Genomic DNA, 55,576 nt, shown 5'->3' on the forward strand with positions numbered 1-55,576 from the left:
AATGAGAACGGGCGCCTTGATGCCGAGGAAGTCTAGAAGGTCGTGCATCAAGGCCTCCAGCCGCACAAGGCGGCACCTTTACGATTGTGGGCAAGGATCGCCCTAACCTCGGTGTCGGACAGCGCGGCGACCGCGCTGGCTGAAAGGCGAATTGCCGAGGAGGTAGCGCAGAAGCCACCCCTGGCCATGGCGCAGCCCGCGAGCGCAATCAGCAGCGTGAGCATCAGCCCTTTGACCACGTGCCCAGCTCCTTCCTGGCAGCATCGGCCGGCAGCGCACCCACGTCGTTCTGCACCTGGTCTGCAATATCGCGGGCCGCGAGTTCTTCGACCTGCTGCCGGTGACGCTCTGCCCTGGCGCCGGCAAGGCGTTGATGAAATCCCCACGCTATGGCGGCGACTAGAGTCCCTCCGACGGCCAGGGCGTAGGGCGCGACCTGCGAGAGGAGAGCAGTGAAGACCTCGACCATCTCACATGTCCTTTGCACGGGCGCGCCGCAGCACTTCCGTCAGGATGCCAGAGCCCACGATGTAGAGCGGCAGCCAACGGTCGGGGATGTACTGGTTGAACAGGCTCGGGTCGGTCGTGCTGAGAACTGTCAGCACGGCACCACCGAGCATCTGAACCCGAGCCCAGACGATGGTCTCGGAGTCCTTGAACCATGCACGGATTTTGCCCCACATGATCATTTCCTCCCGAAGATCCATTTGAAGATGGCGAACAGCGCGGCCCAGAGTGGATTGCGCTCCCTGGCCGTGACGGCGGGTGTAGGCGGCGGTGTGGCGGGGGCCGGTGAAGCCGGCACCGGCTGTACGACTGCCGGCTCAGTCATCAGCATGGCCTGAACGCGCACGGTGACAACGCGTTTCTGCCAGCCCTTCCCGAAGGTCGGCCAGGTCGGCAGACGCTCGAGGAATTTCAGCCGGGCATCGCAGATAGTGTCGATCAGGACGCCTGCCGGCTTGGCGCGCACCGCCGCGAGCGTTGCGGGGCCAATCCGGCCGTCCTGCACTACGCTGGCACCGCATGCCGCCTGAAGGTATTTAGCTGCCCTGCCCGGCCCACTGTTCACCGCGAAATCGAAAACCGCATAGTCGACACCGTCGGGCAGTTCGGCACCTGCTACCGCATCCCAGTAAAATCGGCGGTACACTGTCGCCACCTGGTCGTCGGTAATCGCCCGGAGATCCGCCTTGGTTGCATTCGCTTTCACGTAGCGGCGGAAGTTGGCGAGCGTCACGCCCTTCATGGTCGGACCGCCGGGATCGGCAGCTTTATCCGACCAGCCGCCCTCCGCCCTCAGGACAAGAGCAAGCGAACGCGCAAAGTTTCGGTCCATCGGCGGCTCCGTTCAATGACGGACGCCATCCTGGGCGCGCGTACGGCGAAACTGTAAGCCGCTTGACTTGCTTGCTCGGCAATGCTTTCGGTGAGAAGTTCAATGAGCCGGACTGGAAGATACGATGAAGCTATTTGTGGTTGGCTCTGCTTCTGGCGATCCTTTGACTTGGAGCAAAGAGCGCGATGGCATCGCTCTTGTCATCGCAGCCAGTGAGCACGATGCTCGTAGCATGGTAGAGGAGACGTCGGATTGCCCCGTCAGCGAAGTACCCATTGATAAACCGATAGTATTAGCTTCTCTCGCTGGCAATGACGTGCTGGATGCCATGGCCGATTAGGCCCAAGCCCTCACAACCAGTTTCCAGCTGCTAGGGCCGATACCAGCAATTCCGCCGTTCTTGTCCCAGATGCTGATGGAGTTACCGATACGAAGACCGATATTTGTCGGACCGTTCATGTACATGCTGATGCCGCCCGAAGTGCCGCTGGACGAGTTTGTATTGACGTTGATCGGCACTTCGTCGCCAGGGGAATATCCGGTATCAGCCACGACGCACTGGAGAGCCGCCGTGACCAGCTTCGGCTGGACGCCGAGGCCGTGGGGAAACGGCGCAACGGTCGTGTTCGTCACGATGTTGATTTGCGCGCTTTCGAATGCCTTGGAGAACGGTATCTGCGCTCCGTCAACATAATAGCCCTTGGCATTGACGGTATCGACGCCTTTGTCACCCCCCGTTGCGTTCGCAGTGTAGATGCCGGCGCCGAAATAGAGCCGGACCGCATAGACCCCCGCAATGTTCGTGGCGATGTAGAAACGCCCATCTTCGCTGCCGTTCGTCGGATCGACAATGGCCGCTGTGATCTCGGCATAGGAGGTCTTGTTCGCTCCCGAATCCTGGCCGGAAAACAGGATCTGCGAAATGAGATCGGCCGCCGCCGGAGAGGCTGAATTTCGGTAAAGGTCGATATTCGGACCGGTGCCGGCTCCGGCGTCTGTGGTGCTGATCGTAAGAAGCGGCCCGGCCGCGGTGCCGCTGATCGTGGTGGCCCCAACGATGGCAGGCGAATTGAGCGTCGGTGAATCGTCGGTGTATGGCACCGACGCCGCCCGCTGGTAGCCAACACATTTCCAGTTGCCGCCGCCGAGCGACCGCATGCGGGCCACATCGCCGGCCGCCGTGATGATGTTCGCGCCACCCGGCAAGATGAGAGATGTTGCGTTGTGCGTGAGCGTCAGCACACCTGCAAACACCAGATCACGCTCTGAGCCAGCGGGCAGCGTGCCAAGTGCGGTGATCGTGACCGTGCCTGTGATGTTGACGAGCGTACCTGTGCTGTTTGCCAGGTTGACAGTCGCGGCTGATGCCATGTCCGCGCCGGCAGCGCTGAAATTGTCCGCTCCACCTACCGCCGTGCTCGATCCTGAGCCGCCGGCCGTCACAGGTCGGGCTGCGTTCGCGTCCGCTACCAGATCGTCGACCAGCGCGTTGTACTTCGCGCTCTCGATCGTCGTGTTTGGGCTGCCCTTGGTGCCCGGAGGGGCTGAATAGACACCACCAGCGCGCGGCATAGCTGCTCCAATCTATCGATTGGCGGATGATCGGGGCGAGCGCGCGAAATTCTAAGCCGCTTGGTCGGGCGCCGTCTTCTGGCTGCGCATTCAGCATCCGACGTCGCTTGCGCAGTCCCAGATTGGCAGATCTGAAAAGCCGCTTATGTTGCGCAAATGATACATCACCGATCGGCAGTCGCTGATACGTTGGGAGTCGGGTTTCACTTGGGGTTTTTCAATGCGCTCGATTGCCATCTTAATTGCCGGCCTTCTGGCCTTGTTGACCGGGTCCGCGATGGCCGCCGATGCGGTGGCGGTCGCTCCGGCTGAAGGCATCAACTGGTCGGGTGCCTATATCGGCGGCGTGGCCGGCTACGGCTGGAAGTCCGACACCTATCATTACGCCGGAAACTCGGTCGACTTCGATTCCAACGGTTTTGTTGGCGGTGTGACCGCAGGCTATAACTGGCAGCGCGGTCAGATCGTTTTCGGCGTCGAGGGTGACATCTCTTACGCTGACATGAACGGAAGCGTGGTGAGCAGCTTTCTCTCGCCGCCGTGCTTTATTGAGGGCTGTACCGCCAAGGTCGACTGGTTCGGCACCGGCCGCGCTCGGGTCGGCTATGCCTTCGAGAACTTTCTCCCCTACGCCACCGGCGGCTTTGCCGTCGGTCATGTGAAGGGATCGGCCGATCTCGGCGCCTGCGGCTTTGTTGGGACTTGCAGTTATAGCGATACGCGCTGGGGCTGGTCCGCCGGCGCCGGCGTCGAATGGGCCATGAACCAGCAGATATCGTTCAAAGCCGAATATCTGCATGTCGACCTGGGCCGGCCGTCCTTCGCGACCAGCAATCCGCCGGATCCGTCGACTGACCGCATCGACTTCGACACCGTTCGCATCGGCATCAACTATCATTTCTAGTTCCGATAGCCCGCGCCACGTTGCGGAATACCCGACGCAAAAAGCCGCCACTGGCGGCTTTTTTCATGCCCGGAGCTACCCATGCTTGCTCGACCAAGTCCCTGCCTACATACCCGCACGAGCTCGCCTCCGCCTTACCATTGCGTCGACCGCCTCCTTGACGGTCTGCTGGCTACGTATTGTGCCGTCCTTCTGGCCGACATAGGCGCCCTTGTCGCCCTGGGGCTTCTGCACTTCCGCCACTGCCTGTCGCCAAGCGAGGCCGAGATAGCGGAATGCCGATGCGTAATGCTCAGCCCAGTTCTTGACCGGGATGTCGCGGAACGTCTTCTTCTCGTCGTCGTACTCGCGGCGGTAGGCCTTCAGTCCCTCGATGCCATCCGCCACGCGTTCGGTGGTTCTGAAGCGCGCCAGCTTGATCGTCTGTAGGCCGGCGTTGTTGCCCTCGGCCAGGCTGACCATGCCGACCATCTTCGGCTTGCGGCCGTGGTCCCTCAGTGTGTCGAGGCGCGTGCGCTTCGTTCCCCACTGCGGATGAAGGATATCGTGCGGCACGTAGTCGTTGCCGTGGTAACCCTGCTCGTCGAGCCACTTGCACCAGTCCGATAGGTCTTCGCTGTTGGGAACGTAGAAGTCGACGATAAGCGGCACGCCGTCGATGACCTGGAAGCACCAAATTGGATTGTTCGAGGCCTTGCCCAAATCCCATGCCGTGTGCACCGGGTGATTGCGGTCGATTTCGAACGGAGTGCCGATGCGAAACGCTCGTTCCGCCCGAGCGATTTCCGCACCCCAATAAGACCCAATCAGCGCGCCCGAGAACGAGCAGTAGAATTCCTGTTCAATCAGCAGGTCGGCGACTTCCTTGCCGAACAGGCCAGTATATTCCCGTCGCTGGCGCTCGATTGAGTCGGCGCTGATCGCCTGCGTGTCGTCGACCGTGAGAACTTCGGTGAACCAGCCGAGCGGATTGGACACCCGGTCGAAGGCATCCTTCTTCGCCACATCGAGCATACCCTTGGCGTGATTGTTGCCGCGCGGCGTGGTGATGAAGGAGGCCCACCCGCCGTTTTCAGCGAGGATCGGCGACAGATAGGCCCATGCGGCGGGGTTCGCGAGCGCCCATTCCGAAAAGGTGATGCCTACCGGCGGCGAGCCGACCAGGCTGTTGAAATTGTCCGAGCCCACTACCTGGAACGTCGATCCGACCTTGAACCGAACGAACATCTCGTTGTCGTTCATGTTCTCGATCAGCGCTTCAGGGAACGCCTCGAACAGTCGGCGCTTGCCAGTATGAGGGTTGACCGCATTCCAGATCGCTTTGCGCGCCTGTGCGGCCTCGGGCAGCATGTGCCAATAGGTGCCGGGCCGCTCATGCGCTGACACTGCATGCATGTTCAGGTTGATCTCGTCCTTGCCGGCACGGCGATGCCAGAACAGGAGCTGGCGTTTGCAGCCGCGTTCCCATGTGTTCCAAGCGTTCTGCTGATACCAGCGTGGCCGCCAGCCGTTATTTGGAAGCTGGATTGTCGGCATTGGATTCCGATAGCTTCAGCACCTGCACGACCAGCGGACCGCCATCGCCATCGGTCAGGGCGACCTTGCTGCCGTACTTCTTCGGCCGCAGCTTCTCAGCGATCCATTGGCGCGCGCTGATGCGTAGTGCCGATCGGCGCAAAACTTCGCCGTTCTCTTTCCAGCCGGTGACCGTGCCGTCGCTGTTTCGCTGTTCCATCCAGTCGTTGCTGCCGTCGTCGGCGATGTCGGTCATCTCGTCGACCAGGACGTCGGCCTGGGCCTCGCGCGCATGCGCGTACTTGGTCCGAAAATCGTCGCGGCCGGGATCAGCAAGCCACGCAAACACCGTCGACTTCGCGGGCATCTCATCGTCAAGGCAGATCGACCGCAGGCTTTTGCCCTCGGCAATCTGTTCGCAGATGCTATTGGCGAGCTCGTCGCTGTAGATCGTTGGTCTAGCCATTTCCGCCTTCCTTCATCCTGATTAGAACGAGGCGCTTGGAAACTCCTAGCCGCTTGGCAATCTCGCGCGGCCGGTAGCCGTCATCGAGCAGCCGCCTGATCTCTCGGCGACGCTTTTCGGCGATCTGGATCTTCCGGTGACGAAATGGCCGGTCAGCGCGCGGATCCTTCAGCCGCTTAGCCCTGGCGATGCACTCGACAACCGTACTTATCGAGACGTTCAGTTCTTCCGCGATGGTCGAATACGCGTTCCAGCTCGCGGAGCCGCAAACTGGTCACTTGAAAGGGCGCGGACGGCCGTGGCTTTTCAGCCAGGATGCACCGCCCAACTTTCATCTTTCCTGTCCGGTTGGCCCGGAAGCGCGCCTTGGCGGCGTTGGCGATGTGCATCTAGTGGGCCCTCGCCAAAACGAGGTGGCTCTCACGAATGGCCTGTACGGCTTCCGCGGCATTGAGCCCGAACCGCTTGCGCAATTGCGGGACGATTGCCTTGGCCCTGTCGGCGCCGCCGGATGCCAACCATCTGGCAGCGGCGGCAACGTCGCTAACGTCCGATGTTTCTTCTGATCCTTCGCTCATGCCGCCGTTTCCTCAGAAACGATCGACACATCGCTGTGGAGCACATACCGCGCATGGTGCCCCGGGAATTGCCCGCCGTGCGACTCGTGCACGCAGTCATCAGCTTGCGACGCTTTTCCAGGGCGTCGGATCGGCGATAGGCATGCTCCACCGCATTGCCGACTTTGTGGGCGAGCGCGGCTTCGGCCACTTCACGGGGGAATGACGTTTGGTCACCGGCCCAATCCCTGAAGGCTGAGCGGAAGCCGTGCACTGTATACTGCCCAACTTCGAGGCGCCGCATGGTCATAGCCATCGCCATTGAAGAAAGCCCACGTTCGATGCCGGCAATGGTTTCGCCCGGGAAGACATACCCCGTGTCAGACGTGCGCGAGTCATAGAGAGACCGGACTATCGCCATAGCCCTATCCGGCAGCGGAACACGGTGGACCTCCTTGGCCTTCATGCGAGCCGCCGGCACTGTCCAGACCTTCGCGTCCAGATCCAGTTCCGGCCAGACCATGCCCAGGACTTCCCCGGAGCGAGCGGCCGTCAAAATCAGATACTCCAAGGCCAGCGCCGATAAGCCGTCCGTCTCGCGCAGCGATGTCACGAAGGCAGGCACTTGCTCATAGGGCATTGCGGCGTGATGGCCGCGCGTCAGCTTCCCAGGCTTCGCCAGGAGGTGCTGAAGGTGCCCTCGCCACATAGCCGGGTTTTCGCCGGTTCGATGGCCGGCCGCCTTAGCGGCATCGAGCACACGCTCTATCCTCCCCCGAAGCCGCTGCGCAGTTTCCGGCTTCTTTAGCCAGATCGGCTTGAGGATAGCGAGGATATCGGCCGTGCTGACTTCCGACACCCGCTTCGGACGGATGTCCTTGCAGTAGGTATCGCCCAGGGTCATTTCCCATTGGGCCTTGTGCTTAGCGTTCGCCCATCCCTTCCCGACTTCCGCAATCAGGTCCGTCGCACATTCAGCAAACGTTGGTCCCGAAGCCTCGACCGCATCGTCCGCTTCAACATGCGCCGGGTCCAGACCAGCCTTCAGAAGACGCCGGCATTCTGTTGCCTTCTCCCGAGCTGCCGCCAGCGAGACCGGCTTAGGGTAGGAGCCCAACCCGCGCTCCATTCTCTTACCGTCCTTGATGCCGACGAACACCCACGACTTATTGCCGGTTGGCGAGACGTGGAGATATAGCCCGCCCCCGTCGCCATACCGACCAGGGGAAAGCTCCTTCACACGGATCGCGGTATCGGAAAGTTTGTTAAGGGCTCGCGCCATCCGTTCATAATCCCGTTCATAATTCGATGCGGTGATTCTAGCGGATTGCAGCGGACATCGCCAAACGGAAAAGCGAAGATTCCCAAGAGATTCAACGCCTTGCGGGTATGCCAACAAACGTCAGCAAACTGAGTTTAGGCGGACACTCCCTCCGCCACAATTCCCAACCGAATCCGCATATCATCTCCTGCATGGCCACCGTTTCGCTGTAGACGGCTATCTGTCCCATCGTGCTTTATTGGTTCCGGCGAGCCTTGGTGCGTCTCGTGCCCATCCGATTGTGCTGCAAGATCCTGGCGAAGGAACGAGATGCCTGTTTTCGCGTTGTGCGCCATGTCTCTCGAAGACCACATCAGCATGGCGCAGCGTCATGTTCGACATGGCGAGCGGCACATTGCGCGTCAGCACGAGCGGATTGCCCGCTTGAGAACCAACAGGCTGCCGACAGTGGATGCGTTGAGGTTCCTGAGCCTGTTGGAAGAGGTTCACGCTTTGCAGCGGGAGCACCTGTCCCGACTGCTGTCGAAATCGGCCGGATCCAAAGTAGTCTCGGAGCTTTCGGCGAAGACGCAGGTGGCAGAGGGCGGGAGAGACGCGATTTCCATTCCGGACCCCATCGTCCGGCTCGCGCTGGAGCTCGAACAAGAGCTTAACAGCGTCAAATTGAAGTGGCTGACCGCCAAGCCTCCGAGGGGCAAGCTTCACTAGCTGGCTCCGGCAGGTTGGCGGCTCTGCCGCGTCCTTTCGTGCGCTGAGCCCCTTTAGGCTACTACGCCATCAACTTCTTGATATGTACCGGCCACATCAGCACAAGCGTATGTTTATCGGCAGCCGGTGCTGTGTCTCGCCCCCGAGCCCACCGGTCAGGCCCGGCGTTTGCTGGCCTACCCCGCCAGCCTGCCGGGCCGCCCGGCGTCAGGCAATGGCGTCAAGGTTTCTTGTCCAGTGGAGAACACCGATCTCAGGAGCGCACCAGACTCATGACCTCACGGTCGGCGGCTTGCGCCCCTCAGCCGCACGTTGCCGGGCGGGCAGCGGACACACCGCTGGAGGACAGCCGACACAAAGCGGCGGCACGCCGGCAAAATTCTATTAGCTTTAACTAATTGTAGACCCGCGCTGTCCTATTCTGGGACAGCGCGGGTAGCGCCCACTCCCGCGCCGGCGGCTCCGGCAGGCCCAGCACCCCCCGCCCTCTGTCGGGGCCGCCACCTGACTTTGCTTTATACCAGCGATGGTTGAATCAACCGTTACCACACGTGCCTACCAACGAGCTTTCGTGATCGTTAAATTTTGATGGATCGGAGGATTCCCATCTCACCAGAACTGATCTAGTCTTGCAGGTCGAAGAAATCGCGGGTGGCAACCTATGGAAGCGATGTTCGATGACCTTGCGGCTGCTGTCAGGCAGCCCCGAACAGATATTTATACCGCTGTGCGCGCGTTCGCCCTGGACTTCGCCAGCAAGCTCTTTTTAGGGGTCGCCGTGGGGGTTGGCATCGGTATCGGACTAGCTATCGCTCGCTAAGTCACCAGGAAAGTGCCGGCGGCTGCGCAAAGTCCGCGTAGCTCGCCCTGCTATCCGCTTGCTGTAGCATACCGCGATCGGTGTAGGGTCACCCACTATATTAGCAATAGCCTCCAATCTGACACGAACTTACCATTGGACGTTTTCGGGCGCCGTGGGGAGTTCCAATGCGCATGATTCTTGCTCTGGCCGCACTCACGGCCTGTTTCTCCGTATGGGATCATCTTGCAAACCACGGAACCTATAGCGCTACCCTGCAGCGAAACATTTTTGGTAAAGTGCTTTCCGGCTAACGGCCTTCCCACCGGGGCCGGTTTCCATCGTCAGGCAGGTCGACACAGTTTTAATGTTCGCTTGCTCAGTTAAATGCTCTGCGCCCTTTTGCGTTAATCCAAGCAGCAGTCGGCCCGACAATTCCGCCGGAAGGTCGAAAAATACATCATAGACCATCCATTGGTCACACGGATCCGATAAGCAGGTAAACCTCATCACTGACGGTTCTTCGTTTTAGTATACCAACGCAAATCTGTTCGGCGGCTGAGCCTGCGAAACCGGGCAGGATTGTGCTCCAGCACTTTGAAAGCACAATACTGCCGCCCGACGAAGAGAAAAAGAGGCTCTACAGTCCCTGCTCTATACGACCCAAGTCTGACAGGTTCTTGACAGTTCTTCGGCAGCGGAGATCGTTTCATCGCGGACCCTGGAACAATGGCAATAGCCCAGTCGCCGAAGCCCGAGATTGGCTTGTGCCGCATGGCTGGCCTGGCCGAGCCGGCACCCATGTCACAAGCGCGTGCGTTTGGTTGATTTCTCAGACAGAATATGCTGCTTGTCGCGCCCATGAAAAAGCTCTGCCTGATGGTTCTGGCGCCTCTGGCGCTGGCCTGGCCGGCCAAGGCGATGGACAACGCACTTCGTGCCGGCCTGCTGAAACTCGATCCGCAGACTCGTCTCGAACAGCGTTGCGACGCCGAGGTGCTCGACCGGATCAGCCACGACGATCGCAAATTCAAGGCCGACCGTGTGGTGGCCTATGCCTTCGCCACGCCCCAGATGAGCGCCGACGCGATCAGGAGCCCCGGCGCCGCCTTTCGCAGCAAGGGTCAATGGTTCCGGCTGAAGTTCAAGTGCCAGACTGCGCCCGACCACATGCAGGTGCTGCAGTTGCTCTACAAGATCGGTGACGAGATCCCGGAAACCGACTGGGCAAAATACAATCTTTACGATTGACCGACTGCCACGGTCGGTTGCGCGCAAATCGGCCTTTCGAGTGCAAACTCATTTGAACCCAATGGAACCAGACGAGCGGCAACCGCTTGTTTCGTGAGTTCTCTTGACGTGCAGGAACCATGCACGTAGAGCAATTCCAGGAAAGGCGCGCAGCCGTTTTTCCCGCCGGAATTGCGTGAAAACAAAGACTTAGAACGCGATCGCATCAATCGGTGAATCGCTCCGGCGTTAGAACACTCGAAGATCGACATTTCGCAAACAGGAAGGCTCCAGACGATGGATATTTTCAGCGCCGCAAGCCTGACTGCCCTTGTCCAGGTCATCGCGATCGACCTGGTGCTTGCGGGCGACAATGCCATCGTCATTGGACTGGCGGCCGCCGGCCTGCCGACGGAGCAGCGCAAAAAGGCCATTCTGATCGGCGTGGTGGCAGCGACGGTGCTGCGCATCCTGTTCGCGGCGGTTACCGTCAAGCTGCTTGCAATCGTCGGACTGTTGCTCGCCGGTGGCATCCTGCTGTTATGGGTATGCTGGAAGATGTATCGCGAGCTGCGCACCTCCCATGCCGACGAGCACGAGGCGACGGAGGCGCTCGCCAATTCCGATCTCGACAGCGACAAGGCGGTTGCCGGCAAGGCGCCGCGCAAGACGCTTGGCCAGGCGGCGCTGCAGATCGTCGTCGCAGACGTGTCGATGTCGCTGGACAACGTGCTGGCCGTCGCCGGCGCCGCGCGTGATCATTTCTGGGTGCTGATCGTCGGCCTCGTGCTGTCGATCGGCTTGATGGGCCTTGCCGCCAGCTTCATTGCGCGGCTGCTGCACCGTTACCGTTGGATTGCCTATATCGGCCTGCTGATCATCCTCTATGTCGCGCTAGACATGGTCTACAGGGGCACGATGGAAATCTGGCCGCATGTCAACAACGCGGTGAGCTGACTGCCGCCACCTGACGCGGGCTTTGGCCGGCCACTGATCTGGCCTCGCATTCCGTTTTGCCGCAACAAGGACCAGCCCATACCAATGCCGCAATTAGTGTGGTATGGCGCCGCCGATCCCGAAAAACCTGGAAAAGCTTATGTCTGCCCCTCGTGTCAGTTTCGTCAGCCTTGGATGCCCGAAGGCGCTCGTCGATTCCGAGCGCATCATCACGCGGCTCCGCGCTGAAGGCTACGAGATCGCCCGCAAGCATGATGGCGCCGACCTCGTTGTCGTCAACACATGCGGCTTTCTCGACACCGCGCGCGACGAGTCGCTCGACGCCATCGGCTCCGCCCTTTCCGAAAACGGTCGCGTCATCGTCACCGGCTGCCTCGGCGCCGAGCCGGAAGTCATTCGCGAGAAGCATCCCAATGTGCTGGCGATCACCGGCCCGCAGGCCTATGAGAGCGTGATGGCGGCGGTGCATGAGGCGGCTCCCCCCAGCCATGATCCCTACATCGATCTTCTGCCGCCCCAGGGCGTGAAGCTGACGCCGCGGCATTACGCCTATCTGAAGATTTCCGAAGGCTGCAACAATCGCTGCACCTTCTGCATCATCCCGGCGCTGCGCGGCGATCTCGTCTCGCGGCCGGCGGCCGACGTGTTGCGCGAGGCCGAAAAGCTCGCCAAGGCCGGCGTCAAGGAGATCCTCGTCATCTCGCAGGACACCAGCGCCTATGGCATCGACATCAAATACCAGACGAGCATGTTCGGCGACCGCGAGGTGCGAGCGAAGTTCCTCGACCTTGCAGAGGAGCTCGGCAAGCTCGGCATCTGGGTTCGCATGCACTATGTGTACCCCTACCCGCATGTTGCCGACGTCATTCCGCTGATGGCCGAGGGAAAGATCCTTCCCTATCTGGACATCCCCTTCCAGCACGCCTCGCCGCAGGTGCTGAAGAACATGCGCCGTCCCGCTCATGGCGAAAAGACGCTGGAGCGGATCCGCGGTTGGCGCGAGGTCTGCCCGGATCTCGCCATCCGCTCAACCTTCATCGTCGGTTTCCCCGGCGAGACGGAAGACGACTTCCAGATGCTGCTCGACTGGCTGGACGAGGCGAAGATCGATCGTGCCGGCTGCTTCAAATATGAGCCGGTCAAGGGCGCGCGCTCCAACGACCTCGGCCTGGAACAAGTGCCGCAGGAGATCAAGGAAGCCCGCTGGCACCGCTTCATGCAGCGCCAGCAGAAGATCTCGGCGACGCAGCTGGCCAGGAAGGTCGGCAAGCGGCTGCCGGTGCTGATCGACGAGGCGCATGGCACCTCGGCCAAGGGCCGCACCAAATATGACGCCCCCGAGATCGACGGCTCCGTGCATATCCAGTCGCGTCGGCCGCTGCGCGCCGGTGAGATCGTCACGGTCAAGGTCGAGCGCGCCGACGCCTACGATCTCTACGGCTCGGCCGTTTGACAAGCGGGATTGGCTGAAAATGAAAGGGCGCCGGTGGGGCGCCCTTTTTGTTTTGATGCCAGGCTGCTGTTTACTGCGGCAGCTTGTCGTCGATGCCCTTGACGTAGAAATTCATGCCGAGCAGCGTGGCGTCGTCGGCGACCTCGCCGTCCTTCAGCCAGGGCGAGCCGTCCTGCTTCGCCACCGGGCCGGTGAAGGGGTTCCAGCCATCGGCGATCTTCTTGGTGGTCGCCTCCGCCATTGCCTTCACGTCGTCAGGCATGTTGGTGAAGGGCGCGAGCTTGACGGCGCCATCCTTGATGCCAAGCCACACATTGTCCGGCTTCCAGGTGCCGTCGAGGGCAGCCTGCACGCGGCTGATGTAATACGGGCCCCACTCGTCGGTGAGCGAGGTCAGCTGCGCGTTCGGCGCGAATTTGATCATGTCCGACGACTGGCCGAACCCATGCAGCTTCCGCTCCTCGGCGACCTGCAAGGGGGCGGTCGAGTCGGTGTGCTGGACGATGATGTCGGCGCCCTGGTCGAACAGCGCCTTGGCGGCGTCGGCTTCCTTGCCCGGATCGAACCAGGTATTGACCCACACGATCTTCACCTTGAAGTCCGGATTGATCGACTGCGCGCCGAGCATGAAGGAGTTGATGCCCATCACCACTTCCGGGATCGGGAAGGAGACGATGTAGCCGGCAAGACCCTTCTTCGATTCCTTGGCCGCGATCTGGCCGAGCACATAGCGGCCTTCATAGAAGCGCGCGTTGTAAATGCCGAGATTGTCGCCCGTCTTGTAGCCGGTGGCGTGCTCGAACATCACCTTCGGGAACTTCTTGGCGACCTTAACCTCGGCGTCCATGAAGCCGAACGATGTGCCGAAGATGATCTTGCATTTCTCGCGCGCCAGGCGCTCAAAGGCGCGGTCGGCGTCCGGGCCTTCCGAGACGTTCTCGAGATAGGCGGTCTCGACCTTGTCGCCGAGCGCTTTCTCCACCTCGAGGCGACCCTGGTCGTGCTGATAGGAATAGCCGAAGTCGCCGATCGGCCCCGTGTAAACCCAGCATGCCTTCAGCTTGTCGGCCGCCTCGGCGGTTGCCGCCAGCGACAGGGCCGCGGCCGTGGTCATCAGCGCAATAAGCAGTTTCTTCATCGTGTTACCTCTCTGAGTTAAGCCCTGGGGCTTCCCGTCTTTTTGTTGTCGTCAACGATCCGGAACAAATGGCTGCCCCAACGAAGCCGGCGTGTTCATCATCGTCAGCCGCTTGTTCCGCGAGATTAGAACGAGAACCACGATGGTTGCCAGATAGGGCAGCGAAGAAAGAAACTGCGAGGGCACAGGAATGCCGAAAGCCTGTGCATGAAGCTGGCCGATCCACACCGCGCCGAAGATGTAAGCGCCGGCCAGCACCCGCCACGGACGCCAGGACGCAAAGACCACCAGCGCCAGCGCGATCCAGCCGCGTCCCGCGCTCATGTTCTCGACCCATTGCGGCGTGTAGACGAGCGACAGGTGGCCGCCGGCAAGCCCGGCGCAAGCGCCGCCGAAGATCACGGCGAGGTAACGGTAGCGGATGACCTTGATGCCGAGCGCATGCGCCGACGCGTGGCTGTCGCCGATCGAGCGCAGCGTGAGGCCAGTGCGCGTCCTGAACAGAAACCACATCACGGCGGCGGTGAGTCCGATCGAGACGTAGAACAACGGATCCTGGCCGAAGATCAGCTTGCCGACGACCGGTATCGAGTTCAGGCCGGGGATGTCGAGGTTCGGCAGCCTGACGCCAGGCTGGCCGACGAAGCTGGTGCCGATCATGCCGGAGAGGCCAAGCCCGAGCAGCGTAAGCGACAGGCCGGTCGCCACCTGGTTGGTCGCCAGGGAAAGCGTCATGACGGCGAAGAGCAGCGAAAACAGCGCGCCGACGACGATTGCGGCAAGCAGCCCGATCCAGGGAGATCCGGTAAGATAGCCCGCGCCGAAGCCGCCGACGGCGCCCATGATCATCATGCCCTCGACGCCGAGATTGAGCACGCCGGAGCGTTCCACCACCAGCTCGCCGATCGCCGCGATCAAGAGCGGCGTCGCCGCGGTCGCGATGGTCAAAAGGATGTTGACGGTGATGTCCATCAGCGTGCCTCCTCCAGCTTGGGCGCGGCCTCGAGTTGTGGCGCGGCAAAGCCGATCAGACGAATGCGATAATGAATGAGCGTGTCGCAGCCGAGCACGAAGAACAAAAGCATGCCCTGGAACACGCGCGCCACCTTGTCGGAGATGCCGAGCGCGCTCTGCACCGCCTCTCCGCCGAGATAGGTCAGCGCCAGCACCAGGCCTGCCGCGACGATGCCGAGCGGATTGAGCCGCCCGAGGAAGGCGACGATGATGGCGGTGAAGCCATAGCCGGGCGAGATCACCGGCTGTAGCTGGCCGATGGCGCCCGAGACTTCCGAGATACCGGCAAGCCCAGCCAATGCGCCGGACAGCAGGAAAGTAAAGAAGACCATCTTGCTGAGGCCGAAGCCGGCGAAACGCCCTGCCCTCGGGCTCGAGCCCAGCACGCGGACCTCGAAACCTTTCAGCATGCGGCTCATCATCAGCCAGACCGTGACAGCGGCGACCAGCGCGAAGACGAAGCCCCAATTGGCGCGGCCGGCATCCGGCATCAATTCCGGCAGGACGGCCGAGTCGCCGAACTGGATGGTCTGCGGGAAGCCGTGGCCCTGCGGGTCGCGCCACGGTCCGCGCACCAGCCAGTCGAGGAAGAGCTGCGCCACATAGACCAGCATCAGGCTGGTCAGGATCTCGTTGGTGCTGAAGCGGGTTTTCAGCAGCGCAGGGATGGCCGCATAGAGGGCGCCGCCGACCATGCCGAGCAAGAGCATCAGCGGCAGCACCAGCGGACCTTCGAATTCGGGGAACAGCACCGGGATGATCGAGCCGAAGATGCCGCCCAGAATGAACTGACCTTCGGCGCCGATGTTCCAGATGTTGGCCTTGTAGCAAACCGACAGGCCGACGGCGATCAGGATCAGCGGCGCCGCCTTGATGGCCAGTTCATGCAGTTGCCAGACCTCGCTGATCGGCTGAACAAAGTAGACATTGAACGCATTGAGCGGATTGACGCCGAGCAACGCGAACATGATGGCGCCGGCAATCATCGTCAGCGCGAAGGCGATGAAGGGCGAGAGCACCGAAAACAGCGCCGAGCGCTGCGGGCGTTTGACCAGTTCGAGGCGCATCATGCCGTCTCCATGCTGTGTTCGGCGTGGCCGGGCTCGGCGCCGCCCATCAACAGGCCAATCCTCTCGAAGGTGGCTTCGGCGATCGGCAGCGGCGCGGACAATTCGCCGTTGTGCATGACCGCGATCGCGTCCGACAGCTCGAACAATTCGTCGAGGTCCTGGCTGATGACCAGAACCGCCGAGCCGCTGCGGGCAAGCTCGATCAGCGCCTGGCGGATATGGGCGGCGGCACCGGCGTCGACGCCCCAGGTCGGCTGGTTGACGACCATCACGCTCGGCTTGCGGTCGAGCTCGCGGCCGACGATGAACTTCTGCAGATTGCCGCCGGACAGCGCCGCGGCCTCCGGATCGGGAGCGCTCTTGCGCACGTCCATCGCGGCAATGATGCGCTGGGCGGCGCTGTAGACGGAAGCGTTCCTGACCATGCCGCCGGAGCCGACGAAGGACTTGCCGTCGGTGGCATGGCGCGACAGCAAAAGGTTCTCCGAAAGCTTCATCCGCGGCGCCGCGCCGTGACCGAGCCGTTCCTCCGGCACGAAGGCGGCGCCCATCAGCCGCCGGCCGGTGATCGACACGCCGCCCGCATCCTTGCCGCGGATCCGCACGGAACCGGGATCCAACTGCAGCACCTCGCCGGAGACGGATTCGAAAAACTCGCCCTGGCCGTTGCCGGCGACACCGGCGATGCCGATCACCTCGCCGGCGCGCACCGAAAGATTGATGTTCTTGAGCGGAATGGCGAACGGCGTCGCCGGCTTGCGGGTAAGCCCGCGGATCTCCAGCAACGCCGGCGCGGTCTCGATGCCCTCGGCCGGCGCGCGCACCACTGCCTTGACCTCATTGCCGACCATCATGCGGGCGAGCGACGCGGCCGTCTCCTGGCGCGGGTTGCAGTGGCCGACCACCTTGCCGTGGCGCAGCACCGTGGCGCGATCGCAGATGCGTTTGACCTCTTCCAGCCGGTGCGAGATGTAAAGGATCGACTTGCCTTCGGCGCGAAGCCGCTCCAGCGTTTCGAACAGCTTGTCGGCTTCCTGAGGCGTCAGCACCGAAGTCGGCTCGTCGAGGATGATGAGTTGGGGCGTCTGTAAGAGGCAACGGATGATCTCGATGCGCTGGCGCTCGCCGACGGAAAGATCGCCGACCAGCGATTCCGGATCGAGCGGCAGGCCGTAGCTGTAGGAGAGCGCCCGCGCCTTCGCGGCAATCGCGCTGATCGGCGAGCCGTCGTTCAGCGAAAGCGCGATGTTCTCGGCCGCCGTCAGCGCTTCGAACAGCGAGAAATGCTGGAACACCATGCCGATGCCGAGCTTCTTGGCGAGGCCGGGGCTGGTGATCCTGACGGCTTGGCCATTCCAGAAAATTTCACCCGAATTCGGTTCCAGCGAGCCGAACAGCATCTTCACCAGCGTCGACTTGCCGGCGCCGTTCTCGCCGAGCAGGGCGTGGATCTCGCCCTTCGCGATGTTGAGGTCGATATGGTTGCACGCCGTCAGCGTGCCGAAAATCTTCGTAAGGCCACGAACCTCCAGCAGGTTCGCCCTGTCATGATTTGCACTCACAGTGCCTCCCATCCAGTTACCCGGATATGTTCTGTGTTCCCGCTGGTATCGTATGCGCGGCCGGCTTCGGTCGGAAAGCGGCACGCAACTTGAAAGAGCTTCAAGAATTCCAGCGGAAACTCAAGGGGTAAGATAGGCCTGTTCAGGGCAAGAGGGAAACCAGTAAGCTTGTCGGGGAAACCACTGCCTTGAGGCGCGGCAAGGCGCTGAAAAACAAGGCAGCCGGGTTAGGGGATGAGGATGGTTGTGCCCGTCGTCTTGCGGCCCTCGAGATCGGACTGCGCTTGTGCCGCGTCCTTCAGCGCGTAGCGCTGGTTGATCTTAACCTCGACGGCGCCGCTCAGCACTACCTCGAACAGCGCTTGCGCCGAGGCCACAAGGTCCTCGCGTTTGGCGTTGTAGACGAAGATTGTCGGGCGGGTCGCGTAGAGCGAGCCTTTCTGCGCCAGAAGCGACATCGGGAAAGGCGGGATCGGCCCGGACGACTGGCCGAAGCTGACAAACATGCCAAGCGGCCTCAGGCAGTCGAGCGAAGCGGGAAAAGTGTCGTTGCCGACGGAATCATAGACGACGTCGCACTTTTTGCCGCCGGTAATGGCAGCGACGCCGGCGACGAAATCCTGCTCCTTGTAATTGATGACATGGTCGAAGCCATGTGCCTTGGCGAGCTCGACCTTGCCGACGGAGCTCGCCGTGCCGATCACCGTCGCGCCGAGATGCTTTGCCCATTGGCCCAGGATCAGGCCGACACCGCCTGCCGCGGCATGGTAGAGGATCGTGTCGCCCGCCTTCACCTTAAAGGTGCGGCGCAGCAGATATTCGGCCGTCATGCCTTTCAGCATCATGGCCGCCGCCTGCTCGTCGCTGATGCCGTCCGGCACCTTTACCACGCGGTCGGCGGCGATCACGCGTTCTTCCGAATAGGCGCCGACATTGACTGCATAGGCGATGCGATCGCCGGGCTGCAGCCAGTCGACGCCGGCGCCAACGGCCAGCACCACGCCCGCCGCCTCGCCGCCCGGGACCAGCGGAAAGCCGCCGGGCGGCGGGTAGAGGCCCGAGCGATGGTAGATGTCGATGAAGTTGAGCCCGATCGCGGTATGCCTGATCAGAATCTGCCCGGCGCCCGGCTGGCCGGGATCTGCTTCCTCATAGGTCAGGACCTCGGGTCCGCCATGGGCGTGAATGCGGATCGCTTTGGACATTGCTCAACTTTCTCGGAAAAGGACGGAAGCTGGATATCGAGTCAGGATTTCCTGGCGCCAAGATTGGGGAACATCTGCATGATGCCGCCGATGCAGGCGAGATAGAGCCCGGTAACCGTAATGCCGGCCTTGGTGAAGATGCTGACCTGCTCGCTCAGAACCCCGATCTTGTCATAGAACGAGGCAAGTGCGGCCTGTGCCAATGCAAGCGCGCCGAAGGCGCACCATAACAGCGTCATGCCGAGATTGATCGGCCTGAGCCGCACCACCCGTACCGGGTGGATGAAGTTGATCGGCAGGAAGGTGAGAATACCGGCGACCACGACCACGGCGAAGGAAACCCACTGCCCCGGCTCGATGACAAAGAGCGTGAACACCACCATGTTCCAGACGACCGGGAACCCCTTGAAGAAGTTCTCCTTCGTCTTCATGCCGGTGTCGGCGTAGTAGATCGCGCTGGAGACGACGATGATCGCCGCCGACAGGAACGACAGGTTCTCGCCCATCAAGCCGCGCTGGTAGAGCGCGAAGGCCGGAATAAGCACGTAGGTCACGTAGTCGATGATGTTGTCGAGGAGCTCGCCCGACCATGTCGGCAGGATCTCCTTGACTTCGAGCTTCCTGGCGATCGGGCCGTCGATGCCGTCGACGAAGAGCGCCAGCCCGAGCCACCAGAACATTGCCGTCCAACGTCCCTCGCTCGCCGCCACCAGCGACAGGAAGGCGAGGAACGAGCCGGACGCAGTCAGCAGGTGCACGGAAAAAGCCCGCGCCTGCGGCCACGTCACTTTCTTCTTCGGCCGCGGAATCCGCTCCGCGATTTTCTTGGCCGCATTCCGGGCCGCTGTGTTCTTGCTCACGGGCCTCGCCAATCCAGCTTGCATATCTCGGCCGAACGGCCGGCGAAATTCCAATTGCGGCCGAAGGCGCGCATCTTGCTCTTGTCCGACTTCGCCACGATGATTTCCGGTGCGATCCAGTATTCGGAATTGGTAATGACGGTGTCTTTGTCGCGGTCCTTGCCGGGTATCGGCGTCACCGCGCCGTCGATAATCCGCGGTATCTGGAAAACGCGCGTCCTATCACGCGTCTCATAGGTGATCGGCACCTGTTCCACGCCAAGGAAGTTTCCAACAAGAATCGACAGTAGCGAAGTGGTCCCGCCCGCCTTGCCGGTGAAGATTTTTGTCAGGGCCTTCACGGCATAGATGGAGGCGCGCTTGTCGATGAACAGGCCGGCGCTCCAGTTGCCGCGGCTCATATAGCCCGGGATTTCCATGACCAGACCAAGATTAAGGCCGGAAAGATCGACCTCGCCGAAATGGCCGGCGTCGATGCGGAACCCGGCCCACGTCTGGCAATAGCCTTCGGTCGGCGGATGGCTGCCGAGCGACAGAACGCAGGGGCAGAAAACCGTGCAATTGCAGGAGAGTACCAGCTCTCCCTTCATCGCCCAGCTCTGATCGGCCATCGAAATCTCCCTCACGCGGAAACTAATAGCAGGGCGGCGGCCCACACAAGCAGTATCGCACCGGAAACCTGGCCGGCCACCCTGCCCGCGGTCTGTTTTTCGATCAGAGCGAACAGGCTGATCAGCGCCATCCAGAAGATGTTCATCGCGCCCACGGCGAACATGACCAGCATCAGCGCCCAGCAACAGCCGAGACACCAGACGCCCTGCTCCACCCCCATGCGAAAGACACGCCCCGGCTTCGCGCTCCAGTTGGCGAACAGGATCGAGAACGGGTTGCGGCACCTCTTGAGGCACGCCTGCTTCAAGCCGCTGAACTGATAGAGGCCGGCAATCGCCAAGGCGGCGGCCCCGGCAACCCCGACGACAGGATCGAGCACCTGTCCCGCGGCGACAAAGCCATAGATTATGAGCGTCAGCGCGGCGAACGCCACTGAGGCGGCAAGCCAAGTCGCGAGAAATCCCATCACCAGAACCAGCGGATGGGCGACGGGCTCTCCCTTGATCCGAGCGGTATCGGCAATCTCGCAATAGGTGCGGATCATCGGCGCCGCCGAGGGCAGCATCGTCGCCACCGCCATTACGAACCACATCAGGACGAGCGCCGACGCCGCCAACGAGCCTGAAAGCGGCGCCGGCGCAAGGCACAAAGCGAAGAACCGGTCGAGGAAATCCGGCAGCGGCAATGGCGGCAGGTTCTTCAGCAGCGCATCGCCCGGAGCGCCGCCGGCAACGCGGCTTTCGGCGCCGCGAATAGCCATGGCAGCGAGGATCCACCAGGCAAGCACGACGCCCGCACCGATAGTGAGCATCACGGCAAGGCGGGGGCTGCGCGCCAGTCCCGCCGTGGCGCGGCCGGCGCGGTCGAGATGGCGGAAATCGTGCTCCTGGGCGCTCATGCCAATCGAATGGGCCGAATCGCCGCGTTGATCAAGCCCGCCGATCTGCCCTATACCGCATGCAGGCCGACGGGCCGCCATCAACATGGAAGCCTGGCGTGGAGCAGAGTGACAAAGTTCGCATATTGATCGCCGGCAGCGGCCCGGCCGGCCTGATCGCGACACTCGGCTTTGCCGAGGCAGGCTTTGCCGTAACGTTGGCTGGCCCCGAGGCCGCCGGCGGCGATGGCCGCACCACCGCCCTTATGAACCCTGCTCTCAAGGTGCTCGACCGGCTGGGTGTGCTGGACGAACTCAGACCGCAGGCGGCGCCGCTGAAAATGATGCGCATCGTCGACGCAACGCGCCGGCTGATCCGCAGCCCGACCGTCACCTTCCGCGCCAGCGAAATCGGCGAGGAGCAGTTCGGGCTCAACCTGCCGAACAAAATCCTGATCCCGGTGCTTGCCAAGAAGGTCGCCGCAAATCCCGGCATTGAGTGGCGAAAGTCGATGGTCGATGCCTGGCGGCTCGACGCCGACCACGCACATGCGAGCCTCGCCGATGGCAGTGAGGTCTCGGCATCGCTGGCGGTTGCCGCCGACGGGCGCCTGTCGCCGGCGCGCGAGGCCGCCGGCATCAGGGCCTCCGCCCGACCCTATCCTCAGTCGGCGCTCGTTCTCAATTTCAGCCATCGCAGCGAGCATGGCTTCATCTCAACTGAATTCCATACCGAGACCGGGCCGTTCACGCAGGTGCCGCTGCCGGGCAAGCGCTCCAGTCTCGTCTGGGTGGTGAAGCCGGAAACGGCACAGGAACTGGCCGCGCTCGACGATGCCATGCTGTCTGTTCGGGTCGAAGAGCAAATGCAGTCCATGCTCGGCCGGGTCTCGGTCGAGCCCGGCCGCCAAGTCTACCCGCTTTCGGCGGCCTCGCCTGGTCGGTTCGCGCAAAACCGTGTGGCGCTTGTCGGCGAGGCTGCTCATGTCTTCCCGCCGATCGGGGCACAAGGCCTCAATCTCGGCATCAGGGATATCGACGATCTAATTGGAATCGCCAGCGAAAATCGCGACGATCCCGGGTCGAGGCTGAGCCTTGCCGCCTACGACACGCGGCGCCGTCCGGACATCCTGGCGCGCAGCAGTGCGGTGAACTTGCTCAACATGTCACTGCTGTCCGACATGCTCCCGGCGCAGCTTGCGCGCAGCGCCGGCCTCAACGTGCTGGGCAGCTTCGCGCCGCTGCGCGCCTTCTTCATGCGCGAAGGCCTGCGGCCGGGAAGCGGTTTTCGGGCGCTCGCCGGCGGCTTCAGGAAACAGGCCGCGCGCTGAGGCACATTTGCAAACTACCGCTTTCGGCCGAGCATTGCGCCTGCCGATAGGTAGCTTGGTGGCCAGGGCGTCGGTAAAGCATTGCATTGGAGCAACGTCTGCGCCAAATCGTACCAAGCCGAAAGTCGGGGTCGATTTTTGAGCGCGTGACGTGTAGATTCAAGACCTTAGGCGCCCTGTGCGCGCAAGCCGCTGCGGCGCCTCGGGACCGAAGTGGTGAGTGCGATGAAGACGGCCAAATTCGCGATCGGACAAGTTGTTCGCCACCGGCTGTTTCCGTTCCGTGGCGTGATCTTCGACGTCGATCCGCAATTCGCCAACACCGAAGAATGGTATGAAGCGATCCCGGCGGACATGCGTCCAAGCAAGGACCAGCCTTTCTATCACCTTCTCGCCGAGAACTCCGAGACAGAGTACATCGCTTATGTATCCGAGCAGAACCTGCTCGAGGACCGGTCGGGCGAGCCGGTGCGCCACCCGCAGATCGGCGAGATGTTCGACAAGCTGCCCGACGGGCGCTACGAGCCGAAAGGTCACTCGAAACACTGACGGCTGGACAAGCGACAACAAAAAAGCGGGGCGCCTGCCCCGCTTCTTGCATGCTTGAGAAACGCTCCAACAATCAGTTGGCGGTCTTCGCCTTGTCCTGCTCTTCCTTGAGCTTCTTGGCGAAGTCCTGGTTGTTCTTGGCGACGAAGTCCTGCAGCTTCTTTTGGCGGTCCTCGATGTCCGACTGCTGCAGCGGCGGGCCGTCATAGGCGCCGCTAAAGCCCGTCAGCGCAACCTTGATCGGGTTCGGCTGGTTCTGGAAATTGACCGAGGTGAGCGTGATCTGCTGGCCCTTCTTGAAGGACGCGACAAGCTGGTCGGTCAGCGGCACTTCGGCCACGCAGCGATCCGGAAAGCAGATCACATAGTCGAGCTTCTGCGCCTTGCCGGAATCGATCTGCAGGCCGATGCCCGGAGGAACGAGACGGCCGGTCGGCACCGTCACCTGGAACACCTTACGGTTCACTTTGCCCTTGAGCTCGATCAGGCTGACGCCGGTGACGAGCTGGCCATTGCCGGCGGTGACGATGTTCTGCACGTTGCAGATGTCGACGTCTTCCTGCTTGGTGCAGGCCTTGAACCAGCCCTGCGGAATCTGCGGCGGCTGCTGGGCGGAAGCGGTGAAAAGCCCGGCGCCCAGAACGCCGACCACGCCTGCGGCCAGCACCGAAAGGCGATACGCGTTGCTCGTCATATGGTGCACTTTCCTCTCAAATGATCCCGGGGACCGGCTTCTTTCTGCCGTGTGGTCCCGCTACGTGTTGCCCAAATGAGGCAACAGCATGACTTCGGAGCGCGTGTTACACTGCCAGCGGCGCCGAATCCAGCCCGGTTTCCGCGTTTTCTTGCCGCTTCTCCTGCCCTGGACGAACCTCCATCGGCGATGCGCCGACTGAACCAAGCGACCGGCGTGCGCCGATTCAATCGGGGAGCGAAATGCTCTAGGGTGCATGTCGAATCACCAAGCTGCCCGGCAAGGAGACGGTCATGGACCGCGTTCTCGTTCGGCTGATCGCCGCGACCTCGTTTCTGGCCCTCTCGCTGCTTCCGGCTTTGTCGGAACCGAAGCACGGCATCGCCATGCAGGGCGAGCCGGCGCTGCCTGCGGACTATACGCATTTCGACTACGTCAATCCCGATGCGCCGAAGGGCGGCAGCGTCACCTATTGCGTCGTCGGCAGTTTCGACAATCTCAACCCCTTCATCCTGAAAAGCCTGCGCACCACCGCGCGCGGCATGATCGACACGGTCTACGGCAACCTGGTCTTCGAGCCGTTGATGCAGCGCAACTACAACGAGCCCTTCAGCCTCTACGGCCTGCTCGCCGACAGCGCCGACATGGACCCGGGTCGCAAGAGCATCGAGTTCCACCTCAATCCCAAGGCCAAATGGTCGGACGGCCAGCCTGTGACGCCGGAGGACGTGCTGTTCACCTACGATGTCTTCAAGGACAAGGGCCGCCCGCCTTACAGCGATCGCATGAGCATGATTGCCAGGCTGGAGAAGACCGGCGACCACAGCGTGAAGTTCACCTTCAACGAAAAGGCCAATCGCGAATTTCCGCTGATCGTCGCGCTGACGCCGATCATCCCCAAGCACGCCTTCGACAAGGAGACTTTCGACAAGACCACGCTGAAGCCGCTGACCGGCAGCGGCCCCTATACCGTGGACAAGGTGCAGCCTGGACAGCGCATCGTGTTCAAGCGCAATCCCAATTATTGGGGCAAGGACATCCCATCGAAGCGCGGCTTCGACAATTTCGACCAGATCACCATCGAGTATTTCCTCAACGCCAACGCCAAGACGGAAGCGTTCAAGAAAGGCATCTGTGCCCTCGACGACGAGACCGATCCGGTCAAGCGCGACCGCGATATCGACTTCCCGGCCTTTCGCAAGGGTGATGTGAAGCAGGAATATTTCGACACCGGTATTCCGCCGGTGGTGACGGGCTTCCTGTTCAACACCAGGCTGCCGAAGTTTTCCAATCCGGTCGTGCGGCGTGCGCTCGGCATGCTCTACGACTTCGAATGGGCCAACAAAAACCTGTTCGCCGGCAAGTTCAATCGAACCATGAGCTTCTGGCAGAACTCGGAATTGTCCGCGCTCGGCCATCCCGCCGACGAGCGGGAGAAGGCGCTGCTTGCCCCCTACCCCGGCCGCGTCCCTGCCGAGGTGATGGACGGAACCTGGCGGCCGCCGGTCACCGACGGCTCCGGCCAGGACCGCAAGGTGCTGCGAGCGGCTTTCGAGCTCCTGAAAAGCGCTGGCTATCACGTAGAGGACGGCCGGATGCTCGACCCTGAAGGCAATCCCTTCGGCTTCGAGATCATGACGTCATCGCAGGACGAGGAGCGGCTTGCGGCTCTCTATCAGCGCACGCTGGAGAAGATCGGCATCGATGTAACCATCCGCGGCCTCGACGGCGATCAAATCCAGTCGCGCAAGCAGCGCTTCGACTTCGAGGTACTGATCGGCACAAGCGGTTTCAACAATTCGCTCTCGCCCGGCAGCGAGCAGGTGGGACGCTGGGGATCCGTCGCCGCCAAGCAGGAGGGTTCATTCAACCTGGCCGGCGTCGCCGATCCCGCGGTCGACGCGGCGATCAACGCGATGTTGAATGCGCGCACGAAGGAAGACTATGTCGCCGCGGTGCGCGTTCTCGATCGGCTGCTGATATCGGGCAACTACATGGTGCCCATGCAATACAACACGCAGCAGTGGCTGGCTTACTGGAGCTACCTGGAACATCCGCAAAAGACGCCCATATTCGGCTATCAGCTGCCGACATGGTGGCGAAAGCCCAACTGACGCGATCCCCCGCCTGACACGGACCAAGCAAGGAGACGAGCATGAGCGCGGAGAACTCGATCACCATCGATGTGGTGTCGGATGTCGTCTGTCCCTGGTGCTTCATCGGCCAGAAGCGGCTGGACAGGGCGGTCGCCGCTGCCGGCGATATCGACGTGCACGTGCGCTGGCGGCCGTTCCAGCTCGATCCGACCATTCCGCAAGGCGGCATGGTTCGCCGCGAATACATGCTGGGCAAATTCGGCAGCGAAGAACGCATCCAGCAGATCCATGCGCGCATTGAGCCGCTCGGCGAGGCGGAAGGGATCCATTTCGCCTTCGGCGCCATCAAGGTCGCTCCCAACACGCTGGACGCCCACCGCGTTATCCGTTGGGCGGGGCCTGCCGGCGAGGACGTGCAGAACCGGTTGGTGCGACGCCTCTTCCAGCTGAATTTCGAGGAAGGCGCCAATCTCGGCGACCATGCCGTCCTAACCGAAGCCGCCCGCGAAGCCGGCATGGACGGTTCCGTGGTCGAGACGCTGCTGCCCACGGATGCCGATGTCGAGGCGGTGCGCAACGAGATCGCCACCGCCTCGCGCATGGGCATCACCGGCGTGCCCTGTTTCCTGCTCGAAGGCAAATATGCCGTTATGGGCGCGCAGGACGCCGACACGCTGGCCGATGCTATCCGCCAGGTCGCTGCGGCCAAGGCGCGCGGTGAGCTCGAAACGGCGGGCTAAATCAGGTCGCATCACCCCTCCGCCCAGCCGACGCGGAAGCCCGTGATGACTGCTGAGAGAGATTCCCGCGGACTACGGCGGTTGATTCGAGGTAACCCCAGGTCTCCTGAAGGGACTTTTCGAGCCCTTCAACCATGGACCGGCCGCGCATCGGGCTGAATATTCCTTCACAAAACCGTGTTTTTGGCTTCCCCTGGGGAAAGTCCTTTCCAGCCGAAACTCTGTTCCCAACCGGCTGAACCAAAACACGAATTCCCCTCCGATAGATATTAGCCGGCAAAGCTTTTCTGTTGCCTTCATGCCACGGCCGGTAACCCTGTTCCCATTCGGGGGAAGAAAATTAATGGAAAATGATCAATTGGTGTTACCATGTGTAACAAAACAGGAAAGGTTCGGGCGGGATCGTGATTCGGGTCGGTAGACCGCGACGTACAGTACCGGAGCAAACATCCAGCGAGGCGGCAAGGCCCTCGCCCCTGACGCCGGTATCGTCGATGCGCACATTCTGGGGGCTGATGCGAGCCTACTGGTTCTCCGACCGGTGGAAGGAAGCCTGGACCCTTACCCTCGTCATCGCGCTGCTGACAGCGCTCTCCAGCAAGGCTGGCGTGTGGTTTGCCATGGCATCGGGCGAGCTGGTGAATTCGATCGCCTTCTTCCACGACGCCGCCAATATCAATCCGCTCCAGACGCTTCTGACCAATGCCGGCATATTGGTGCTGTTGGTCGTGCTCAAGGACGCCGGCTTCACCGGAGTGCGCAATCTCGTTTCCGCAACCTTGCATCGCAAATGGCGGGGCTGGCTGAACAGCCAATTCAACCGGGCGCTGCTCGACGGCAACCATACCCATTTCCATGCCCAGCATGGCTCGGTTGCCGGCGGTATCGTCGCTCCCGACAACATCGACCAGCGCATCCAGGAATCGATCAAGGACATGACGGGCGGCGCCATCGGCCTCGCCATGGGCGTGCTGGGCGTGGCGACGTCGCTTTATTTCGTCGGCGAGAATTTGATCGGGGCCTCGGTGGAGGTCAAAGGGCTGGAGTTCCTCGGCAGCTACGGCAGTGCCGTGCTGGCCTTTCTGGCGGTCGCGACCTACGTGCCGCTCAACACCTGGATTGCGGTGAAGCTCGGCGGCCTGCTCGAACGTCTCAACATCCGCATGCAACAGGCCGAAGGCAGTTATCGCAGCGAATTGACGACCTTCCTGCGCCGCAGCTTCCACGTCGCCGCCTCACACGGCGAGGATGTGCAGAAGACGATGCACGACAAGCTCTATGTCGACATCGACAAGACCTGGGGGCGGCTGAACGTCGTCAACACCAGCTACATGTCGTTCGAGCTGATCTACAATTTCATCGGCGCCCGCATCGTTTCCTACGGACCCGGTCTCGTGCCGTTCATTCACAACGGCTTCGATCTCAAGGGCTACATAACCGGCTCTGAAATGGTCGCGCAGCTGATCAGCCAGTGTTCGTGGTTCATCCATGTCATGCCCGCGATCGCCACGCTTAGGGCCAACAGCCAGCGTGTGACCGAGCTCGCCAGCGCCATCGAGAACGTCCAGCAGCCGCAGGAGTTCTATCGCCAGACCGGCCGCTCGGACTTCAGCTATGCCACGCAAAATCCCGTCTTCGGCCTGACCATCCAGAAGCTGGAGCTGGCGCATCAGGGCGAGGATGCGACGCCCTTCCTGAGCGCCGCCAACCTGCGCTTCCGCCGCGGCGAGTGGACATTCCTCAAGGGTGAGTCCGGCTGCGGCAAGACCTCGCTGATCAAGGCAATCAATGGTCTGTGGCCCTATGGTCGCGGCACCATCGTGTTCCCGGAAGGGGTGACGAGCTTCTATGCCGCCCAGGAGGTCAAGCTGCAGCAGGTCTCGCTGAAGCAGCTCGTCTGTCTGCCGGGTTCGGAAAACGATCACACCGACGTGCTGGTGGCGGCCGCGCTGCACAAGGCCGGACTCGGCGAATTCATCGGCCACCTGGCCGATGAGAGCCGCGAAGGCAAGCTCTGGGATCAGGTCCTGTCAGGCGGGCAGAAGCAGAAGCTGGTGGTAGCCCGCATCATCCTGCAGCAGCCGGGACTGCTCTTCCTCGACGAAGCGACCGGCGCTCTCGACCCCGAAGGCAAGATCGCCTTCCACGAAGCGATCAAGGTCAATTGCCCCGATGTAACCGTGATCAGCGTGATGCACGAGGCCGTTCCGCCGCGGTCGCTTTCCGGAGAGGAATTCTATCATAGCGTCGTGGCGATCTCCGATGGCGTCGCGACCAAGAAGCCGCTCGCTCCCGCTCTGCCGCGCGAGCTCACGACGATCCTCGCGCAGCCCCGGCCGGCCGAGGACAAATGGTTGCGCTTCCGGCGGCTCAAGCAGAAATAGCAATCAGCCCAGCCCTGGTCCGTCGCCTCGGCAGCGGCCACTGTCGATCACAGTCTCGCGATCCGGCAATGCTTCGCTCATTTTCAGCGCTCTTCGCGATTGACTCGGCAAAACGCGCTCCTATGTTGCGCCCGCTCGCAGATTTAAAACCTACACCGCCACGCGCCCTTCGGACGCGTAAAGGACGCTGTAGAATCTTAGAATTGCGCATGATCCTTTCCGAAAATCGGAGCCGATTTTTCGGGGAGTCATGCGCTACCCCGCGAGCAGAAAGGTCAAACCCGCCATGCCTGGCGACAGTCACAGTCGAACGCAACCGCCGTCCGCCTTGACGTGACCTGACGGCTCACGTCCTGCCGGACGGCAAGGAGTGAGCCATGAATGAATTCGCATCCGTATTGGACGACGAAGCGGTCGCCGTTGCCCGTGTTCTTGCCAACGACCACGTCGCCGACGTCGTCGAAGCCCTCAACCGCGAACCTCGCGAGACGGCCATCGAGCTGCTCTGCGCGGTGCCGTTCGAGCGGTTGGTCGAAATCTTCGACCAGCCGGAGCTCGAAAGCGCGCCGGAACTCGCCGCAGCCCTGCCGCGCGCGAAAGCAGGCAAGCTGCTCACCGCCATGTCGGTCGACCGCGCAGCCGACATCCTGCGCGAGCTCGATGAGCCTGCGCGCTCGGAACTGCTTGGCGCGCTTGCCCCACCGCTGCGCGCGACGCTGCTTTCGATTCTCGGTTATCCCGAAGGCAGCGCCGCCTCGATCATGACGACCGAGTTCGTCAGCGTGCCTTCGGACTGGACCGTCGGCCGCACACTCGACTACATCCGCAAAGTCGAGCGCACGCGCGAGACCGTCTATGCGATTTACATCACCGACAAGGAGACGCAGCTCCTGCTGCGGGCGACGGGCTTGCGCCGGCTGATCACCGGCGAGCCTCAGGACTCGATCCTGTCGGTGGCGCCGGATCGCATGCCGGTCACGGTCACGCCGCTGACCGATCGCGAAACGCTGGCGCAGACGATCTCCAAATACGATCTGCTCGCCCTGCCGGTTGTGGATCACGGCAAGATCCTCGGCATCGTCACCATCGACGACATCATCGACACCATGGTCGAGGAAACGACCGAAGACGTTCATCGTTTCGGCGGCATGGAGGCGCTGGACGAGCCCTATATGAAGATGGGCTTTCTCGCCATGATCCAGAAGCGGGCCGGCTGGCTATGCGCACTGTTCCTCAGCGAGATGCTCACGGCGAACGCCATGCAGAGCTACGAGGGCGAGTTGGAGAAGGCGATCGTGCTCACCCTCTTCATCCCGCTGATCATGAGCTCGGGCGGCAATTCCGGCTCGCAGGCGACCTCGCTCGTCATCCGCGCGCTGGCACTGCGCGAGATCGGCCTTCGCGACTGGTGGCGTGTCGCCTTGCGCGAGCTGCCGACCGGTTTGGTGCTCGGCTCGATCCTCGGCATAGTCGGCATCTGCCGCATCGCGCTCTGGCAGTATTTCGGCTTCTACGACTATGGCCCGCATTGGATGCTGATCGCGGCAACGGTTGGCGCGGCGCTGGTCGGCATCGTGACCTTCGGCTCGCTGTCGGGATCGATGCTGCCTTTCGCGCTGAAGCGCATCGGCTTCGATCCGGCAAGCGCCTCGGCACCGTTCGTCGCCACGCTGGTCGATGTCACCGGGCTGGTGATCTATTTCTCGGTGGCTCTGGTGATCCTGCGCGGCACGCTCCTCTAGCCAAGAAGCTTCGCGCCGCCGGCATGGCCGGCGGCGCCTTCCCGGCTTGGCTTCAAACCCGCTCCCCGTTCTTCACGCGATAGGTCGGCTTGTACATGGTGACCAGCTCCTCCGCCGCTGTCGGGTGGACGGCCATGGTGCGGTCGAAATCGTCCTTGCTCAGCCCCGCCTTCAGCGGAATGCCGAGCAGCTGCGCCATCTCGCCGGCGTCCGGTCCCAGGATATGGGCGCCGAGCACTTTCCGCGACGCGCCGTCGACCACCAGCTTCATCAGCATCTTTTCGTCGCGGCCCGACAGCGTGTGCCGCATGGGACGGAAAGACGCGCGATAGATCTCGATGTCCGGGAAGCGCTTGACCGCCTCGTCCTCGGACAAGCCGACGGTGCCGATCTCGGGCTGCGAAAACACGGCCGTCGGAATGGTATCATGGTCTGGCGCTGTCGGATTGCCTTTGAAGGCTGTCTCGATGAAACACATCGCTTCGTGGATGGCCACCGGCGTCAGTTGCACGCGGTGGGTGACGTCGCCGATCGCCCAGATATTGTCGATGCTGGTGCGGGAAAATTCATCGACGATGATCGCGCCGGTCTTGCCGAGCTCCATGCCGATGCCTTCGAGTCCCATATTCTCCGTGTTCGGGATGCGGCCGATCGCCAGCATGACCTGGTCGACGGTCAGCGTCTGGCCACTGGAGAGCAGCACGTCCAGTCTGCCCTCAGCGGTCTTGCGCACCCATTCCGAGATCGAACGGCAGAGGATCCTGATCCCCTTCTTCTCCATTGTCTCGTGCAGCGAGCGGCGAAGGTCCATATCGAAGCGCGAAAGAATTTCTTGGCCACGGTAGACCAGCGTGGTGTCGACGCCCAGTCCATGAAAGATGTTGGCGAATTCGACGGCGATATAGCCGCCGCCCTCGATCATGATCGCCTTCGGCAATTCCTTGAGATCGAAGGCTTCGTTGGAGAAGATGCAATATTCGTGGCCGGAAAGCGCCGGGTGCGGAGCCGGACGGCCGCCCGTGGCGATCAGGATCTGGTCGGCGCTGACGGTGCGGTCTTCGGCAGTGAGATAGACGGAATGCGGATCGACCAGCACGGCGCGCGAGTGGAAGGCCTCGCCGCCCGCACCTTCGACATTCCTCTTGTAGATCGCCTCCAGCCTGGCGATCTCCTTGTCCTTGTTGGCGACCAGCGTCGGCCAGTCGAAGCTTGCCTCGGGCACCATCCAGCCATAGCCGGCGGCATCGGCGAAATGTTCGGGGAATTGCGAGGCATAGACATAAAGTTTCTTCGGCACGCAGCCGCGGATGACGCAAGTACCGCCATAGCGATACTCCTCGGCAATGGCGACGCGCTTGCCGAGCGAGGCAGCCACACGGGCCGCCCTCACCCCGCCGGAGCCGCCGCCGATGACGAAGAGATCATAGTCGTAACCGGCCATCGAAAGGACTCCTGCGCAATGGAAGTGTGTCACAGGTAGGCGGACAGCAGGCAAAAGAAAAGCCCGGAAATCCGGGCTCTTCTGGTCAAGTCGGCCGTCGGCCGCTTGAAACGGATCAGTTCTGCGAATTGTCGGCAGGAGCCGAGTTGTCGGCAGGAGCCTGGTCGTCTGCAGGCGCCGAATTATCGGCAGGAGCGGAGCCGTCGGCAGGAGCGGTCGCATCCTTCGCAGGCTTGGCCGGAGCCGCGGCCTTTGCGGCGGCGGCGAGCGTTTCGCCGACCTGCTGGGCGAGGTCGCGGGCGACCCCGTTCTGCCAAATGTCGGCCGCCTTCACCAGGTCGCGCGTGACCGCCGGGCCGCTGTCGAGCAGCTTCTTGCCGGCTTCCGAGCTGTAGAAAGTGGCGATATCGTTGAGGTCCTTTTCGGAAAACACCTTGGCGTAGGCGAGCGCCGCCTCCTTCTCCAGGTCGGCGCGGCGCGCCGCCAAGCCCATGGCCTTTTCGGTGACCGTCTTGCCGATCAGTTCCTGCATGTCGGGATTCTTCTGGATCAGCTGGTTCTCAAGCGCGGCCGCCGCCTGCGGCAGGATATTGTCGAACGGGTCGGTGGCGTGGATAGCCGCAACTGCGGCCCGTGCGGCCCTCAGATGCGATTCGCTGATATCCTGCGAAAACGCCGGCGAGGACAGCGCAAGCACCGCTGAGGCCGCCAGAATGGTCGAAAGGCGGCGAACCCGTTTATGCAACATCATGGTCGATAGAACTCCCTGGTTTTCGGGCGGCATGGACGGTTTGGATGCCGTCGCCGCCGGCGATGACGGCGGTTGACGCCAGCCCGATGAATAGACCGTGCTCGACAACGCCTGGAATGGCGAAGAGAGCATTCGAAAGCGCTCTTGTATCCGGAATGCGGCCAAAAGATGCATCGAGGATAAAGTGGCCGCCGTCTGTAACAAATGGCTGCTCCCCCGTCATCCTCAATGTCACCGGGCCGGCAAGGCCGAGGCTTGCCGCCGCCGCGCCGACCGCGATCTCGGTGGCGCGCAGGCCGAACTTGTTGACCTCGATCGGCAGCGGGAAACGGCCAAGCGTCTCGACCATCTTGGACTGGTCGGCAATCACGATCATGCGCTGCGACGCCGCCGCGACGATCTTCTCGCGCAGCAGCGCCCCGCCCCCACCCTTGATCAACGTCAGCGCGGGATCGATCTCGTCGGCGCCGTCGATGGTGAGGTCGAGCTCCGGCGTTTCCTCGAGCGTCGACAGCGGCACGCCAAGCTCGCGGCAGAGTGCCGCGGTGCGCTCGGATGTGGGCACGCCGATGACGCTGAGGCCGGTCGCGACCTTTTCGGCGAGCAGCCGGACGAACTCGTCGGCGGTCGTGCCCGTGCCGATGCCGAGCCGCATGCCGCTGCTGACATGGGCGAGCGCCGCACGCGCGGCCTCGACCTTCATCTGCCTTGCGTCCATGCCGCTCCTGTCCCCGATTTCCATGGTTTGGCGCGCCTCCTAGCATTTTTGCCTGTCCCGTCAAAGGCTCTGCCTGTGGACCGATGGAGGCGGCTTGCTTGACCACCGCCCAGCTTGTATCGGCTGCGGAACCTCAATCATTCAGGACTGGCCATGACCCGACCGATCATCGTGTTCGACCTCGACGGGACGCTCATCGACACTGCGCCGGATCTGCTCGACAGCCTCAACCACAGCCTGGCGGCCGCGGAGCTTGCCGCGGTCGACCAAGCCGGCTTCAAGCGCTACGTCGGCCATGGCGGCCGCGTGATGATCGAACGCGCGCATGCGGCGCAAAACAAGGCGCTGATGGCGGAAGAGCACGACCGGCTGCTGAAGCTTTTCCTGGACCACTACACGATCAACATTCCAGGCAAGTCCCGCCCCTATCCCGGCGTGGTCGCGGCTCTCGACCACTTCCAGGCCGCCGGTTATCTGATGGCGGTTTGCACCAACAAGTATGAAGCGAATTCGGCGACGCTGATCGGCGCGCTCGGTCTCGACAAATACTTTGCCGCGATCTGCGGCCAGGACACTTTTGCCTTCCGCAAACCCGACCCGCGCCATCTGACCGAAACCATCAAACTGGCTGGCGGCGATCCGCACAACGCCCTGATGGTCGGCGATTCGCAGACCGACATCGACACCGCCAAGGCGGCCGGTATTCCGGTGGTGGCGGTCGATTTCGGCTATACGGATCGTCATGTGCGCGAGTTCGAACCGACGCTGGTGATCTCGCATTTCGACACGCTGACGCCGGAATTGGCCCAGCGTCTGATCGCTGCGGCGCGCTGAGCGCCTGCCCAGATCGAGCCGGCAGGAACCCGAAATCGGTCCGCAGGATAACGTCGGCACATTGCCTTGACTTCGCGCACGCGCCTCCCTTATATCGCGGCTCGCTTCGGCCTTCGGGCAACGAGCGGGCGATTAGCTCAGCGGGAGAGCACACCCTTCACACGGGTGGGGTCGCAGGTTCAATCCCTGCATCGCCCACCATCCAACTTACCGAAAGTTGGATGATCCGGCCGCGATGAACCTCTTCGATTTCGTGCAGCGGGGCAGCTCGCGTCCGGGAGGCCGCTTAGATCAGGCCTCGGCGCACATTCAAATGCGTTACTCCCGTCACCAGAATGGCGCCGGTCATGAAGTAGAGCGTGGCTATGATGTTGCCCTGTTGGAAATGCAGCCCGGCAAACAGCAGGGCCATAACCACGGCAAGAAATGCGATTACACGCGAGAAGTTATCGGGCATGGGGCAGCGAACCTATGCAAATAGGATGATGGCCGCCCTCAATCAGCCGCGCGCTCCATAGATCGGTTTTCGATTTTCCGCAATTGCCTTTTGAAGCACTGCCGCAATATGGTGCCTGCTGCGGCGGGTGCCGACAACCGGGCCGCTGCCCTTGTCGCCGACATTTCGTTCGAAGGCGCTGAGTTCGTCGGTCGGGGTCGTCGGACTGGTCCATGCAGGGCGGCGGCAAGCCGCTGCTGGACAGGCGACGCTTCTGTGATCGCCTTCACATACGCCGCGGAGGCGTCGCGCACAGATATCGCACCGGGTGGCACTGATGCATGGGCTCCAACGGCCTCCGGGCCTGAAAGCTCGGCAGGAAGTTTCGATCACCTAGCCATTTTCAGATTTGCTGTTCGCGCGCGTCGGTCACCTCCCGCCACGCGCGCGAACGGCGTTTCGTAGTTCGGTTCGCGTCCGCCAGCGCGCTCCGGTTTCCCGCTGCAAGGGACAGTTGCCGGCCAATTTGATGCCGGCAGCGCACGACTGGCGCCCGATCTACAAAGGCCGTCGTGTGTTGCCGCAATCGCACGAAAGGAGACAGGCCTTGATCGAGCATGCACTTGTCATACAATTTCCGCTAAACGAGAGGCGGAACCGCATCATGTCCACAGCCAGCGCAGACGACAGGAGCACCCTGCCGCGTCTGGCGCGGATCGATCCGCGCCAGTTCGATCTGCTATTCGGCGGCTGCAAGGTCGAACGTTATGCCGCCGGTCAGCACCTGTTCGTCCAGGAGGACGCATCCGACCGCATCTACGGCGTGATGAGCGGCACGGTCGAGATTTCGCTCTATTCACCGGGCGGGCAGAAGCTGGTGGCCAATATCGAGCTGTCGCGCAGCCTGATCGGCGAGATCGGCGCGCTCGACGGACGCCCGCGCACGGCAACCGCCATTTGCCTCACCGCATGCGAGCTGGTTTCTCTCAGTCGCACGCAACTCTTTGATCGCATTGAAAAAAATCCACCGCTAGCGCGCGCCATGATCGAGCTGCTGTGCACGCGGCTGCGCTGGGTCAGCGGCGAGCTTGGCGACCAGGCCTTCTTCGGCATCGAGGCCCGGCTGGCGAAACGGCTGGTGTTCCTCAGCGGCGTCATGGCCGACCCCGCCGGCTGGATCCCAATTTCGCAATCGGAACTCGGCGAATTCCTCGGCGCGACGCGCGAGTCGGTCAACAAGACGCTCAACGACTGGCGCAACCGGCACATGATCGACATCAAACGCGGCGGGCTGCGCATCACAAATGCCGCCGCGCTGAACCACATCGCCGCTTCGCAGGACGACGACTGAACGATTCTGACCCGAATCAGAGCCGCGAAATCAGGTAGCGCAGCGCGGACCGGCTCGGCATGAAGAAGTAGCCGCCGCCTTTCGTGGTGACGAATTGCGGCATGTCCCTGAGCACCGTCACCTTTTCCCAGGACGGAATCGAGAATCGGCCGCCGCCGTCGCGCGCGCCGATCGTCGGATCCTTTTCGCCGACAAGGCCTTGGAACGAGCTCGACGAGACCCAGGTCTGCTGAATGAACTCGTATTGGCGTTCGATGTCGGCGTTGAGGCACATGAAGAGAAGCCCCTTCTCGACCTTCCCGCTGCGGTCCTTCTTCTCATAGGTGCGGCCGACGCGCAGGATGCGGTGGCGCTTGCCGATCCTGATCTGCGTCTCGCGATCCTCGCCAAGCGAGTCGCGCGGATTGGAACGGCGTATGTGCGAGCCGAGCGGACAGCGATGCCCCTGTGGGTCCTCGGCGCCGAGCGCGAAGTCGTTGTCGACGCCACGACCCGGGCGGCCATCGGGGTTGCGCACCAGCGAACTGCCGTCCTGCCAGCGGCCGAGCATCTTGGCCGCGACCCAGCGCGGCGTGATGGCGTTGTCGCCGGTCTCGCGCGCAGCCCGCGCGGCGGCATGCTTGCAATAGTCATCGAACAACTCGACATGCTGCTCGAACTGGCGCACGACCAGGAACGAGCCGTTGCGGCCGAAATCGCGCGGCGGCGGGGGCTGACCGGGGATCTGCCGGTTGCGCCGCACCTGAGACAGGATGCCGGTCCGATCCTGCGCCGCCCGGACGGAGGGCGAGGCTGGATAGAACCCATGCTCGTCGCGATAGCCGAACAGGAACTCGCCCGGCGCGACCAGGTGCATCGGCGCGGCACCCTTGCTGGCGCGCGACGTACCCCTGACGATCGGCTGCGAGACGCCGTCGGCAAAGCCGAAATGCTCGTAGGCGCGGGCGCGCTCCGGCTTGCCGTCGTTGCCGGCATGTTGCGTTGTCCCACCGTCCTTCTTTGGCTCGCGGTTCACGACAAGCGGCAATTCGGCAACGATCTTCATCCCTGCGCCTGTCGTCTTTCGCTTCGCGGCCGCAACCTCCCCCTTCAGTACCGCCGGCTCCGCGGCGTAGCAGATGACGACTGCGTCGACCGGCGCCGTGGCCGAACCCCACTGCCATTTCTCAGGCGCATCGGGGCCGGTGTCGTCGAGGATGCGGCTGCGCTCTGGATTGCCCATGCCGTGGCGAAAGGCAGCTGGGAATGTGTCCAGCGGATCGTCGTCGACGCCGCCCTTCAGCCCAAGACGGCGCAAACCGTCGGGACCGAAGGCCACCGTCATGGCGCGTCCGGCCGGCACGCCGTCGCCGAAACTGGTCTTGTCGATGACGAAGTCCAGCCACGCTCTGCGTTGCATGGCCGGCAGTTCTTCCGGCACCCGGATCGCCAGCATATGCGCGTGGCCAAGCGCGCCGAACGGGCCGAAGAAAATGGATTGGATCTCGCCGGCTTCCAGTTCTTCCACGGGCGAAGGCGCCGGTTCACGGCCGACGGTTGCAGCCGGCCTTGCCTGCGGCCGCTGCAGCGAGCCGAACAGGCTCACCCAGTTGCGGGCCTCGCTGCCGGTGGCGGAAGCAATGCCGCGCCGGATCTTCGAGTTGATACGGATGCGCGCGGTGTTGAGATGCGGATAGGCAGAGTACCAGAACAGCGTCGACACCTGCTGACGCCGCGCCCAGCGCTTGAAGCGGTCCCCGTCGCGCGCGCCGTCGAGGAAGAGCCAACGCGTGCGCGGGTAGCCTTCCGTGTTGCTCCATACGCCGGTCAGGCCCTCTGAGGCCTTGGCGATGAAGTCCTCGAGATAGCTTTCCCAGCTGCCGCCATAGTTGGAGAAGAACATCAGCTTGTCGGTGCCCGGCAGCAGCACCCAGCGGGCGAAGTGAATGGTGTTTATGGTGGCGAGGAACCCCGGCTTGAACACTTTCTGCGCCGATATCGAGATCAGATAGAAGGAAAGCCTCAGCGCCAGTCGCCGCAAGGTGCCGGCCTTCATCGTCGATATCGCGGTGAGATGGTTTTGGGCGCAGTGGTCCTCATTGGCGAGGATTCTGTCCAGCGCGCCGAGATCGACCGGCGTGTTCTGCGGCCGGTCCTTGTCCTCGAGGCGCCGCAGGCTGAGGAAGCACAAGCCGATGAACAGCAGGGCTATCGCGAGCAGCCCCAGCACCGCCAGCAGAAGCGCGGTGCTGGCAATTGCGACGTTGGTGAAGGTGACACCGTGCGGATTGCCGAACACGAGCACATAGGTCATGCGCCAGCAGGCAAGTATGACGATCGCGACGGTGGCGAGCACAGCCGGCGCAAGCAGCGTCGTCGTCAAGGCTCGCCACCAGCGGCCCGGAGGCCGCTCCAGCAGGCTCTCAGCCGGCTCGAAGGCCCAGCCGAACTTTCCTAGCGACTGGGCATGCCGGCGCGCCTCGGTGAGCACAGCAAGGGCGTTGCCAGTACCCGCGCGCGGCTTTTCGACGATCTCGCGCACACTGTCGGCGAGCTCTGCCTCGGCCAGGATGCGGCGCACCGAATGGCCAGGCGTTCCGGAAAAAACCAGCCCTGCCGTGCTGCCGAAGGACGGCGAGATCTCGATGTGATGCTTCTTCAGGAAGTCCTGCAGCGAAGCGTCGTCGGGCAGACCGCATACGGCCCTGAAGATCGGCCGCAGCCGGTGGCCTATGGCCTGCGTGATGGTACCGATGACATCGTCGGTGCTGCCGTCGCCCGAGATTTCGAGGACGAGCGCGCCCGTCTCGAGGTCCAATTTCTCGTCCCTGCCGGTGGCGGCGACAGCCAGGCTGGCGAAGTGGACCGTGCCGACATTGTCGAGCGCATTGCCCACCTCGTCGATCGCCGGGTTGCCAAGTGCGCCGACCTTGTCGCGCACGGCATCCAGCGGCACCGCACGCCTGATCGGGCAAACCACGGTGACCATCGACTGGTCGACTGTGCGGCAAAGCGGCGAGCGCTCGAAATCGACCTTGAGGCTGGCCGGATAGGCGCCGACATTGACCATCTTGCCGGCTCTGCCGCGCGCGCGGCGGAGCTTGGGCTTGCTGAACAGGGCGCGAACGCATTCGCCGATCTGAATGCGGGCCATCTCGGCCCCGATGCACAGATGAATGCCGTGGCCGAACACCATGTAATCGCGATAAGGCCGCGAGGTGTCGAATTCGTTTGGCCTTTGCACGATTTCCGGATCGAACATGGCGGAAAGCGTCGCCGGCATGACGACCGTTCCGGCCTTCACAAGGCGCTCTCGCCGCGTGCCTTGGCCGATGACCGCGTCACGGGCGGTGTAGCGCCACGGACCGACCCAGATCGGCTTGAAGCGCATGGCTTCCAGGATCGCCCGATCGAGTTTGCCGGTACCGCCCGCTGCAATGGCTGCGTCGACAGCCTGCCTTGCATCTGACCGCGACAGGATGACGTCTAGGCAATTGCCGCCGGCAAGCACATTGGTCGGAACGAAGCCGGCAATCATGCCGAGCATGATCGAATGGATGTCGGGCTGCGATAGGCGCCCTTGATCCATGAGCGCGACGAGGCGCGCCAGCGGCCGTTCGTCCTTCCCTCCCCTGTCCCTGATCGCGGCAATCGAGCGGTCGATGACCTTGATCAGACGATCGCCGCCGACGATCGCGAGCTGACGTGTCGTTGGGCTCGCTGTCGGATCGGAAAAGAACAGCGCGCTGAGCGCGATCGACCAGTCGGCGAATTCGGTTTCATCGTCGATCTCGAGGCCGAAATAGTCGCGACAGATGCGTACCGGAACGATCTTCATCAGCCCGCCGATGGCGTCGAAGCCGGGGCTGGCCCGGGTCATGATGTCGCGCGAATGACGCTCAGCGATCGGCCTGACGGCGGCTTCGACTTCCGCCGGCGGAAAGGCGCTCAGCACGGCCGATTTCATTTGCCGGTAGGCGGCCCCGTCCTGCATGCCGAGGATGAAGTTCGATCCCCTGGCCAGTTCCGCCATTTCCGGCCCGTACGGCGTCTCGAACTCGTCGCCGCGCTCCAAAATGTCGCGCACATCGACGCCTTTGGTGACAAGCAGGAAATTGCCGAAGGCCAGGTTCGGCCAGAAGCGGCGCAGCAGCGCCAGCAGCCAGCGCGGGTCGTTGAAAAGGAAGCCGGCGATACGGGACGCAAGCCCCTTGGCGCGGAGCCGGTCGATATCGAAGGGCGGCATTTCGGCGACAGGGCGCTGGCTCTTCTGGGCAGCGCGGACAGCAGCGAAATACTTCAACTTGATCATGCGCGTTCGAGCCCCCCGGCTGTCCACGTCACTGCGATGCCGGCTATTGTCTGGCCTAGGTTTGGTTCGGTCCGGCGTATGTGATTTTTTTCACAATCATCGGTGTTCGGTTCCGGCAATCATGCGATGGACTTGGCCTGGCCGAAATTCGCGATCAGGAAGTTGTTCTTCGCAGGATCGACGAACGGTATCCAGCGAATCCGCTGCTCGGAAAAATCGGGATGCCTGGTTGCCAGAATGGCGCGTTCGCGTTCGGCCTCCTCAAGACGGCCGCTCCGCATCAAGGCGCCGATTTTGAGGAACCTGGCGTAGAAATAGCCCGGCGAAAGGTTGAGCGAGCGATCGGCAACCGCAATTGCGGCCGGCCAGTCCTCGACCAAACAGTATGCGGCAGCCAGCTCGCCCAGATTGTGAAAGCGGTAGAGGTCGAACGGGCTCAGCCGCTCGGTATCCAGGAAGGACGGGATCGCGCCGGCGGCATCGCCAAGCAGCAGCCGCGCGCTGCCCATTGCCGAGCGGGCGAAGGCAAAGCTCGGATTGATGTGGATCGCCTCGGCCAGATGCTCCGCCGCAGATGCCGGCTGGCCGCGCATGATGTCGGCAGCCCCGAGATAGGCGTGCGGCCGCGCGTCGAGGCTGTCCATCAAGAGCGACTTGCGCGCAAATTCTTCGACCTTGGCCAGGTCGTCGCTGTCGCCGAAGCGCAGCCATGCGCGCCAGAAATACCACCATGCCAGCTCGTTCAGCACGGCGCTGGAATTCGGATCTTCCTGGTAAGCCTTCTCGAAGAATTCGAGCGCGATCTCGGTGTCTTTGCGCGTGCGCCTGTTCATGTGCCAGCGGCCCCGCCGCACCAGCTGCCAGGTCTCGAGGCTTTCCCACGGCACCTGGAAGGTGCGCACCTGCTCGGCTCGGTCGACCTCCTTGTCGAGGATCGAAACGATCTCGCTGCCGATCTGGTCGCGCAGCCTGAAGATGTCGATGAGGTCGCGGTCGAAGCGCTGCGACCAGACCAGGCGCCCGTTCGACGTGTCGGTCAGCGAGGCGTTGAGGCGTATCTGCCCGCTGTGGCGCGCCAGCGTGCCGCCGACGATGTAGCGCGCGCCAAGCGCATTGCCGATGAGCCTGGTTCCGAGCTGGTCGTCGCGAAACTGGAAGCTGGAGCCCTTCGCGATCACCGAGAGCCAGCGGGTGTTGGACAGGCCGTAGATGATGTCTTCCGCAATGCCGTCGGCCATGTAGCCGACGTCAGGCTCGCCTCCGTTGCTGCCGTGAAACGGCAGCACCGCGATTGCCGGCGGGCCCTTCGATGCGAGTCTGTCATGGACGGGAGCGGTAGGGATGGCGGCCAGGGGCGCAGCAATCGCCGCGCCGTTGCCGCCGCGTCCGGCGATCAGCACACGTACAGGCAGGGCGATGTTCTTGAGCATGAACTCGCCAAGGTCGGTGAAAACCGCGGCCGTCTTGTCCTTCACGTGGTGCCAGGTCGTCTCTGAGATGGCTAGACCGTCATGTGGAGCGAATTCCTGCAGGCGCGCGGCAATGTTGACGTCGTCGCCATAGAGGCGGCCCTCGCGGACGATGACGTCTCCGGTGTTGATCCCGGCCCGGAACGGCATGCGCATCTCATCCGCGGCCGAGGCATTGAGCGCCATGATCCGGTCCTGGAAATCGAACGCCGCGCGCAAGGCTTCGATTGGATTGCCGAATTCGGCCATGATGCTGTCGCCGGCAACGCCAAACGTGCGGCCGCCAAAGGCGCCGCAACTGTCGGTGATGATATCGCGCCTTTCCTCGAAGGCCGCGACGGCGCGCTCGTCGTCGATGCCCATCAGCCGCGAAAAACCAACGGCGTCGATAGAAATGATTGTCGCAAGCTGACGGGTATAGTTCCGTTCAGCCATGGTTGAGCCCCCGGTCCCTGTTTTCGGTTCAGAACAGGCGACTTCCGCTCCAAAAAAACTTCGCCGTTTGCCGATGGAAGATCCCCGGCAGGCTCGGCGCGCCGTTGCCACCCTGTTGGTCCGGGACTCTAACAGGGTCTGGCCAAAAGCTCTACCACGAACAGCTAATGGAAGGCGGTTTCGGCGCAAGCCATGGTCGTTACCTGAAGTCCGATGTTGCAGAAGCCTCCTTACTTGTTGGATTCACGCCGTTTTACTTATTTAAGCTTTCGCGAATAGAGGTCGCGCCGGCCGTGACGGACCAACTGTGGAGCAAGGCGTTGCGGCCCGTTGGCGGAACCAACGGGCCCGGATTCGAGTTGTCAGCGCGTTCATGCCACCACGAGAGATTGAGGGCAGTCATGCGCGGTGTTCTTTTGGCAAGCGGTATCGCGTTTTTCCTTGTCGGCGGGTCGGCTTTCGCGGCCGAAGCGCAAGCGCTGCCGCCGCAAAATGCCAAGAAGCTCTCGGAAATCCTGACCAAGGTCGAGAAGCGGAGCGACTTCCAATATATCAAGGAGGTCGGCTGGAGCAGCGACGGCTATACCGTTACCTATTACACGACCGACAAGGCCAAGGTCGAAATCACCTACGATCCGGTCACCGGCGAACCGAAGTAACGCCTGATACGGCCGCCCGCAGCTGGGCCGGCGCCTCCCTATCCGAGACTTGCGTCGATGCACGTTTGATGGCTGACTGCGCCCATGATTGCGGGCACGGGGGTGCATGGGAATGGTTGGCTACGTTCTAAAGCGCATCCTGATGGTGCTCGCCGGCTATCTGATCGCGGTGCTCGTCGGATTGGTCGCGTTGGTCGCGATCTATGCAGCGCTGAGCTCGCTGCCCAACGCCCCAAGCTATTTCGAGCTGATGCAGTTCACGCCCGTCGCCGTGCTGGTCGTGCCGCCGCTTGGCATGTTCGTCTATTTCCTGACGATCGTGGCGACCGGCATGCAGACTCTGATCTTTGCGCTTATTGCCGAGGTCTTCTCGTTGCGGAGCTTCTGGCTGCATATGCTGTTCGGCGGCGTGGTTGCGGCCGCCGGTTTCATGCTGCTCTCGCCGGGCGCGCCGCACGATCCGGAACGCTGGGCCGACCTTGGCATCATCGTCGCGGCCGGGCTGGTGGCCGGTTTCGTTTATTGGCTCATTGCCGGACGTGATGCCGGTTTCAGGCGGCCGCTCATCGAGCGCTTAGGTTGACGGTGCGCGCACCGCTTCGGTCGCATCCAGCGCCTGCATCAGCTTCGAATCGCGATCGTAGACGTCGTCGAAATATTCGACCTTGCCGGACATGTCCGGCCAAGCGGTGAAATAGGCGACATAGACCGGGATGACGCGCGTGACATTCTCGGTCGAATGACCATGCTTCAGCTTCTCGGCGATGTCGTCGACCGACGTGCCGAGCACAGCGGCCGCCATGCCGCGCGGATCCTGCAGGCGTATGCAGCCATGGCTCAGCGCGCGCATGTCGCGCCCGAAGAACGACTTCTGCGGCGTGTCGTGCATGTAGATGGCGTGCTTGTTGGGGAAGAGGATCTTCAACTCGCCAAGCGCATTGGCCTCGCTCGGCTGCTGGCGCACGCTGAACGGGATTTTGGCACCGTAGGCGCCCCAGTCCACCGCCGCAGAGGGAACTCGCCTGCCGCTGGAATCCGTCACCTCATAGCCGGCGCGGTCCAGATAGCCCGGATCGCTGCGCAGCCTCGGCAGCATCTCGTTGACGATGATCGACTGCGGCACGCCCCAATAGGGGTGGAAGTCGACCTGCTTGATCTGGTTGTAGAAAAATGCGGTCTGGTTGGTGACCTTGCCGATGACCACGCGGGTCTTCAGCTTCTCCTCGCCGTTGTCGATGTAGCTTGCGGTGAAGGCCGGCTGGTTGATGAAGACGCGCGGGCTGCCAAGATCGGAGGGGAGCCAGCGCAGCTCTTCAAGCGCCGCCATGACCTTCTCGACCTTGTCGGCCTTGGACGTTCCGGCGAGCGAGGCGACGGTGCGCGGGCCGATGACGCCGTCGCCCTTCATGCCGGCCCGCTTCTGCACCGCCTTGATCACTGGCACCAGTTCAGGATCGTAAACCTCGCTCTTGCCGAGCCGGGCGAGGGTCTCGCCAAAGTCACCGCCCATCTCGTCATCGAGGTTGCGCGCGATCAAAGTCAAAAGCTTGGGCAGTTCCGGGCTGCTTTCACCGGGCTTCAGGAGCAGCTTCGGATCGACGACGATCTCGTTCTCCTCGCTTGCCTGGAGCGACTCCAACTCGACGCGCAGCGCCTGATATTCAGGGTTCTGCGGGTGCCGCGATTCGAGATAGGTGCGCACCTCTCGCGTGTGCGCCAGCGCCTTCAGCACGCCTTCGAGATCGAGCGGCTTGCCCGGAAAATCGTAATAGCCGGTCATGCGGTTCGGATCGACTCGGCCGCTCTGGGCGTCATGGGCGTAGCGCAGCACGCGCGCCGATAGCGCCATCTCGAAGCGAACCAGTTCCTTGGTCCGCGCTTCGGGCAAGGCGGCATTCGTGGCCGCCGCAGGAACATCGACGGAATAATCGGCAGGCGTCAGGCCATAGCTCGCCGCTCCGCCAAGCACCCGCACGGCATCCTGCGCCCTGCTGTTGGGTGCATCCCCTGTCACCCAGATGAAATCCGGATTGGCCGAATAGTAGGCGATGAGCGCCTTGGCGATATCGGGCTCGGCAAAGAGTTCATAATCGCTCAGGCCCGCCAGCGCGTCGCGGAACGCGCTTCCGGTTACGGAGGGCACAAAGGCAGCATCTTGCGCGGTCGCGGGCGGCGGAGCGGGCAGCAGCGACTTGAAGTCGACGCGCACAAGCTTGTCGGCCCTGTAGGTATTGTAGGTCGGGCTGCTGATCCTGACGCTACCGCCTGTGCCAGGCTGCACCTTGCGCGGCTTCGGCGGCGGCGGAAATTCTCCTTGGGAATTGTGCCGGATGCCGCCGCCGAACAGCATGTCGAACAGCCCCTGCGCGCTCGCCGGCTGCTGGCCGAAGGCAAGCGCCGTCGCGATCGCGATCGGCATGACGGCCATTTTGTTCCCGAGGATTTTCATGCTTCACCCGCACCGGTTGAAACCGGTTTCCCGTTCCGCGCCGCTAGACGGTCCCGCCCTTCGCATGGCGGATGTAATGCGCGACTGTACCGATTCATACTGATTCCGTTAAGCTTCCATAAATTTTCGCGACCGTGTTGCAGAACAGTTTCACATCCGTGTGAGACACAATGCGGCAGGGCGGCTCCCGGTTTCAGACGCCTCGGTAACAATCAGGCGTTGGCGCTGTGCGGCCTTGGCGACCATGGCCGACCTTCCCTCCTGACAAACATCGGCCCGTGACAAACAGCAGTCTTTGTGATCGAAATTCCGGCGGGCGCGAGCCATGGCCTGGAGGATGCGCAGTGAAGAAGGGATATCGCGAACTTCTCGACGAAGCGAATGCCGAGATCGAGGTGGTTTCGCCTGAGGAAGCTGCCGGGCTGCTGGAGGATGACGGCACCATCTTCGTCGACCTACGTGACCCCCGCGAGGTCGAGCGCGACGGCAAGATTCCCGGCGCCAAGCATGTGACGCGCGGTATGCTCGAATTCTGGATCGACCCCGAAAGCCCTTACCACAAGCCGTTCTTCGCCTCCGGCAAGACCTTCGTCTTCTTCTGCGCCGGCGGCTGGCGGTCGGCGCTGGCGACCAAGACGGCGCAGGACATGGGTCTCGCCCCGGTCAAACACATCCTTGGCGGCTACACAGCCTGGAAGGCTGCCGGCCTGCCGGTCGAGCCAGGGCAGAAGAAGAAGGCCGACTGAGCCATTCGCAACTACGGACGGAAGACGCCAGCAGGCGTCTCCCGCAGTCATTTTCAATGCAGCGCCGGTTGCCGTTCCTCGGCGACGAAGCCCACGGCGCGCGCGACGACATCCTTGTCGGCAAGGATGCGGCGGTGGCCAAGCCCTTCGGCCCAATGCAAGCTCACATGATCGCCGGCTCCCGCATATCGTTTTGCGTGATCGGCATGGACTTCGCGGTCGTCCGGCGCATGGATGATCAGCGTCGGCACCGGAGCCTCGGCGAGCTGGCGGTCGCCCGTGAAATCGCTGAGCGGCCGTCCCGACAAATGCTTCACCCGATCCGCCATGGCGACCCGGGAGCGCGGCCCGACATTGAGCCGGTGGCTGAAATCGTCGAAGATCGCCGGCAGCGAGCTCGGCGCCGCGATTAGAACCAGTTTCTCGGCCGCAAGCGGCGGCATGCCTTTCACCGAAGCGGCAACCGCATTGGCGGCGACGGCGCCGCCGAAGGAATGGCCGACGGCGGCGGCAAACGGGCCGAACCATTCGCCTGCGACTCGCACGGCGTCGACCGCGGTCACCATATTGAGATGTCGCCCGAGCGAATGGCCGTGGCCCGGCAGGTCAAGCGAGACCACCTTGTAGCCGGCGTCGCGAAACCCATCGATCAGAGTTCGCATATATTCGGTGCGCGAGCGCCAGCCATGGATGACAAGCACGGTGCCGCGGGAGCCCCTGCTCGGCCCCGGCCGGAACTCATGCACCGCAACGCAATCCGCCTTCGTCTTCAGCCGGTGATGGCGCGCCTCGGCCATGAAACCCGCAGCGCGCTCGACTGCGCGGCGCTCGCCATCGCTCAAGGCCTTGACGTTTGGCGTCCGGCAGAACAATTCGAACGCGGCGCGGCCACTGAGACGCGGCGCGACATGCTCGGCCGCGCCGAAGACGCCTCGGATGACCTTCAATCCAAATGATGCCATAGTGTCGGTCCAACCATTCGTTCAAGCATGAACATAATAGTTCAAACATGAACATTAAGCAAGGGCTGCCCTGGGACAATCCGCGCTTCCGCAACTGGGTTGCGGTGGCGCGCGCCTGCCATGTGCTGGAGCGCACGCTGGCGGTGAAGCTCGCGCCGCTCGATCTCAAACCGGCGCAGCTCGACGTGCTGATGAACCTCTACCGTCATCCCGGGATGTCGCAGCACGACCTTGCCCGCAAGCTCTTGGTCGGCCGCTCGAACATCACGATGCTGTTGCCGCAACTGGAAGCCCGCGGCCTGTTGCGGCGCGAAGGCGACGAAAAGGACAAACGCGTGCTGCGGTTGAACCTCACCGAAGCCGGCGAGGCCCTGCTGATGCGGGCGCTGAAAGTACATATGGCGCTCATCGAGAAGGCGATGAGCCAGTCGACGCCGGAGCAGTGCGACATGATCGGCGAGCAGATGCGCAAGATCGCCGATGTCCTGAAGGAGGCCTGACCGGCGCTCTCGATGCCGCTACCACATGGTCTTCTTTGCCCGCTCCGGCCATTCCTTGTCATATGCGGCGCCATTGATATTCCTGCGGCTGGTGAGCTCGAGGATCTGGCCGGGCGTCGGCAGCGACTTCGGGTCGGCATGCTTTGCCGGGTTCCAGAGCTCCGAGCGCACGATGGCGCGTGCGCACTGGAAATAGACCGCGTCGACCGCGACAACGGTGATCGACCGTGCCGGCTTGCCATCGACCATGAAGGACGCGCAAAGCTCGGCATCGGCTGTGATATGGGCGCGGCCGTTGACGCGCAGCGTCGTGCCGGAGCCCGGCACAAGGAAGAGCAGCCCGACGCGCGGATCGCGAATAATGTTCTTCAGCGAATCGGCGCGGTTGTTGCCGCGCCTGTCGGGCATCATCAGCGTTTTTTCGTCCAGGAGGCGCACGAAGCCGGCGAGATCGCCGCGCGGCGAGCAGTCCAGCCCCTCCGGCCCGCAGGTCGCCAGCGCCACGAAAGGCGAGGCTTCAATGAAGGCTGCATATTCGGGGATCACATGGTCGAGCTCCTTGACGACCGAGGCCTCGCCAGGCAGGCCGTAGAGGGCTTCGAGCTGTTCGACCGATGTGATGAGCGACATCTTTTCGCCTCCTGACCTTTTGCCGGCGCTACTCTATGTCCATGACGCTTTGACGACACCCAGTCAAACGTCTTGGCGCCAGGCTAGCGGTCGCGGCTGAGCCCCTTCTCGGCCAGCTCGGCGAGGTAGGCGTTCCAGCGCTCGTCCTTTTCATGCCCGAGCGTGTGAAGATAGTTCCACGTGAAGATGCCGGTGTCGTGGAAATCGTCGAAGGTGATGCGCACCGCGTAATTGCCGACCGGCTCGATCTTAAGAATCGCGACATTGCGCTTGCCGGGCACAGTCACGCGCTGATCCGGCGAATGGCCCTGCACCTCGGCAGAAGGCGAGGCCACGCGCAAGAACTCCGCCGGCAGTTCAAACGGCTGATGCCCGGCAAAGGTGACGGTGAGCAGCTTGCGGTCCTTCGAGACCCTGAGTTCCTTCGGCGCCGTCATGTTTCTTCCTATATGCGTTGCGCCCTTCCCTACGCCGGTTCGCGCAGTGCGAAAAGGTGATAGAAGGCAGCCGACAGAGAATGTCGGTCGGGGAATGTTACCAAAGATCGAGAGCTTCTATCTTGAATGCGCGGTTGGATCGTATCACATAGCCGTATATAACGACGCTGCTCAGGCCACGGAAGCGCTTGCAATGGACATGATCGACCCTTTCGGTCGCACGATCAGCTATCTGCGCGTGTCGGTTACCGACCGCTGCGATTTCCGTTGCACCTATTGCATGGCCGAGGACATGACCTTTTTGCCCAAGAAGGATCTGCTCTCGCTCGAGGAGCTCGACCGGCTCTGCAGCGTCTTCATCGAAAAGGGCGTCAGGAAACTCAGGCTCACCGGCGGCGAGCCGCTGGTGCGCAAGAACATCATGCATCTGGTTCGCCAGCTGTCGCGGCATCTTGAGAGCGGCGCTTTGGAAGAGCTGACGCTCACCACCAACGGCTCGCAGCTGTCGCGCTTTGCCGCCGAGCTCGCCGACTGCGGCGTGAAGCGCATCAACGTCTCGCTCGACACGCTCGACGCCGACAAATTCCGCCAGATCACCCGCTGGGGCAATCTCGGCAAGGTCATGGAAGGCATCGACGCCGCGCAAGCGGCGGGCCTGAAGGTCAAGCTCAATGCCGTGGCGCTGCGCGACTTCAACGACGCTGAAATACCGGAGATGCTGCGCTGGGGGCATGGTCGCGGCATGGATCTGACGGTCATCGAGACCATGCCGATGGGCGAGATCGACGCCGACCGCACGGACCAATATCTGCCGCTGTCGCTGCTGCGCGCCTCGCTTGAGCGCCAGTTCACGCTGACCGACATTCCTTATAAGACCGGCGGTCCTGCCCGCTATGTCCAGGTCGCCGAGACCGGCGGTCGGCTCGGTTTCATCACCCCGATGACGCATAATTTCTGCGAAAGCTGCAACCGCGTCCGGCTGACTTGCACCGGCACGCTCTATATGTGCCTCGGCCAGGAGGACGCCGCCGACCTGAGAGCGCCGCTGCGCGCCTCCGAAGGCAATGAGCTGGTCGGCGAGGCCATAGACGAGGCGATCGGGCGCAAGCCGAAGGGCCATGATTTCGTCATCGACCGCCGCACCAGCCGACCCTCGGTATCGCGCCATATGAGCGTCACCGGCGGCTGATTTTTTCTCCGATTTGGTGCAGGATCACCCTCGGTCACGGACCTTGGGGGCATCATGAAGTGTGTTCATCTCGTCCAGGGCGCGCCTTTGGTGATCGCCTTCTCGTTGCTGACGATTGCGACGACAGCGGCAATCGCAAAGCCGTTCACCTACGTCAATGCGCGCTTCGGCACGTCCTGCACCTTTCCCGACGAGATTTTCAGCGACCGCTTGCCCGAGCCAGAAAACGGCGATGGGCAGCAATGGAGCGCGCCCGACGGCGCCAGCCTGACCTGCTCGGGCATTTATAACATCGACAACGACACTCCGAAGGGCTTCGTCGCCGACGAAAAGGCAAACACCGGGCCGGGCTACAAGATCACTTACAGCAAGTCCGGGAAGAATTGGGCGGTGGTTTCTGGCGTCAAGGGCGACAAGGTCTTCTACGAACGGCGCCTGTTCGGAAAGGATGGTGTCATCCGCACCGTCTGGATCGAGTATCCTTCCTCGCTTAAGGCGAAATACGATCCGCTGACCGGGGCGATCGCCGCCAGCCTGCGCGGGCTTGAGCTGCGCTCGGCGCACTGGAAATAAACCATCCGCGCCGACTTCCACCCGATTTACCGCCGACTTGTTCCGGCCTAGCCTCATGAAGCGATTTTCGCATTCAGGGGGAATTCTCATGCGCAAATTCTTGGCTTCGCTTGCAATGCTCGGGATTGCCTTGGTGCCTGCGGCCGCTCAGTCGATCGGTGGCACCTACACTGTCGCCGGCACCAATTTCGACGGATCGAAATATGGCGGCGAGGCAACCATCACACTGACCAGCGACACAATCTGCACGATCCATTGGGAAACCGGCGGCTCGTCCTCCGACGGCATTTGCATGCGCAACGATGATGCCTTTTCCGCCGGCTATGTGATGGGCAAGGAAATCGGCCTCGTCGTCTACAAGGTGGAGAAGGACGGCTCGTTGCACGGGCTGTGGACGATCGCCGGCCAGAACGGCAACGGCACCGAGACGCTGACGCCGAAATGATCGCTCCGGATTGCAGCCGATATTGAGGGCCGCAGGAACCTCCTGTGGCCCATTTCTTTGACGTTGCTGTCTTGCCGCTGGCTGTTAGACGCTTGCGAGAGAACATAACCCGGAAGCGCCCTTGCCTCTTTCGCCAAATCTTCGCGGCGCACTGTTCATGGTCGTGGCCATGATCGGCTTCACCTTGAACGACGCGATCACCAAATTCTCATCCGAATCGATGAATATGGCTCAGGTAATGCTGGTGCGTGGCGCCTTCGCCTCGCTCTTCGTCGGTCTGCTCGCCTGGCGGCGCGGCGCGCTTGCTGATCCGCGCGCCATGCTGCAGCCGATGGTCGCGTTGCGCGTCGCCGGCGAAGCCGGCGCGACCGTGTCGTTCCTGATCGCCCTTGCCCATTTGCCGATCGCCAACGTCTCCGCCGTTCTGCAGGCGCTGCCGCTGGCCGTGACGATGGGCGCCGCACTGTTCTTCGGCGAGGGCGTCGGCTGGCGCCGCTGGCTCGCCATTGCCGTCGGCTTTGCCGGCGTGCTGATCATCGTGCGGCCGGGCTTCGAGGGTTTCAGCGCCTATTCGTTGCTGGCGCTGGCGAGCGTCGGCTGCTGCGCGGTGCGCGATCTCGCCACCAAGCGCATCCCGCAAGCGATCCCGACCATGCTGGTATCGACCGCGACTGCGCTGGCCATGACGATCCTGGGTGCGCTGCTGCTCCCGCCGATGGGCGGCTGGACGCCAATGACCGCCGAGGCGACGGCGCTGCTGGCGCTGGCCGCCGTGCTCGTGCTCATCGGCTATCAGTTCATCATCATGGCGATGCGCTCGGGCGACATCTCCTTCATCGCGCCCTTCCGCTATACGGCGCTGCTGTGGTCGATAGTGCTCGGCCTCGTCATCTTCGGCGATATCCCCGACCTGCCGATGATCGTCGGCGCCGCGATCATCATCGGCTCCGGCCTCTACGCGCTCTACCGCGAGCGCCTCGTCGGCAGGCGCCAGCCTGCCGCCGAAAGCGCTGGACCCGACATGGCGCCGGACGGCATATAGGCCCGATGGATCGAAGCGTTGCAGGCATCATCCTGGCGGGAGGCCAATCGCGCCGCATGGGCGGCGGCGACAAGACGCTGCTTTCGCTGGGCAAGGTCAGGCTGATCGAGCATGTCGCCGCGCGTCTCACACTGCAGGTCGCCACGCTGGTGCTCAACGCCAACGGCGATCCGGCACGGTTTGCCGGCACCAACCTTCCGGTGCTTGCCGATACGATAGAGGACCATGCCGGCCCGCTCGCCGGCATCCTCACCGGCCTCGAATGGGCGGCAGCGGACACGGGCTACCGGTCGCTGGTCAGCGCGGCCGGCGACACGCCGTTCTTCCCTGGTGATCTCGTCGAGCGATTGGCCGTTGCCGCTCGGGCACGGCCGGGCGCGATCGCGGTCGCCAGTTCCGACGGCAGGTGGCACCCGACCTTCGCACTCTGGCCGCTCGGCCTGCGCGATGCCCTGCGCCATTTCCTGGTTGAGGAGGACAATCGACGGGTCTCGGCCTTCATGGATCGGCATGGTTTTGTCGAGGTGGAGTTTCCGATGCTCGAAGCCGGAGGCGAGCGGATCGACCCGTTCTTCAATATCAACACGCCCGACGATCTTGCGGAGGCCGAGCGTCTGTTGCAAAGACTTGAGCCATGAGACGCGTGTTCGGCATCACCGGCTGGAAGAACTCCGGCAAGACGACCCTGACCGAGAAGCTGGTCGCCGAACTGGTTCGGCGCGGCTGGACGGTCTCGACGGTCAAGCATGCCCATCATGACTTCGACATCGACAAGCCCGGCACAGACAGTTTCCGCCACCGCCAGGCCGGCGCGATGGAGGTCGCGGTCGTCTCCGGCCGGCGCTGGGCATTGATGCACGAACTGCGCAACGAGGACGAGCCGACGCTGGACGACATCCTGGCGCGGCTGGCGCCCTCGGACATCGTGCTGGTCGAAGGCTACAAGCGCGAAGCACACCAAAAGATCGAAGCGAGACGGCTGGAGGCCAAGGACCGGACGCCGCTTTCGATCAACGACCCGAACATCGTGGCTGTCGCCGCCGACTTTCCGGTCGAAGGCGAAAAGCTGCCCGTCTTCAACCTCGACGATACGAAATCGATAGCCGATTTTATCGAGCGCGCGACCGGTCTCGTCAGTCCAGCCAAGTAACGCAGCGGCACACGGCGATTGCCGTTTGCTGTTGTTTTGCAGTTGCTTTTTTCTTGCAAAGAGTGGGAGTATCCCGCGCAGCGGGCGGTCAAAAAGGCTCCGCCCACAAGAGCCGCACGGGACAGCGGCCATGACAATATGAGAGGATTATCATGCGTATTGCACTGCGTATCGCGCTTGCCGCTTCGGCCGCGCTGCTGACACTTGGCGTTGCCCAGGCTCAGGAAAAGACCCTGAGGATCGGCACCGAAGGCGCGTACCCGCCCTTCAACAACCTGACCTCGGACGGCCAGCTGGTCGGCTTCGACATCGACATCGCCAAGGCCCTCTGCGACGAAATGAAGGTGAAGTGCACCTTCGTCGCGCAGGATTGGGACGGCATCATCCCGGCGCTCCAGGCCGGCAAGTTCGACGCCATCGTCGCTTCCATGTCGATCACGCCAGAGCGCCAGGAAAAGGTCGACTTCACCCACAAATATTACAACACTCCGTCGGCGATCGCCGTGCCGAAGGACTCGCCGCTCAAGGGCGTGACCAAGGAAGACCTCGCCGGCAAGACGATCGGCGTCGCCACCACGACGACCCACTTCAACTATGCCTCGAAGACCTACACCGACAGCACGATCAAGGGCTATCCGAGCAGCCCCGAGGAACAGGCCGACCTTGCCAATGGCCGTCTCGACGCCATCGAGGACGACATAGTCGTGCTGCAGCAGTGGCTGGATTCGCCCGACGGCGCCTGCTGCAAGATCCTCGGCCAACCCTCGCCGCAGCCGGTCGAGATCTTCGGACCGGGCGCCGGCATTGCCGTGCGCAAGGGCGAAACCGACCTGGTCAACAAGCTGAATTCCGCGATCGACGCTATCCGCAAGAACGGAAAGTACAAGGAAATCAACGACAAGTACTTCAAGTTCGACGTCTACGGCGCCGAGTCCTGATCATTTGCGCCCAGGGCGGTGAGGATCACCTCGCCGCCCTGCCTCCATTCCGGGATCGCCACGGAGACACGCCCCGCCAATGCCAGCCCAAAGCATTTGGACACTTCTCAGTTGGGGACCGGATGGCTGGAGTGACGACATTGCGTCTGGTGTGCTGGTCACGGTCGCGCTGGCGCTTGCGACATTGCCGATAGGCCTGGCGATCGGGTTCTTCGTCGCCTTCGCCAAGCAACACGAAGAGCCCGCGCTCCGGCTCGCAGCCAACATCTACACCACTGTTTTTCGCGGCCTGCCCGAGCTGGTGACGCTGTTCCTGTTCTTCTTCGGCATGCCGCTGCTGCTGCAATATGTCGTCCGCCTGTTCGAGCCCGAGGCGACAATCGACGTGAACAGCTTCATTGCCGGCCTGATCGTGCTGGCGCTGATCTTCTCCTCCTACGCCAGCGAAGTCTTTCTCTCCGCCTTTCGCGCCATTCCCAAGGGCCAGTATGAGGGCGGCTACGCCATTGGCCTTTCGAAATGGCAGACGATGCGCCTGGTGATCCTGCCGCAACTGCTGCGCATCGCCTTCCCCGGTCTGGAGAATTGCTGGCTCAGCCTGCTCAAGGACACCTCGCTGGTGTCTGTCGTCAACCTAGCGGAAACCTTGCGCAATGCCGGTGTCGCGGCGCGCGTCACCAAGCATTCCTTCCTCTTTTACAGTGTCGCGGCGCTGGTCTTCCTTGTGCTGGCCATCCTGTCCTCGGTCGCCACCGGCTATATCCAGCGCTCGCTCGGGCGGAGGGAGGCTCGATGAGCGTCAGCCAGGCTATTGCGGTTGACAGGCCACCGCCCCGGGCTCGCGGCTGGCCGCGCGTGCGCATCATAGGCTGCGCGCTGGTCTGCCTCTGGGGCCTTTTCGGCATCGGCATCGTGGCCTATCTGGTCCACGCCTGGAACGCCGATTTCTTCGCCAGATACGCGCCGGCCTATCTGCAGGGGCTCGCAACCACCCTGTCGCTGGTCTCCGTTTCGATGGTGGCGGGCGCTATTCTCTCGTTGCCGGTTGCCTACGGCCGGATGTCCAAGAACCGCATCCTTTCCGGATTGGCTTATTGCTACGTCTACTTCTTCCGCGGCACCCCGCTGCTCGTGCAGACCTACCTCGTCTATTACGGCATCGGCTCGTTCCGCCCCGAGCTGCAAACCGTCGGACTATGGTGGTTCTTCCGCGAGGCGTTCTACTGCGGCGTCTTTGCCTTTTCGCTCAACACCGCCGCCTACCAGGCCGAGATCCTGCGCGGCGCCATCGAAAGCGTTCCGCGGGGCCAGTGGGAAGGCGCGGCCTCGCTCGGCCTGCACAAGCTGCAGACGCTGCGCAAGGTGATCATGCCGCAGGCCATCATCGTGGCGCTGCGGCCTTACGGCAACGAGCTCATCCTGATGATCAAGGCTTCCGCGATTGTCGCCATCATCACCGTCTACGACCTGATGG

55 protein-coding genes and 1 tRNA gene (1 of these 56 cut by a window edge) are annotated in these 55,576 nt (G+C 62.6%); 29 read left to right on the plus strand and 27 right to left on the minus strand.

Features of this window, described 5'->3' with window-relative positions; genetic code table 11:
* Positions 1 to 47: 47 nt before the first annotated feature.
* Genes EOD29_RS25160 through EOD29_RS25175 form a run of 4 tightly spaced genes read right to left on the minus strand, consistent with a single transcriptional unit; the run spans position 48 to position 1,339 of the window.
* The gene (locus EOD29_RS25160) at positions 48 to 239 is read right to left on the minus strand and encodes a hypothetical protein (RefSeq protein ID WP_127248228.1); all 192 of its coding nucleotides are present in this window, start codon (positions 237 to 239) and stop codon (positions 48 to 50) included.
* Positions 224 to 469, minus strand: a complete 246-nt coding sequence (locus tag EOD29_RS25165; protein ID WP_127248229.1) for an ABC transporter permease — start codon at positions 467 to 469, stop codon at positions 224 to 226. Before EOD29_RS25165 ends, EOD29_RS25160 begins: the two co-directional genes overlap by 16 nt.
* 1 nt (position 470) lies before the next feature.
* Entirely contained in the window at positions 471 to 683 is a 213-nt protein-coding gene (locus tag EOD29_RS25170) for a hypothetical protein (protein ID WP_127248230.1), read from the minus strand.
* A 2-nt stretch (positions 684 to 685) separates the two neighbouring features.
* On the minus strand, positions 686 to 1,339 hold the full coding sequence (locus EOD29_RS25175) for a glycosyl hydrolase 108 family protein (protein ID WP_127248231.1): 654 nt from the start codon (positions 1,337 to 1,339) through the stop codon (positions 686 to 688).
* A gap of 124 nt (positions 1,340 to 1,463) precedes the next feature.
* Here EOD29_RS25175 and EOD29_RS25180 point away from each other — a divergent pair, with 124 nt between their 5' ends.
* Positions 1,464 to 1,679 carry a hypothetical protein gene (locus EOD29_RS25180; RefSeq protein ID WP_127248232.1) on the plus strand — a complete coding sequence of 72 codons (216 nt, stop codon included), beginning with the start codon at positions 1,464 to 1,466 and terminating at the stop codon, positions 1,677 to 1,679.
* Here EOD29_RS25180 and EOD29_RS36060 read toward each other — a convergent pair.
* On the minus strand, positions 1,676 to 2,911 hold the full coding sequence (locus EOD29_RS36060; RefSeq protein WP_164763832.1) for a hypothetical protein: 1,236 nt from the start codon (positions 2,909 to 2,911) through the stop codon (positions 1,676 to 1,678). The two genes, EOD29_RS25180 and EOD29_RS36060, sit on opposite strands and share 4 nt — an antisense overlap.
* Positions 2,912 to 3,131: 220 nt before the next feature.
* Here EOD29_RS36060 and EOD29_RS25190 point away from each other — a divergent pair, with 220 nt between their 5' ends.
* On the plus strand, positions 3,132 to 3,815 hold the full coding sequence (locus EOD29_RS25190; protein WP_127248233.1) for an outer membrane protein: 684 nt from the start codon (positions 3,132 to 3,134) through the stop codon (positions 3,813 to 3,815).
* A gap of 105 nt (positions 3,816 to 3,920) precedes the next feature.
* Here the strand turns inward: EOD29_RS25190 and EOD29_RS25195 are convergent, their stop codons facing one another.
* The 3 genes from EOD29_RS25195 to EOD29_RS25210 form a co-directional block, all read right to left on the minus strand.
* The gene (locus EOD29_RS25195) at positions 3,921 to 5,351 is read right to left on the minus strand and encodes a hypothetical protein (RefSeq protein WP_127248234.1); all 1,431 of its coding nucleotides are present in this window, start codon (positions 5,349 to 5,351) and stop codon (positions 3,921 to 3,923) included.
* Positions 5,326 to 5,796, minus strand: a complete 471-nt coding sequence (locus EOD29_RS25200; RefSeq protein WP_127248235.1) for a terminase small subunit protein — start codon at positions 5,794 to 5,796, stop codon at positions 5,326 to 5,328. Before EOD29_RS25200 ends, EOD29_RS25195 begins: the two co-directional genes overlap by 26 nt.
* A 543-nt stretch (positions 5,797 to 6,339) precedes the next feature.
* Complete coding sequence (locus tag EOD29_RS25210; protein WP_127248237.1) at positions 6,340 to 7,635, minus strand: site-specific integrase; 1,296 nt, start codon at positions 7,633 to 7,635, stop codon at positions 6,340 to 6,342.
* A gap of 309 nt (positions 7,636 to 7,944) precedes the next feature.
* On the opposite strand from EOD29_RS25210, the gene EOD29_RS25215 reads away from it, so the two are divergent.
* The 5 genes from EOD29_RS25215 to rimO all read left to right on the plus strand — a co-directional run bounded on the left by EOD29_RS25215 (position 7,945) and on the right by rimO (position 12,782).
* The gene (locus EOD29_RS25215; protein ID WP_127216839.1) at positions 7,945 to 8,343 is read left to right on the plus strand and encodes a hypothetical protein; all 399 of its coding nucleotides are present in this window, start codon (positions 7,945 to 7,947) and stop codon (positions 8,341 to 8,343) included.
* Positions 8,344 to 9,004: 661 nt separating this feature from the next.
* Positions 9,005 to 9,163: a hypothetical protein gene (locus EOD29_RS36065; protein WP_164748299.1), complete on the plus strand. Its 159-nt coding sequence runs from the start codon at positions 9,005 to 9,007 to the stop codon at positions 9,161 to 9,163.
* An 822-nt stretch (positions 9,164 to 9,985) separates the two neighbouring features.
* Positions 9,986 to 10,393: a DUF930 domain-containing protein gene (locus EOD29_RS25220; RefSeq protein WP_066989790.1), complete on the plus strand. Its 408-nt coding sequence runs from the start codon at positions 9,986 to 9,988 to the stop codon at positions 10,391 to 10,393.
* 276 nt (positions 10,394 to 10,669) lie between these two features.
* Complete coding sequence (locus tag EOD29_RS25225) at positions 10,670 to 11,329, plus strand: TerC family protein (protein WP_067320072.1); 660 nt, start codon at positions 10,670 to 10,672, stop codon at positions 11,327 to 11,329.
* Between the two features lie 139 nt (positions 11,330 to 11,468).
* Positions 11,469 to 12,782, plus strand: coding sequence for a 30S ribosomal protein S12 methylthiotransferase RimO (gene rimO, locus EOD29_RS25230; protein WP_127248238.1), 1,314 nt, complete (start codon positions 11,469 to 11,471; stop codon positions 12,780 to 12,782).
* Positions 12,783 to 12,852: 70 nt separating this feature from the next.
* Here rimO and EOD29_RS25235 read toward each other — a convergent pair whose 3' ends face one another.
* The 8 genes from EOD29_RS25235 to EOD29_RS25270 all read right to left on the minus strand — a co-directional run bounded on the left by EOD29_RS25235 (position 12,853) and on the right by EOD29_RS25270 (position 21,141).
* Positions 12,853 to 13,920 carry a BMP family ABC transporter substrate-binding protein gene (locus EOD29_RS25235; protein WP_066989795.1) on the minus strand — a complete coding sequence of 356 codons (1,068 nt, stop codon included), beginning with the start codon at positions 13,918 to 13,920 and terminating at the stop codon, positions 12,853 to 12,855.
* 51 nt (positions 13,921 to 13,971) lie between these two features.
* The gene (locus EOD29_RS25240) at positions 13,972 to 14,892 is read right to left on the minus strand and encodes an ABC transporter permease (protein ID WP_127248239.1); all 921 of its coding nucleotides are present in this window, start codon (positions 14,890 to 14,892) and stop codon (positions 13,972 to 13,974) included.
* Positions 14,892 to 16,004 (minus strand): ABC transporter permease, encoded by a 1,113-nt coding sequence (locus EOD29_RS25245; RefSeq protein WP_127248240.1) that lies wholly within the window; start codon positions 16,002 to 16,004, stop codon positions 14,892 to 14,894. Before EOD29_RS25245 ends, EOD29_RS25240 begins: the two co-directional genes overlap by 1 nt.
* Positions 16,001 to 17,578, minus strand: coding sequence for an ABC transporter ATP-binding protein (locus EOD29_RS25250; RefSeq protein WP_164763833.1), 1,578 nt, complete (start codon positions 17,576 to 17,578; stop codon positions 16,001 to 16,003). Before EOD29_RS25250 ends, EOD29_RS25245 begins: the two co-directional genes overlap by 4 nt.
* Positions 17,579 to 17,793: 215 nt before the next feature.
* On the minus strand, positions 17,794 to 18,771 hold the full coding sequence (locus EOD29_RS25255) for a quinone oxidoreductase (protein WP_127248242.1): 978 nt from the start codon (positions 18,769 to 18,771) through the stop codon (positions 17,794 to 17,796).
* A 41-nt stretch (positions 18,772 to 18,812) separates the two neighbouring features.
* The gene (gene pcsA / locus EOD29_RS25260) at positions 18,813 to 19,631 is read right to left on the minus strand and encodes a phosphatidylcholine synthase (protein WP_066989933.1); all 819 of its coding nucleotides are present in this window, start codon (positions 19,629 to 19,631) and stop codon (positions 18,813 to 18,815) included.
* Positions 19,628 to 20,242, minus strand: coding sequence for a DUF1326 domain-containing protein (locus tag EOD29_RS25265; protein ID WP_066989810.1), 615 nt, complete (start codon positions 20,240 to 20,242; stop codon positions 19,628 to 19,630). Before EOD29_RS25265 ends, pcsA begins: the two co-directional genes overlap by 4 nt.
* Before the next feature lie 11 nt (positions 20,243 to 20,253).
* Positions 20,254 to 21,141, minus strand: coding sequence for a DUF2182 domain-containing protein (locus tag EOD29_RS25270; RefSeq protein WP_095825409.1), 888 nt, complete (start codon positions 21,139 to 21,141; stop codon positions 20,254 to 20,256).
* Positions 21,142 to 21,239: 98 nt separating this feature from the next.
* On the opposite strand from EOD29_RS25270, the gene EOD29_RS25275 reads away from it, so the two are divergent.
* Both EOD29_RS25275 and hspQ read left to right on the plus strand, forming a co-directional pair.
* On the plus strand, positions 21,240 to 22,451 hold the full coding sequence (locus tag EOD29_RS25275) for a UbiH/UbiF family hydroxylase (RefSeq protein WP_245322432.1): 1,212 nt from the start codon (positions 21,240 to 21,242) through the stop codon (positions 22,449 to 22,451).
* A 225-nt stretch (positions 22,452 to 22,676) separates the two neighbouring features.
* On the plus strand, positions 22,677 to 23,000 hold the full coding sequence (gene hspQ / locus EOD29_RS25280) for a heat shock protein HspQ (protein WP_066989816.1): 324 nt from the start codon (positions 22,677 to 22,679) through the stop codon (positions 22,998 to 23,000).
* A 73-nt stretch (positions 23,001 to 23,073) separates the two neighbouring features.
* On the opposite strand, the gene EOD29_RS25285 is transcribed toward hspQ, so the two are convergent.
* Positions 23,074 to 23,703: an invasion associated locus B family protein gene (locus EOD29_RS25285; RefSeq protein WP_095777677.1), complete on the minus strand. Its 630-nt coding sequence runs from the start codon at positions 23,701 to 23,703 to the stop codon at positions 23,074 to 23,076.
* 284 nt (positions 23,704 to 23,987) lie between these two features.
* Between EOD29_RS25285 and EOD29_RS25290 the strand changes: the two genes are divergently transcribed.
* The 4 genes from EOD29_RS25290 (at position 23,988) to mgtE (ending at position 30,656) form a co-directional block, all read left to right on the plus strand.
* Positions 23,988 to 25,808, plus strand: coding sequence for an extracellular solute-binding protein (locus tag EOD29_RS25290; protein WP_127248243.1), 1,821 nt, complete (start codon positions 23,988 to 23,990; stop codon positions 25,806 to 25,808).
* A 41-nt stretch (positions 25,809 to 25,849) separates the two neighbouring features.
* Entirely contained in the window at positions 25,850 to 26,530 is a 681-nt protein-coding gene (locus tag EOD29_RS25295) for a DsbA family protein (RefSeq protein ID WP_127248244.1), read from the plus strand.
* Positions 26,531 to 27,024: 494 nt separating this feature from the next.
* Complete coding sequence (locus EOD29_RS25300) at positions 27,025 to 28,914, plus strand: ABC transporter ATP-binding protein/permease (RefSeq protein ID WP_066989828.1); 1,890 nt, start codon at positions 27,025 to 27,027, stop codon at positions 28,912 to 28,914.
* Positions 28,915 to 29,291: 377 nt separating this feature from the next.
* Complete coding sequence (gene mgtE / locus EOD29_RS25305; protein ID WP_067320042.1) at positions 29,292 to 30,656, plus strand: magnesium transporter; 1,365 nt, start codon at positions 29,292 to 29,294, stop codon at positions 30,654 to 30,656.
* A gap of 52 nt (positions 30,657 to 30,708) precedes the next feature.
* Here mgtE and gor read toward each other — a convergent pair whose 3' ends face one another.
* From gor to rpiA, 3 genes are all read right to left on the minus strand, one after another.
* On the minus strand, positions 30,709 to 32,097 hold the full coding sequence (gene gor / locus EOD29_RS25310; protein ID WP_127248245.1) for a glutathione-disulfide reductase: 1,389 nt from the start codon (positions 32,095 to 32,097) through the stop codon (positions 30,709 to 30,711).
* 115 nt (positions 32,098 to 32,212) lie between these two features.
* Positions 32,213 to 32,848 (minus strand): DUF2059 domain-containing protein, encoded by a 636-nt coding sequence (locus EOD29_RS25315; RefSeq protein WP_127248246.1) that lies wholly within the window; start codon positions 32,846 to 32,848, stop codon positions 32,213 to 32,215.
* On the minus strand, positions 32,835 to 33,566 hold the full coding sequence (rpiA, locus tag EOD29_RS25320; RefSeq protein ID WP_066989839.1) for a ribose-5-phosphate isomerase RpiA: 732 nt from the start codon (positions 33,564 to 33,566) through the stop codon (positions 32,835 to 32,837). Before rpiA ends, EOD29_RS25315 begins: the two co-directional genes overlap by 14 nt.
* Positions 33,567 to 33,719: 153 nt before the next feature.
* Between rpiA and EOD29_RS25325 the strand changes: the two genes are divergently transcribed.
* Together EOD29_RS25325 and EOD29_RS25330 are read left to right on the plus strand one after the other, a co-directional pair.
* Positions 33,720 to 34,400, plus strand: coding sequence for a phosphoglycolate phosphatase (locus tag EOD29_RS25325; RefSeq protein WP_066989841.1), 681 nt, complete (start codon positions 33,720 to 33,722; stop codon positions 34,398 to 34,400).
* A gap of 126 nt (positions 34,401 to 34,526) precedes the next feature.
* Positions 34,527 to 34,601 (plus strand) — tRNA-Val (locus EOD29_RS25330).
* Between the two features lie 85 nt (positions 34,602 to 34,686).
* On the opposite strand, the gene EOD29_RS36070 is transcribed toward EOD29_RS25330, so the two are convergent.
* Positions 34,687 to 34,857, minus strand: a complete 171-nt coding sequence (locus tag EOD29_RS36070) for a hypothetical protein (RefSeq protein WP_164750822.1) — start codon at positions 34,855 to 34,857, stop codon at positions 34,687 to 34,689.
* A gap of 643 nt (positions 34,858 to 35,500) precedes the next feature.
* Here EOD29_RS36070 and EOD29_RS25335 point away from each other — a divergent pair.
* Complete coding sequence (locus EOD29_RS25335; RefSeq protein WP_067320180.1) at positions 35,501 to 36,187, plus strand: Crp/Fnr family transcriptional regulator; 687 nt, start codon at positions 35,501 to 35,503, stop codon at positions 36,185 to 36,187.
* A gap of 16 nt (positions 36,188 to 36,203) precedes the next feature.
* On the opposite strand, the gene EOD29_RS25340 is transcribed toward EOD29_RS25335, so the two are convergent.
* Together EOD29_RS25340 and EOD29_RS25345 are read right to left on the minus strand one after the other, a co-directional pair.
* On the minus strand, positions 36,204 to 40,478 hold the full coding sequence (locus EOD29_RS25340; RefSeq protein ID WP_127248247.1) for a cytochrome P450: 4,275 nt from the start codon (positions 40,476 to 40,478) through the stop codon (positions 36,204 to 36,206).
* A 119-nt stretch (positions 40,479 to 40,597) separates the two neighbouring features.
* Positions 40,598 to 42,382, minus strand: a complete 1,785-nt coding sequence (locus EOD29_RS25345; protein WP_095800730.1) for an adenylate/guanylate cyclase domain-containing protein — start codon at positions 42,380 to 42,382, stop codon at positions 40,598 to 40,600.
* 167 nt (positions 42,383 to 42,549) lie between these two features.
* On the opposite strand from EOD29_RS25345, the gene EOD29_RS37255 reads away from it, so the two are divergent.
* Positions 42,550 to 43,041, plus strand: coding sequence for a PepSY domain-containing protein (locus EOD29_RS37255; RefSeq protein ID WP_245433031.1), 492 nt, complete (start codon positions 42,550 to 42,552; stop codon positions 43,039 to 43,041).
* 112 nt (positions 43,042 to 43,153) lie between these two features.
* Positions 43,154 to 43,624 carry a hypothetical protein gene (locus EOD29_RS25355; protein ID WP_127248248.1) on the plus strand — a complete coding sequence of 157 codons (471 nt, stop codon included), beginning with the start codon at positions 43,154 to 43,156 and terminating at the stop codon, positions 43,622 to 43,624.
* On the opposite strand, the gene EOD29_RS25360 is transcribed toward EOD29_RS25355, so the two are convergent.
* Complete coding sequence (locus EOD29_RS25360) at positions 43,616 to 45,490, minus strand: murein L,D-transpeptidase (protein ID WP_127248249.1); 1,875 nt, start codon at positions 45,488 to 45,490, stop codon at positions 43,616 to 43,618. The genes EOD29_RS25355 and EOD29_RS25360 overlap by 9 nt on opposite strands.
* Positions 45,491 to 45,834: 344 nt before the next feature.
* Between EOD29_RS25360 and EOD29_RS25365 the strand changes: the two genes are divergently transcribed.
* Positions 45,835 to 46,236, plus strand: a complete 402-nt coding sequence (locus EOD29_RS25365; RefSeq protein ID WP_066989852.1) for a rhodanese-like domain-containing protein — start codon at positions 45,835 to 45,837, stop codon at positions 46,234 to 46,236.
* Positions 46,237 to 46,289: 53 nt separating this feature from the next.
* Here the strand turns inward: EOD29_RS25365 and EOD29_RS25370 are convergent, their stop codons facing one another.
* The gene (locus EOD29_RS25370; RefSeq protein ID WP_095800733.1) at positions 46,290 to 47,198 is read right to left on the minus strand and encodes an alpha/beta hydrolase; all 909 of its coding nucleotides are present in this window, start codon (positions 47,196 to 47,198) and stop codon (positions 46,290 to 46,292) included.
* A 47-nt stretch (positions 47,199 to 47,245) separates the two neighbouring features.
* Between EOD29_RS25370 and EOD29_RS25375 the strand changes: the two genes are divergently transcribed.
* Positions 47,246 to 47,698, plus strand: a complete 453-nt coding sequence (locus tag EOD29_RS25375) for a MarR family transcriptional regulator (RefSeq protein ID WP_127248250.1) — start codon at positions 47,246 to 47,248, stop codon at positions 47,696 to 47,698.
* Between the two features lie 18 nt (positions 47,699 to 47,716).
* Here the strand turns inward: EOD29_RS25375 and EOD29_RS25380 are convergent, their stop codons facing one another.
* Together EOD29_RS25380 and EOD29_RS25385 are read right to left on the minus strand one after the other, a co-directional pair.
* Positions 47,717 to 48,328 carry a pyridoxamine 5'-phosphate oxidase family protein gene (locus EOD29_RS25380; RefSeq protein ID WP_067320176.1) on the minus strand — a complete coding sequence of 204 codons (612 nt, stop codon included), beginning with the start codon at positions 48,326 to 48,328 and terminating at the stop codon, positions 47,717 to 47,719.
* Positions 48,329 to 48,411: 83 nt separating this feature from the next.
* A complete protein-coding gene (locus EOD29_RS25385) occupies positions 48,412 to 48,765 on the minus strand; it encodes a DUF971 domain-containing protein (RefSeq protein ID WP_066989863.1) in 354 nt (117 codons plus the stop codon).
* 193 nt (positions 48,766 to 48,958) lie between these two features.
* Between EOD29_RS25385 and moaA the strand changes: the two genes are divergently transcribed.
* From moaA to EOD29_RS25430, 9 genes are all read left to right on the plus strand, one after another.
* Entirely contained in the window at positions 48,959 to 49,954 is a 996-nt protein-coding gene (gene moaA / locus EOD29_RS25390) for a GTP 3',8-cyclase MoaA (protein WP_127248251.1), read from the plus strand.
* 54 nt (positions 49,955 to 50,008) lie between these two features.
* A complete protein-coding gene (locus EOD29_RS25395; RefSeq protein WP_127248252.1) occupies positions 50,009 to 50,527 on the plus strand; it encodes a hypothetical protein in 519 nt (172 codons plus the stop codon).
* 88 nt (positions 50,528 to 50,615) lie between these two features.
* A complete protein-coding gene (locus EOD29_RS25400; RefSeq protein WP_127248253.1) occupies positions 50,616 to 50,972 on the plus strand; it encodes a hypothetical protein in 357 nt (118 codons plus the stop codon).
* Positions 50,973 to 51,093: 121 nt separating this feature from the next.
* Entirely contained in the window at positions 51,094 to 52,014 is a 921-nt protein-coding gene (locus tag EOD29_RS25405) for a DMT family transporter (protein WP_067320005.1), read from the plus strand.
* A gap of 5 nt (positions 52,015 to 52,019) precedes the next feature.
* Positions 52,020 to 52,652, plus strand: coding sequence for a molybdenum cofactor guanylyltransferase MobA (mobA, locus tag EOD29_RS25410; protein ID WP_067320002.1), 633 nt, complete (start codon positions 52,020 to 52,022; stop codon positions 52,650 to 52,652).
* A complete protein-coding gene (gene mobB / locus EOD29_RS25415) occupies positions 52,649 to 53,164 on the plus strand; it encodes a molybdopterin-guanine dinucleotide biosynthesis protein B (protein ID WP_067319999.1) in 516 nt (171 codons plus the stop codon). The genes mobA and mobB overlap by 4 nt, the downstream gene beginning before the upstream one ends.
* Before the next feature lie 152 nt (positions 53,165 to 53,316).
* On the plus strand, positions 53,317 to 54,102 hold the full coding sequence (locus EOD29_RS25420) for an ABC transporter substrate-binding protein (RefSeq protein ID WP_066992755.1): 786 nt from the start codon (positions 53,317 to 53,319) through the stop codon (positions 54,100 to 54,102).
* A 79-nt stretch (positions 54,103 to 54,181) separates the two neighbouring features.
* Positions 54,182 to 54,898 (plus strand): ABC transporter permease, encoded by a 717-nt coding sequence (locus EOD29_RS25425; protein WP_127248254.1) that lies wholly within the window; start codon positions 54,182 to 54,184, stop codon positions 54,896 to 54,898.
* On the plus strand, positions 54,895 to 55,576 hold the 5' portion of the coding sequence (locus tag EOD29_RS25430; protein ID WP_127248255.1) for an ABC transporter permease. 143 nt of this gene lie beyond the right edge of the window; only the first 682 of its 825 coding nucleotides appear in the window; it begins with the start codon at positions 54,895 to 54,897; its stop codon lies beyond the right edge, outside the window. The genes EOD29_RS25425 and EOD29_RS25430 overlap by 4 nt, the downstream gene beginning before the upstream one ends.

Source organism: Mesorhizobium sp. M1A.T.Ca.IN.004.03.1.1, assembly GCF_003997555.1.
Classification (GTDB): domain Bacteria; phylum Pseudomonadota; class Alphaproteobacteria; order Rhizobiales; family Rhizobiaceae; genus Mesorhizobium.

Excerpts from the sequence above, each read along its gene's own strand:
- gor (WP_127248245.1), bottom strand. The coding sequence starts at position 32,097 with ATGGCCGGTTACGACTATGATCTCTTCGTCATCGGCGGCGGCTCCGGC.
- EOD29_RS25360 (WP_127248249.1), bottom strand. The coding sequence starts at position 45,490 with ATGAAAATCCTCGGGAACAAAATGGCCGTCATGCCGATCGCGATCGCG.
- EOD29_RS25245 (WP_127248240.1), bottom strand. The coding sequence starts at position 16,004 with ATGATGCGCCTCGAACTGGTCAAACGCCCGCAGCGCTCGGCGCTGTTT.
- EOD29_RS25165 (WP_127248229.1), bottom strand. The coding sequence starts at position 469 with ATGGTCGAGGTCTTCACTGCTCTCCTCTCGCAGGTCGCGCCCTACGCC.
- EOD29_RS25385 (WP_066989863.1), bottom strand. The coding sequence starts at position 48,765 with ATGACGGCGCCGAAGGAACTCAGGGTCTCGAAGGACCGCAAGCTGCTC.
- EOD29_RS25225 (WP_067320072.1), top strand. The coding sequence starts at position 10,670 with ATGGATATTTTCAGCGCCGCAAGCCTGACTGCCCTTGTCCAGGTCATC.
- EOD29_RS37255 (WP_245433031.1), top strand. The coding sequence starts at position 42,550 with ATGGAAGGCGGTTTCGGCGCAAGCCATGGTCGTTACCTGAAGTCCGAT.
- EOD29_RS25210 (WP_127248237.1), bottom strand. The coding sequence starts at position 7,635 with ATGGCGCGAGCCCTTAACAAACTTTCCGATACCGCGATCCGTGTGAAG.
- EOD29_RS25420 (WP_066992755.1), top strand. The coding sequence starts at position 53,317 with ATGCGTATTGCACTGCGTATCGCGCTTGCCGCTTCGGCCGCGCTGCTG.
- rpiA (WP_066989839.1), bottom strand. The coding sequence starts at position 33,566 with ATGGACGCAAGGCAGATGAAGGTCGAGGCCGCGCGTGCGGCGCTCGCC.
- EOD29_RS25395 (WP_127248252.1), top strand. The coding sequence starts at position 50,009 with ATGAAGTGTGTTCATCTCGTCCAGGGCGCGCCTTTGGTGATCGCCTTC.
- mobA (WP_067320002.1), top strand. The coding sequence starts at position 52,020 with ATGGATCGAAGCGTTGCAGGCATCATCCTGGCGGGAGGCCAATCGCGC.
- EOD29_RS25180 (WP_127248232.1), top strand. The coding sequence starts at position 1,464 with ATGAAGCTATTTGTGGTTGGCTCTGCTTCTGGCGATCCTTTGACTTGG.
- EOD29_RS25295 (WP_127248244.1), top strand. The coding sequence starts at position 25,850 with ATGAGCGCGGAGAACTCGATCACCATCGATGTGGTGTCGGATGTCGTC.
- EOD29_RS25370 (WP_095800733.1), bottom strand. The coding sequence starts at position 47,198 with ATGGCATCATTTGGATTGAAGGTCATCCGAGGCGTCTTCGGCGCGGCC.
- EOD29_RS25200 (WP_127248235.1), bottom strand. The coding sequence starts at position 5,796 with ATGGCTAGACCAACGATCTACAGCGACGAGCTCGCCAATAGCATCTGC.
- moaA (WP_127248251.1), top strand. The coding sequence starts at position 48,959 with ATGGACATGATCGACCCTTTCGGTCGCACGATCAGCTATCTGCGCGTG.
- EOD29_RS25340 (WP_127248247.1), bottom strand. The coding sequence starts at position 40,478 with ATGATCAAGTTGAAGTATTTCGCTGCTGTCCGCGCTGCCCAGAAGAGC.
- EOD29_RS25190 (WP_127248233.1), top strand. The coding sequence starts at position 3,132 with ATGCGCTCGATTGCCATCTTAATTGCCGGCCTTCTGGCCTTGTTGACC.
- EOD29_RS25400 (WP_127248253.1), top strand. The coding sequence starts at position 50,616 with ATGCGCAAATTCTTGGCTTCGCTTGCAATGCTCGGGATTGCCTTGGTG.
- EOD29_RS25220 (WP_066989790.1), top strand. The coding sequence starts at position 9,986 with ATGCTGCTTGTCGCGCCCATGAAAAAGCTCTGCCTGATGGTTCTGGCG.
- EOD29_RS25355 (WP_127248248.1), top strand. The coding sequence starts at position 43,154 with ATGGTTGGCTACGTTCTAAAGCGCATCCTGATGGTGCTCGCCGGCTAT.
- EOD29_RS25300 (WP_066989828.1), top strand. The coding sequence starts at position 27,025 with ATGCGCACATTCTGGGGGCTGATGCGAGCCTACTGGTTCTCCGACCGG.
- EOD29_RS25345 (WP_095800730.1), bottom strand. The coding sequence starts at position 42,382 with ATGGCTGAACGGAACTATACCCGTCAGCTTGCGACAATCATTTCTATC.
- EOD29_RS25240 (WP_127248239.1), bottom strand. The coding sequence starts at position 14,892 with ATGGACATCACCGTCAACATCCTTTTGACCATCGCGACCGCGGCGACG.
- EOD29_RS25235 (WP_066989795.1), bottom strand. The coding sequence starts at position 13,920 with ATGAAGAAACTGCTTATTGCGCTGATGACCACGGCCGCGGCCCTGTCG.
- EOD29_RS36060 (WP_164763832.1), bottom strand. The coding sequence starts at position 2,911 with ATGCCGCGCGCTGGTGGTGTCTATTCAGCCCCTCCGGGCACCAAGGGC.
- EOD29_RS25325 (WP_066989841.1), top strand. The coding sequence starts at position 33,720 with ATGACCCGACCGATCATCGTGTTCGACCTCGACGGGACGCTCATCGAC.
- EOD29_RS36070 (WP_164750822.1), bottom strand. The coding sequence starts at position 34,857 with ATGCCCGATAACTTCTCGCGTGTAATCGCATTTCTTGCCGTGGTTATG.
- EOD29_RS25335 (WP_067320180.1), top strand. The coding sequence starts at position 35,501 with ATGTCCACAGCCAGCGCAGACGACAGGAGCACCCTGCCGCGTCTGGCG.
- EOD29_RS25375 (WP_127248250.1), top strand. The coding sequence starts at position 47,246 with ATGAACATTAAGCAAGGGCTGCCCTGGGACAATCCGCGCTTCCGCAAC.
- EOD29_RS25250 (WP_164763833.1), bottom strand. The coding sequence starts at position 17,578 with ATGGGAGGCACTGTGAGTGCAAATCATGACAGGGCGAACCTGCTGGAG.
- mgtE (WP_067320042.1), top strand. The coding sequence starts at position 29,292 with ATGAATGAATTCGCATCCGTATTGGACGACGAAGCGGTCGCCGTTGCC.
- EOD29_RS36065 (WP_164748299.1), top strand. The coding sequence starts at position 9,005 with ATGGAAGCGATGTTCGATGACCTTGCGGCTGCTGTCAGGCAGCCCCGA.
- EOD29_RS25425 (WP_127248254.1), top strand. The coding sequence starts at position 54,182 with ATGCCAGCCCAAAGCATTTGGACACTTCTCAGTTGGGGACCGGATGGC.
- mobB (WP_067319999.1), top strand. The coding sequence starts at position 52,649 with ATGAGACGCGTGTTCGGCATCACCGGCTGGAAGAACTCCGGCAAGACG.
- EOD29_RS25270 (WP_095825409.1), bottom strand. The coding sequence starts at position 21,141 with ATGAGCGCCCAGGAGCACGATTTCCGCCATCTCGACCGCGCCGGCCGC.
- EOD29_RS25215 (WP_127216839.1), top strand. The coding sequence starts at position 7,945 with ATGCCTGTTTTCGCGTTGTGCGCCATGTCTCTCGAAGACCACATCAGC.
- EOD29_RS25315 (WP_127248246.1), bottom strand. The coding sequence starts at position 32,848 with ATGATGTTGCATAAACGGGTTCGCCGCCTTTCGACCATTCTGGCGGCC.
- EOD29_RS25380 (WP_067320176.1), bottom strand. The coding sequence starts at position 48,328 with ATGTCGCTCATCACATCGGTCGAACAGCTCGAAGCCCTCTACGGCCTG.
- hspQ (WP_066989816.1), top strand. The coding sequence starts at position 22,677 with ATGAAGACGGCCAAATTCGCGATCGGACAAGTTGTTCGCCACCGGCTG.
- EOD29_RS25255 (WP_127248242.1), bottom strand. The coding sequence starts at position 18,771 with ATGTCCAAAGCGATCCGCATTCACGCCCATGGCGGACCCGAGGTCCTG.
- rimO (WP_127248238.1), top strand. The coding sequence starts at position 11,469 with ATGTCTGCCCCTCGTGTCAGTTTCGTCAGCCTTGGATGCCCGAAGGCG.
- EOD29_RS25290 (WP_127248243.1), top strand. The coding sequence starts at position 23,988 with ATGGACCGCGTTCTCGTTCGGCTGATCGCCGCGACCTCGTTTCTGGCC.
- EOD29_RS25265 (WP_066989810.1), bottom strand. The coding sequence starts at position 20,242 with ATGGCCGATCAGAGCTGGGCGATGAAGGGAGAGCTGGTACTCTCCTGC.
- EOD29_RS25175 (WP_127248231.1), bottom strand. The coding sequence starts at position 1,339 with ATGGACCGAAACTTTGCGCGTTCGCTTGCTCTTGTCCTGAGGGCGGAG.
- EOD29_RS25195 (WP_127248234.1), bottom strand. The coding sequence starts at position 5,351 with ATGCCGACAATCCAGCTTCCAAATAACGGCTGGCGGCCACGCTGGTAT.
- EOD29_RS25170 (WP_127248230.1), bottom strand. The coding sequence starts at position 683 with ATGTGGGGCAAAATCCGTGCATGGTTCAAGGACTCCGAGACCATCGTC.